This is a genomic window from Nonomuraea sp. NPDC049504, from assembly GCF_040676845.1.
GTDB lineage: Bacteria > Actinomycetota > Actinomycetes > Streptosporangiales > Streptosporangiaceae > Nonomuraea > Nonomuraea salmonea.
In genome coordinates this window covers 1-57,158 of sequence record NZ_JBFAPT010000037.1, presented here as the reverse complement: position 1 = coordinate 57,158, position 57,158 = coordinate 1, and the positions used below count along the sequence as shown (strand labels likewise).

Genomic DNA, 57,158 nt, shown 5'->3' with positions numbered 1-57,158 from the left:
TCTTCACGATCGCGACGCGTACGCCCGCGTCGAGCAGCGCCTGCGCGGCGGCCTCGGGGTCGCGGACGCCGACCGCGACCTCCACCTCCTCCTGGTTGCCCACAGCCACGTTCGCGTGCGGCAGCGCGCGCTGCGCGGCCTCGTGGGCGGCCTCGCGCGACTCCCAGAGGCTCGCCCGGTAGTCGAGGTCGAAGACGGTCCAGCCGGAGGTGCGCGTCTCGAGCGCGGCGGCGTGGGCGGCGGCGCTCGGCTCCTTGCTGAGCCCGGTCAGCGAGAACCAGAACAGCGGGGTGCGGGCGATCGCGTCGAGGTCGAGCATGGACGGCTCGATGCGCAGGTCAGGTGGATGCTCGCCGCGGTAGAAGTAGATGGGGAAGTGGTCGGGCGGGAAGATCTCGCAGAACGTCACGGGGGTGGGTGCGCCCTCGATGGTGCTGACGAAGGCGTCGTCCACGCCGAAGCCGCGGATCGCCCGGCGTACGTAGTCGCCGAACGGGTCGGCGCCCACTCCGGTGATCACGGCGGGGCGCAGCCCGTGGCGAGCGGCGGCGACGGCCACGTTGGTGGGGCTGCCGCCGAGGAACTTGCCGAAGGTCTCGACGTCGGCCAGGCCGACCCCGGTCTGCAGCGGGTAGACGTCGACGCCGCAGCGGCCGATCGTGATCAGGTCGTACAACAGCACCTCCAGGGACGGAGCTTACCCTCGACACTATGGCATATTGTCATGACATTCGGATGTCCGCTATGTTGCGCTGTGTGCCCCGTCCGAAACCCCTGTCGCTCACCCCTGCGGGCGCCGGGTCGTGAAGATCGCTCCTGCCTGGGAAAAGGCGCAGCATGTGGGCACTTCCTTGATCATGGCCAGGTCTTTACGTCATCTGAATGTCATGACATATTGGCCCATGGCTGCCTCCCTTTATGGACACGTCGGAGGGTTTGCATGGCATTGCGGAAACGGTCATTGGGTGTGGTCGCGGTCATCACCGCGGCCGGTCTGGGGCTCGCCGCGTGCGGCCAGTCCTCCGGCGGCGGTGAAGGTGGTGACGCCATCGAGCTGACGATCGCCCAGAACGCCATCGCGGGCGGCAAGAACGCCGCCGCCGCGAAGCACATCGCCGACTGGGTGATCCCGAAGTTCGAGGCGGCCCAGAAGGCCAAGGGTAAGAACGTCACGGTCAAGTTCGTACCCAGTGGCGTCGACGACGAGCAGTACAAGACCAAGCTCTCGCTCGACCTCAAGTCCGGCAAGGGCGCGGACGTCCTCGACATCGACGGCATCTGGGCCGGCGAGTTCGCCGAGGCCGGCTACCTCAAGCCGCTGTCGGAGCTGGTCGGCCCCGAGGCCGACAACTGGGACGGCTGGGGCCAGATCCCCGAGGCCGTGCAGGGCATGACCGAGTTCAACGGCAAGAGGTACGCGCTGCCCGTCGGCACCGACGGCCGCGTCCTCTACTTCAACAAGAACCTCTTCGCCAAGGCCGGGCTGCCCGCCGACTGGCAGCCGACGAGCTGGCAGGAGATCCTCGACGCCGGCGCCAAGCTCAAGAGCTCGGGCGTGCCCGTGCCGATCCAGATCAACGCCGGCACCGCCATGGGCGAGGCCACCTCCATGCAGGGCGTGCTGCCGCTGCTCGCCGGCGCGGGCGGCGAGGTGCAGCAGGACGGCAAGTGGACCGGCGCGTCCCAGCCGCTCAAGGACGCCCTCGGCCTCTACCAGAAGATCTACGGCGGCGGCCTCGGCGACCCCAAGCTCCAGCAGGAGGCCAAGGGCCGCGACAAGTCGTTCCAGCAGTTCGCCGACGGCAAGGTCGGCATTCTGATGGAAGGCGACTACTTCTGGCGCGGCGTGGTCAACCCCAAGACCGGCGTCGCCAAGATGGCCGACCGCGACCAGGTCGTCGGCTACGCGATGATCCCCGCCATCGAGCCCGGCAAGGGCATCCGCGGCCAGGACTTCGTCAGCATGTCCGGCGGCGCGCTGCGCACGGTCAACCCCAACAGCAAGCACCCCAAGGAGGCGTTCGAGCTGGCCGCCTTCACCCTCTCCCCTGAGGCGCTGAAGGAGGAGACCAAGGACGGCAACGTGCGCATCACCCCGCGCTCGGACGTCAACAAGGAGATCCTGGCCGGAGAGCCGCTGCTGACCTACATCTCGGAGAAGGTGCTCCCGGTGACGGCCTACCGCCCGCCGGTCGCCGTCTACCCGCAGGTGTCGGTGGCGCTGCAGGAGGCCACCGCGGCGGTCGCCGGCGGCACCGCGCCCGACCAGGCCGCGGCCGACTACCAGAAGAAGCTTGAGGGAATCGTCGGTGGCGCAGGCAACATCGCCTCCTGAAGTAGCGACCGAGAGCGGCAAGGCCCGCTACAGCTCGGACGCGGCGGGCCTGGGCAAGGCCAGGGCCGGGGTCTTCATGACCCCAGCCCTGCTGCTCATCGCGGCCTTCCTCGTCTTTCCCGCGCTGTGGGTGCTCTATCTCGGCCTGACCAACTACCGCCTGACCGGGATCGCCGCCGCCGATCCGCAGTTCGTCGGGCTGGACAACCTCCTCGACGCGATCACGAACCCGACGTTCTGGAGCTCGACCTGGCTCACCGTCGAGTTCGTGCTGGGCTCGGCGGTCATCGGCCAGGTCGGGCTCGGCTTCACCATCGCCTGGCTGCTGCGCGACAAGCGCGGCACGCTCAAGCGGGTCGTCGAGGGCCTGGTCATCCTGGCCTGGATCCTGCCCAGCGCCATCGTGTCGTTCCTGTGGGTGGCGCTGCTCGACCGCGACGGCGGCACGCTCAACGCGCTGCTCGGCATGCCCGGCATGGCCTGGCTGCTCGACCACCCGATGCTGTCGATCATCGTGTTCAACACCTGGCGCGGCACCGCGTTCTCGATGATGTTGTACGGCGCCGCCCTCGGCAACGTGCCGCCCTCCCACCTGGAGAGCGCCCGCCTGGCCGGCGCCTCCGGCTGGCAGCAGCTCAGGGACGTCGTCTTCCCCCACATCAGGGGCCACATCCTGACGAACCTGCTGCTCATCAGCCTGTGGACGTTCAACGACTTCAGCCCGTTCCTGCTCACCGCCGGCGGCCCCGACGGCAAGTCCGAGGTGCTCGCCGTGCACGTCTACAAGGTGGCGCTGCAGGGCGGCGAGCTGGGCTACGGCGCCGCCGTCTCCACGATCATCCTGCTCATCAACCTGGTCGTGGCGGTGTTCTACCTGCGGCTGCTCAGGAGCAAGAAATGACGCGATTCGTCCTGGGCCGCATCGGGTTCTACACGCTGATCGCCGTGCTGCTGGCGTTCTTCACGATCCCGCTGCTGTGGCTGGTCACCGCGCCCTTCACCTCCGACCCCACCTACGAGGTGCGGCTGCCCGACTTCACCTGGGACAACTTCCAGGCCGTCATCGAGCACCCGTACGCGCTGCCGTCGCTGTGGAACTCGGTCGTGCTGTCGGTCGGCACCGCCGCGCTGGTCGTGATCTTCTCGGCGCTGGCCGCGTACGCGCTCAGCCGGGTGCGGCTGCCCGGCCGCGACGCCCTGCTGTACGCGCTGCTCCTGCTGTCGTCGATCATCACCGGCACGGCGGCCATGGTGCCGTTGTTCCAGCTCGCGGTGGAGCTGAACCTCATCGACTCGCAGATGGGGCTCATCCTCATCCTGACCGGCGGCCTGCTGCCGGCGGCGATCTTCATGCTCAAGGATTTCATGGACTCGACGCCGAAGTCGTACGAGGAGTCGGCCCGCGTCTTCGGCGCCACGCCGCTGCAGATCGTCCGGCACGTCGTGGTTCCCCTCGTCCGTCCCGGGCTGGCGACCATCGCCGTGTGGGCCGTGGCCAACGTGTGGGGGAACTTCCTGATGCCGTACCTGCTGCTCAGCGACGTGGAGAAGCAGCCGGCGGCGGTGATCACGTACACGCTGTACACCGAGGGCGGGCAGGCCAACCTCAGCATGCTGTCCACGTTCGGGCTGCTCTACTCGATCCCGGTGGTCCTCATGTACCTGTTCGTCAGCAAGAAGTACGGCTTCCGCTTCCACGGAGGGATCAAGCGTTAATGGCCGCCATCGAACTACGCGGGCTGACCAAGGTCTACCCGGGCGGGGTGACAGCGCTCGACGCGCTCGACCTGGCCATTCCCGACGGCGAGTTCTTCGCCCTGCTCGGTCCCTCCGGCTGCGGCAAGACCACGCTGCTGCGCACGATCGCCGGCCTGGAGACCGCCACCGGCGGCGCCGTCGTCATCGGCGAGCGCGACGTGACGGGCGTGCAGCCGGGCGGCCGCGACGTGGCCATGGTGTTCCAGGACTACGCGCTGTTCCCGCACATGGACGTCACCGACAACATCGCCTACCCGCTGCGCATCAAGAAGGTCGCCAAGAACACCCGCCGCGACAAGGCCGCCGAGGTCGGCGCGCGGCTGGGCCTGGAGCACCTGATGGACCGGCGGCCGGGCCAGCTCTCCGGCGGGCAGCAGCAGCGCGTCGCGCTGGCCAGGGTGATGGCCACGCAGGCGCAGGCGTTCCTGTTCGACGAGCCGCTGTCCAACCTCGACGCCCGGCTGCGGCTGGAGGCCAGGACGTTCCTCAAGAAGCTGCAGCGCGAGCTGGGCGTCACCACCGTCTTCGTCACCCACGACCAGGCCGAGGCGCTGGCCATGGCCGACCGCATGGCCGTCATGGAGGCCGGGCACATCCGGCAGATCGGCACGCCGTCAGAGGTGTTCCAGCGGCCGGCCAACACGTTCGTCGCCGCGTTCATCGGGTCCACGCCGATGAACCTGCTCGACGGCACCGTACGAGGTGACACGCTGGACGTGGCAGGCTGCAAGGTCGCGGTCCCCGACTCGGCCGAGGGGCTGCTGTCCGACGGGGAGAAGATCGTGTACGGCGTACGACCGGAATACCTCGCCTACTCCGCCGCGCCCGCCGACGGGGCGTTCGGCGGGAAGGTGGCCATCGTCGAGAACCTGGGCGCCTCCCACCTGGTGACCCTCGACGTCAACGACGTGAACGTGCAGGCCGTGGTGCCCGAGGGCAGCGAGCCCGCCGTCGGCGACGACGGCTTCGCCGTGCCCCGCCGCGACCGCGCGCTCGTCTACCGGAACGGAGAGCTCGTATGACCACCGGCCACTGGTCGCTGGACGACCGCCTGGAGCGGATCCTGCGCGAAGTGCCGTTCGAGGTGCCGCCCGGCACCGCCGCCGTGCACGTGAAGCTGTCCTACGACAGGTCGCAGGGCGTGCTCGACCTCGGCTGCGGCGCGCCGGACGGATTCCGCGGCTGGTCGGGCGGCGCGCGCGACGAGTACACGATCACCCGCGACTGGGCCACCCCCGGCTACCTGCCGGGCGAGCCCGAGCCCGGCACCTGGAACGTGTGGCTGCGGCTGCACCGCATCCCGCCGCAGGGCCTCGACTACACGCTCGACATCACCTGCGAGCGCGTCGCCCCGCCGGAGCCGGTCGTCGCCGAGCCGCCGCACGGCGAGCGCCCGCCCCGCAGGGACATCCCCGACATCGGCGGCCTGCGCTGGTTCGCCGGCGACTTCCACGCCCACACCGTGCACAGCGACGGCAGCCTGACCATCGCCGAGCTGGCCGAGCTGGCCCACGGGCGCGGCCTCGACTTCCTCGCCGTCACCGACCACAACACGGTCAGCCACCACCCCTGGCTCGGCAAGATCGACCGGGGCATCCACCTGCTGCCCGGCCAGGAGGTCACCACCGACCGCGGGCACGCCAACGTGTTCGGCGACGTCGGCTGGGTGGACTTCCGCCGGCCCGTCGACTCCTGGCACGACCACGCCGACCGCGCCGGCGGCGTGATGTCGATCAACCATCCGCTCGGCGGCGACTGCGCCTGGCTGCAGCCCATCGAGCGCCGTCCCCGCGTCGCCGAGGTGTGGCACTCCGGCTGGTGGGACCGCCGCTGGGGCGCGCCGCTCGCCTGGGCCGACGCCTGGCGCGACGACGTCATCGTGATCGGCGGCAGCGACTTCCACAAGCACGGCTCCGACGGCCTGCCCGGCGCGCCCACGACCTGGGTGCTCGCCGAGGGCTCCGTCCCCGGCACGGACACGGTGCTGGACGCCGTCAAGGCCGGGCGCACCGCCGTCTCAGCGGGCCCAGACGCGCCGCTCCTGCTGCGCCTCGGCGACGAGCTGCTCGCACTGGACGCCGACGGCCTGGTCCTGGTCCGCCCCGACGGCACCCGCCAGGTCGTCCGCGGTGAGCGCGCCCTGCTGCCGGCCATCGACGGGCCGCACCGGCTGGAAACCCACGAGAACGAGGTGATCGCACTATGCGCGTGAGGAAAGTCGCGAACGCCCCCGTCAGCTTCGGCGTGTTCGAGCTGAGTGACGCCCCGCCGCCGCTGACCGCCGACGAGATGGTCCGCGCCCTGGCCGACGCCGGCTACGAGGGCATCGACTCAGGGCCGATCGGCTACCTCGGCACCGGCTCCGAGCTGGCCGAGCGGCTCTCCGGCGCCGGGCTGCTGCTCGCTGGCGGCTGGGTGGACCTGCGCTACCACGACGCGCAGGCGTTCGAGCAGGACCTGGCCGGGCTGGACAGCGCGCTCGACTTCTTCGCCGCCGCCCCCGAGGGCGACCTGCCGCCCAGGCCCACGCTGGCCGCGCCCGGCACCCCCAAGCGGTTCGCGCGGCCCGGCGGGAACGCTCCCGGCCTGGCCGCGGCCGACTGGCCGGCCTACGCCGCCCGTATCCAGCAGGCCACCGACCGCTGCCGGGAGCGCGGCTTCGAGCCCGCCTACCACCACCACCTCGGCACGTACGTCGAGACGCCCGACGACGTCGAGCGGCTGCTCGAGCTGACCGACGTCGAGCTCTGCCTGGACACCGGCCACCTGCTGCTGGCCGGTGGAGACCCGGTCGAATGCCTGCGCAAGTGGGCGAGCCGGGTCACCCACGTGCACATCAAGGACGGCGACACCGAGATCCTCGCCCAGGCCCTGGCCGACGGCGTGGACCTGCGTGAGCTGATGGGCCGCGGCGGCTTCGCCCTCCTCGGCGAGGGCGAGCTCGACCTGCCCGCCGTCATCCGCACCCTCGACGAGATCGACTACTCCGGCTGGGTCATCGTCGAGCAGGACACCCTGCCGGGGCGGCGCAGCGTCGCCCAGAACATCGCCGACCAGGCGGCCAACCGCCAGAAGCTGAAGGACTTGGGACTGTGAGAATCGCGCTGGTGGGTTGCGGCGCCGTCACCCAGGCGGTCTACGTGCCGCTGCTGTCGCGCCGCCGCGACCTGTTCGAGGTGGTCGCCGTCTGCGACCTGTCGCGGACGCTGGCCGACGCCGTCGGCGACCGGCTGGGCGCGGGCAAGCGCTACACCGCGGTCGCCGACATGCTGGCCGACGGCGGGTTCGAGGCCGTCGTCGTGCTCGCGTCCGGCTCCCACGGCGAGACCGTGCGGCAGGCGCTGTCCGCCGGCTACGCCGTGCTCTGCGAGAAGCCGCTCGCCCTGACCAGGGCCGAGGTGGCGGCGCTGCCCGAAGGGCGGCTCATGGTCGGCTACATGAAGCAGTACGACCCCGCCGTGCGCCGCGCCGAGAAGCTGCTCGCCGAGCTGGGCGGGCCCGCCGCCATCAGGGCCGTCGAGGTGACCGTGCTGCACCCGAGCGGGGAGTCGCAGCTCGCCTTCGCCAACCTGACGCAGGCCCGCGACGTGGACCCCGGGCTGCTGGCCTCGCTGCGGGCCGCCGAGGACGAGCTGGTCTCCCAGGCGCTCGGCGCCGACGCGCCGAAGGACGTACGCGGCCTGTACGGCGTCGCACTCGGCTCCATCTGCCACGACCTGTCGCTGCTGCGCCGCTTCACCGGCTCGCCCGCCGACATCTCGTACGTCGAGACGTGGGGCGAGACGCCCGGCTCCATCGAGATCTCCGGCCCCCTGCCCGAGACCGGCCGGTTCTCCCTGCGCTGGCACTACCTGGAGGACTACCCGGCCTACCGCGAGACCGTCGCCATCCACCACGACAGCGGCTCACTCGAACTGGTCTTCCCCTCGCCCTACCTCATGAACGCCCCCACCACGCTCACCGTGGTCACCCCAGGCGAGAGCCGTGCGGAATGGCGCGAGGTGACTGAGGCATTCGAGGTACAGCTGGCGGCCTTCCATGCTTACGTGAACGATGGCACGCCGCCGCTCACCGACGCGGGCGGCGGGCTCGAGGACATCGTCACGGCACAGCGGATCGCGGCCCGCTACGCCGTACAGCACGGACTGCCCATTGGAGGGGAAGCAGCGTGAGCACGGAGATCGTCGTCGTACCGCACACCCACTGGGACCGGGAGTGGTACGAGCCCTTCCAGCGCTTCAGGCTGCGTCTGGTGGCGCTGCTCGACGAGGTGCTCGACACCATGGAGCGCGAGCCCGACTACCACTTCACCCTCGACGGCCAGCTCGCCTGCGTGGACGACTACCTGGAGGTGCGTCCGGAGAACCGCGACCGCATCGCCGCGCTGGTCGAGGCCGGGCGGCTGGCCGTGGGGCCGTGGCAGATCCTGCTCGACGAGTTCCTGTGCTCGGGCGAGAACATCATCCGCAACCTGGAGCTCGGCATGGACAGGGCGGACAAGCTGGGCGGCGCCATGCCGGTCGGCTACCTGCCCGACATGTTCGGCCACACCGCCCAGATGCCGCAGATCCTGCGTAAGGCCGGGCTGCTGCACGCCTGCGTCTACCGCGGCGTGCCGTCCTCCGTCACCACCGACGCCTTCGCCTGGACCGCTCCCGACGGCACCGCGATCCGCACCCAATACCTCCCGGCCGGCGGCTACGGCAACGGGGCCCACCTGTTCCACGACAGCGAGGGGCTCAAGGAGCGGGCGGCGGCGTTCGTCAGGACCATGCGCGAGTGGCACGGGCCCGAGGGGTCGCTGCTCGCGATGTACGGCACCGACCACTCCGCCCCCGTACGCGGCCTGCCCGAGATGGTGGCCGCCATCGGCGCCCGCATGGACACCCTGTCCGGCTACATCGGCGCGTACTCCGGCGACGTGGACGGCCTGCCGCAGGTCCACGGCGAGCTGCGCTCCCACGCCCGCGCCAACATCCTGCCCGGCGTCATCTCCGTGCGCGCCCACGTCAAGCAGGCCATGGGCCGCGCCGAGCGGATGGTCGAGCGTTACGCCGAGCCGCTCGCCGCGCTCTGGGGCGAGGAGTGGCCAGGACGCTTCCTCGACATGGCCTGGTGGCGGCTCGTCGACGCCAGCGGCCACGACTCCGTCACCGGCTGCGGCGTGGACGACACCGCCCAGCAGGTCGCCGCCCGCATCGCCGAGGCCGAGCACCTCGGGCAGGCCGTCCGCGACATGGTGACCGCCCGGCTCGCCGAGGCCGCGCCGTCCGACTCCATCGTCATCGTCAACCCGACGCCCCAGACGCGCTCCGGCGTCGTGATCCTCGACGTCGAGGGCACCGACCCCATCGCCGACCCCGCCGGCGAGGCCCTGCCCACCCAGCCCATCGAGTACGCCCCCACGCTCCTGCTCGACCAGGAGATGGACCCGGCCGTCGCGCTCAGCTTCGTGCACGGCACCGAGCTGTACGGCCAGCACATCACCGACTGGAAGGTCGACGACGACACCCTGACCTTCACCGTGGCGCGCGAGACGTCCGTCGTCTTCGACGTGGACGACCTGCGGGCCGCCATCGACGGCGTCACCCGCGTCCGCATCGAGGCCGAGCAGCGCCGCACCGTCGCCGCGCTCGTCACCGCGCCGCCGCTCGGCCACACCACCGTCAGGCCCGCACCGCGCGACGAGGTCTACGACCCCGACGCGCCGCAACCGCTGCCCAGCGAGCACCACCCGTCGTGCTGGCTGCGCTCCGACGACGCCCCGCTGCCCGTCCGCGGCGACGCCCAGGTGCTCGACAACGGGCTGGTGCGCGTCACCATCGCCGAGGACGGCCTGCTCGACATCGTCGGCGACAACGGCACCAGGATCACCGGCGCCGGCCGCATCGTGGACGGCGGCGACGTCGGCGACACCTACAACTACGCGCCGCCGCGCGCCGACCTCGTCGTCTCCCAGCCGGTGAGCGTCGAGACCGAGATGATCCTCAGCGGCCCGATCGTCGCCGCCGTGGACGTCCGCCGCACCTACCGCTGGCCCGCCGCCGCCGAGGCGATCGAAGGCATCCCCGAGGTGCCCGCACTCAACCGGCGCGCCGAGATGGAGGAGATCGTCGTCACCATGCGGGTCGAGCTGCGCGCGGGCGAGCCGTTCGTCCGGCTGCGCGTCGAGTTCGACAACCGCTGCGACGACCATCGCGTACGCTTCCACGTTCCGCTGCCCACGCCCGCCTCCGAGTCTCACGCGGAGGGGCAGTTCGCGGTCGTCACCCGGCCCCTGACCTCCGAAGGCGGCTGCGGCGAGACCCCGCTGCCCACCTTCCCCGCCTCCTCCTGGGTCGCCGCGGGCGGCGTGGCCGCACTCCTTGAGCACGTCACCGAGTACGAGGTGAACGACGACGAGCTGGCGCTCACCCTGCTGCGCTCGGTCGGCTACCTCTCCCGCAACCGCAACAGCCTGCGCCCCGAGCCGGCCGGCCCTCAGCTGCCCACTCCTGCGGCGCAGTCGCGGGGGCTGCGGACGGTGAACCTGGCGCTCATGCCGTACCTCGGGTCATGGGAGAAGGTCGTCCCCCACGCGGAGGCGTTCCGTCACGACCTGCTCGTGGTTCCAGGGCTCGGCGACCGCTCCCTGCCCATGCCGCAGCCCGCCCCCGGCCTGTCGGTCACGGGCGACGGGGTCGTCATGACCTCGCTGCGCGACCGAGACGGCTGGCTGGAGCTCCGCGTCGTCGCCATGACCCCCAACCCCACGGAAGCGGTCATCTCCACTGTCCAGGAGGCCCGCCACACCGACCTCAGAGGCCGCCCCGGCGCTCCGCTGCAGGTCACCGACGGCACCGTCCGCCTTCCCCTGTCTCCTTGGGAGATCGCGACCATCCAGTTCCGTAAGCTCTGAGTAATGACTCGAACGCGTGTAGTAATCTTTCGGCCATGGTCACGGCCCAACATGAAGGTCTGAACAAGATCGCCACTCTCAATCTCGAATACACCCGCGAGATGCTGAGGGCCCTGTTCGACCTTCCCGTCCCGAAGGAGGGCGCGGCGCGACTCGCCTCGCCCGACCTCTCGGAAGCTGATCCCGGCGTCTGCCGGGCCGACAACGCCATCCTTTACGGCACGGGAGAGGAGAGATTCGGCGTCATCGTCGAGACGCAGCGCGACCAGGACGATGACAAGCTCTATGCGTGGCTGGAGTACATCGCCAACTTCCGGGCGCGTGAGCGGTGCCCGGCCTGCCTGGTCGTCATCTGCCCGACCAGGAAGGCGGCCCGCTGGGCCGCCCGTGAGATCCACACCGGCCACCCGGGGCTGATCCTCAAGGCCCTCATCATCCACGCGGGCAACACCCCGGTCATCACCGACCTCGCCCAGGCCACGGAGAACATCGGCCTGGCGATCATCTCCGCCATCACGCAGAGCGAACACCCGAAGTTCGCCACGATCTTCGCCGTCCTGCAACAGGCGCTGGATCACATCGATACGGAGCAGGCGTGGCGGTACGCTCGTTATGTCAATCTGTCACTGCTGGGTGACGCACAGGAAGAGTGGAACCGAGGCATGAGCACGATGACGTATCCGTACCAGGGCGAGTACGTGGAGGGCCTCCTCGCCGAAGGCAAGATCCGAGGACTCGCCGAGGGCAAGATCCAAGGGGAGATCGCACGGGCGGCAAGGGCGGTCATCGAAGTGCTCGAGGTTCGGGGGCTGGTGGTGTCCGAGGCGGTGCGGCAGCGGGTCACGGCCTGTGAGGACCTTGGTGTCCTGGACCAGTGGCACATCAGGGCGATCACCGCTGAGTCGGTCGAGGACGTCTTCGGGTGATGTCAGGGGCCGAGGAGGCCCAGGTGGCGGGCGGCGCGGATGGCCAGCCAGACCTCTGCGAAGGCGCTGGTCGAGGTGAGGTCGCGGCCTGTCAGGTCGGTGAAGCGGCGCAGGCGGTAGGACAAGGTGTTGGGGTGGATGTGGAGGGCGGACGCGGCGTCCTCCACGTGCCGGTTGCGTTCCATCCACACCCGTACGGACGTCAGCAGCCGTGACGAGTGGGCCTCGTCGTAGGCGAGCACCGGCCCCAGCACGTGGTCGACCAGGGCCGACAGGGTGGCGGGGTCGTCGGGGAGCCAGCGGCCCGTGGTGTCGTCGCCGTAGTGGACCAACGGCTTGCCGGATTCGGCGGCGTTGGTGGCGGCCCAGACGGCTTCCCGTTGGGCGACTCTCAGGGATGTGCCGGGTGGGAAGGGGCGGCTGAGGCCGGCGGCCACTCCCGGCACGGCGGCCACCGCCGGGGCGATGGCGGGCGGGCCCAGGACGTAGTGGTCGTCGCCTCGGCGCAGCATCAGGTGCGGGAGGTCGTCGAGTGCGCGGCGTAGCGCCTCGTCCGCTCCACCTCGCGCCCCGCCCGTGAGGTCTTCCGGGAGGTCGCGGGCCACCAGCAGGACCGTGTCGGTGTCCATGGGGAGGCCGAGACGGGCGAGGCGGCGGCGGGCGGCGGGTGGGTCGAGGAGGTCCTGGAGCAGCTCGGCCAGGGTTTCCGCGCCCTCCCTGCGCAGCGTCTCTCGTTCGTGGCGGGCCATCGCGACCTGCAGCGCGGCGACGGTGGCGATGTGCTGGACCACGGCGAGGCCGGCGGGGCGGGCGCCCTCGCGTTCGAGGGCCACCAGATGGCCCGCAGGGCCGCCAGGAGCGGAGACGGGCAGGACGAAGCCGCCCGGGATCGTGGGTGGCGCGTCGGGTTCGGCGGGCAGCACGTCGAGGGGCGGCACCGGGACGCCGGGCAGCAGCGGACGGCCGCTGCGGGTGGACAGGTAGACGTCGTAGCCGGACAGGCGTTCCAGGCGCTTGAACAGGGTGGCGGTGTCGAGGTCTTCGGCGGCGAGCCAGCGCAGCGCGCCGAACACCTGGAGCTGGGCGCCGAGCCGGTGGCTGGCGTCCTCCTGCAGCGCCGCGGCCACCTCCTGGGCGATCGCGATGAACGGCACCGCCAGCGGCACCTCCAGCACCGGCATCCCGCGCTCCTCGGCCGCCTCGAAGAAGGCCGGGTGCAGCGGCGGCACGTGGAGCTGGGCCGACAGGGCGAGCGCGGAGACGCCGGCGTCGTCGAGCCGCTGCAGGTAGGCGCGCTGCCGGGCGGCGGCGCGCGGCAGGCCGATGCCGGTGGTCATGATGACCTCGGCTCCGAGCAGCCACGGCGTGGGGTCGTCGAGCTCGCTGACGTGCGCCCACGACACGGAGCGGGACAGCCCCGCCTCCCCGGCGAGCAGGCGCAGCTGCAGGGCGGGGGAGCGCAGGAGGTTTTCGACGGTCAGCTTGTGGTCAGCCACAACACACACCGTAGTACTTCGTGGCACCTACAATTGCCGCAGGTCAGAGCCATGACGAACACTGGCGGACATGAACACAGGACCCGTCGACTCCTCCAAGGTCCCGCGCTTCGCGGGGTTCGCCACCTTCGCCCGCCTACCCCGGCTCGACCAGGTCGAGCGGGCCGACGTGGCGGTGGTCGGCGTGCCCTTCGACACCGGCGTCTCCTACCGGCCGGGGGCCAGGTTCGGCCCCGCGGCGGTCAGGGAGGCCTCGCGGCTGCTGCGGCCGTACCATCCGGGCCTGGACGTCTCCCCGTTCGCGCGGGCGCAGGTCGCCGACGCCGGCGACATCGCGGTGAACCCGTTCGACATCGGCTCCGCCATCGAGACGATCGAGGACGCGGCAGGCGGCATGGACGCCCGGCTGGTCACGATCGGCGGCGACCACACGATCGCCCTGCCGTTGCTGCGTGCGGCGGCGCGCAGGCACGGCCCGGTGGCGCTGGTGCACTTCGACGCCCACCTCGACACCTGGGACACCTACTTCGGCGCCGAGTACACCCACGGCACCCCGTTTCGGCGGGCGGTCGAGGAGGGCCTGCTCGACACCGAGGCGCTCAGCCACGTCGGCATCCGCGGCTCCCTCTACGGCAAGAAGGACCTGGAGGACGACCGGCGGCTCGGGTTCGGCATCGTGACCGCGGCCGACGTGCTGCGGCGCGGTCTGGACGAGGTGATCGACCTGCTGCGGCAGCGCGTCGGCGACCGTCCCCTGTACGTCTCGGTGGACATCGACGTGCTCGACCCGGCCCACGCCCCCGGCACCGGTACCCCGGAGGCGGGCGGGCTGACCAGCCGCGAACTGCTGGAGATCCTGCGCGGTCTCGCGGGCCGCAACCTCGTCGGGGCCGACGTCGTGGAGGTCGCCCCGGCCTACGACCACGCGGAGATCACCTCGATCGCCGCGTCCCACGTGGCGTACGACCTGGTCAGCCTGATGGCGCTGACCGAGGAGGAGACGGGATGAGCGGGTCCATCACCGAGATCGAGACCTACGGCGTCGAGCGCATCCCCGACGCCGACCGCACCGCCCGCCCCCTCGACCTGTTCAGGGTGGCCTTCGGCGGCGCGAACACGTTCGCCACCTGCGTGCTCGGCGCCTTCCCCATCCTGTTCGGGCTGTCGTTCTGGCAAGGGCTGGCCGCGACCGTGCTGGGGCTGGTCGTGGGCGCGCTGATCCTGGCGCCGCTGTCGCTGTTCGGCCCGCTGAACGGCACCAACAACGCCGTCTCCTCATCGGCGCACCTCGGCGTGCACGGCCGGGTGGTGGGCTCGTTCCTGTCGCTGCTGACGGCGATCGCGTTCTTCTCCATCTCGGTGTGGTCGTCGGGCGACGCGCTGGTGGGCGGCGCGCACCGGTTGATGGGGCTGCCGGACACCGACCTGTCGTACGCGGTCGCGTACGCCGTCTTCGCCGTCCTGGTGCTCGTGGTCTGCGTGTACGGCTTCCGCTTCATGCTGTTCGTCAACAAGATCGCGGTGGCGGCGGCGTCGGCGCTGTTCGTGCTGGGCGTGTTCGCCTTCGCCGGCGACTTCGACCCGTCGTACGCCGGCGCGATCAAGCCGGGCGACCCGCTGTTCTGGCCGTCGTTCATCGGCGCGGCGCTGATCGTGCTGTCGAACCCGGTCTCGTTCGGCGCGTTCCTGGGCGACTGGTCGCGCTACATCCCGGCGAGCACCCCGCGCCGCAGGGTGATGGCGGCGGCGTTCCTGTCGCAGATCGCCACGATCCTGCCGTTCCTGTTCGGCCTGACCACGGCGTCGATCATCGCGACCAAGGCGGCCGAGTACGTGGACCCGGCGGCCCCGAACTACGTGGGCGGCCTGCTGGCGATCTCGCCCGGCTGGTATTTCGTCCCGGTCTGCCTCATCGCGCTGATCGGCGGCATGTCCACCGGCACGACCTCCCTCTACGGCACCGGCCTCGACTTCTCCAGCGTCTTCCCGCGCTTCTCCAGGGTGCGGGCGACGGTGTTCATCGGCACGCTGTCGATCCTGTTCATCTTCGTCGGCAGGTTCGCGGCGAACCTCACGCAGAGCATCTCCACGTTCGCCACACTGATCATCACGTGTACCGCACCCTGGATGGTGATCATGATGATCGGCTACGTGACGCGGCGCGGCTGGTACGACGCGGAGGCGCTGCAGGTGTTCAACCGGCGCCAGCACGGCGGCCGCTACTGGTTCACGCACGGCTGGAACTGGCGCGGCATGAGCGCGTGGCTGGTCTCGGCCGGGGCGGCGCTGGCGTTCGTGAACCTGCCCGGCCAGTTCGTCGGCCCGCTGGGCGACCTGGCGGGCGGCGTGGACGTGTCGCTGCCGCTGGGTCTGGCGGTGGCGGCGCTGCTCTACCTGGCGCTGCTGACCGCCTTCCCCGAGCCGCGCGAAGTCTACGGCCCGCAGGGGCCGCGCCTGGTCAGAGCGGCGGACACGCCGGTGCTGCCCATCACCGCGGCCACCGAGCCGGTGGCCTGATGGCGATCGTCGATCTGTCGGTGCCGGTCGAGACCGGGATGCCCGTCTACCCTGGCGATCCCGAGGTCTCGACCGGCCCGGCGCTCACCGTGGCCCGCGACGGCGTCAACGTCCTGGGCCTGCATCTCGGCTCCCACTCCGGCACCCACGTGGACGCGCCACGGCACATCGACGACGCGCTGCCGGCGCTGGACGAGCTGCCGCTGGATCGGTTCTGCGGGCCGGCGGTCGTGGTGGACGCGCGCGGGCTGCCGCCGCGGGCGCCGATCGGGCCTGAGCCGTTCCAGGACGTCGAGCCCGGCGTGATCGTGCTGGTCGCCACCGGCTGGTCGCGGTGGTGGGGGAGCGCGCGCTACACCGAGCACCCCTACCTGACGGAGGAGGCGGCGGAGCTGCTGGTCGAGCGCGGGGTGCGGACGGTGGGCATCGACGCGTTCAGCGTGGACCCGACGCCCGCCGCCGACTTCCCCGCGCATCGGGCGCTGCTGGGCGCGCACGCGGTCATCGCCGAGAACCTGACCGGGCTCGACCGGCTGCTCGCGGAGGCGGGCCCGATCGAGGTGTTCCTGCTGCCACTGCGGCTGCCGGGCGCGGACGGCGCACCCGTGCGGGCCGTGGCAAAAGTAGGGGCAAAAGTAGGGGCAAAAGTAGGGCCGAAAGCAGGGGCGTAAGCCGGCTAGCGGGTGCCCCAGGAGTACGTCTGCTTGCGCAGCTTGAGGTAGACGAACGACTCGGTCGCGCGGACGGAGGGGATGGCCCGGATCTTGCTGAGGATCTCCAGCAGGTGGCCGTCACCTTCGCAGACCACCTCGACGATCACGTCGAAGGAGCCCGCCGTGAGCACCACATAGTCGATCTCGTCGATGGCCGCCAGCTCGTCGGCGACCGACTCCAGGTCGCCCTCGCAGTTGACGCCGATCATGGCCTGGCGGGGGAAGCCGAGCGTGAGCGGGTCGGTGACCGCGACGATCTGCATGACCCCGGCGTCCTGCAACCGCTGGACGCGCTGCCTGACGGCCGCCTCTGACAGCCCGACCGCCTTGCCGATCGCCGCGTACGGCTTGCGTCCGTCGGCCTGGAGCTGCTCGATGATCTGCTTGGACAGGTCGTCGAGCACAACGGGCCCGGATTTGCCGTTGTTTCGGCGTACGCGCGGCGGCGTCGTCATCGAGAGGATTCCTCCTAGCGGGTCGGCGTTACGGGGGCGTTCCCGCTGGGTTGCCGTCCTGGTGCGACATGTTGTCAGTTCCTGGCGGTCTGTCAAGCGAATTCGTAGCAATTTGATATCTTCACCACGAAATCCCTTGTCCAGCTGCACCTGCTCTGTCAGAGTCGCGGCATCTCAGCCACCTGTCCAGGAGGGCGAATGACAACCCGTCTGCAGAACTTCATCAACGGTGAGTTCGTGGACGCCAAGAGCGGCCGGTTCTCCGACATCATCGACCCCTGCACGGGTGAGGCGTACGTCCAGGCGCCCGTCTCCGGGCAGGAGGACGTCGACGCCGCTTACGCCGCCGCGGCCGCCGCCTTCGAGTCGTGGGGCCGTACCACCCCGGGCGAGCGGGCCGGGCTGCTGCTGAAGGTCGCCGACGCGATCGAGGCGCGGGCCGACGAGATCAACGAGGACGAGTGCCGCAACACCGGCAAGCCACTGGCGCGCATGGCCGAGGACGAGACGCCGATCGCCGCCGATCACTTCCGGTTCTTCGCCGGGGCGGCCCGCACGCTCGAGGGCCCGACGGCCGGCGAGTTCCTGGCCGAGCACACCAGCGTCATCAGGCACGAGCCGATCGGCGTCGTCGGTCAGGTGACGCCGTGGAACTACCCGATGATGATGGCGGTCTGGAAGATCGCCCCCGCGCTCGCGGCGGGCAACACGATCGTGCTGAAGCCGTCCGACACCACTCCGGTCTCCACGCTCAAGCTGGCCGAGATCCTCGGTTCCGTGCTGCCGCCCGGCGTCTTCAACGTCGTCACCGGCGACAGGGAGACCGGCGCACTGGTCGTCGGCCACCCGACCGCGGCGATGGTGGCCATCACCGGCTCGGTCGGCGCGGGCATGTCGGTTGCCAAGAGCGCCGCCGACGACCTCAAGCGGGTGCACCTGGAGCTCGGCGGCAAGGCGCCGGTCGTGGTGTTCGAGGACGTCAAGGACCTCGGCAAGGCCGCCGCCGACATCGCGATGGCCGGCCTCTACAACGCGGGCCAGGACTGCACCGCGGCCTGCCGGGTGCTCGTGCAGGAGAGCGTGCACGACGAGTTCGTGGCCGCGCTCACCGAGGCCGCGGCCGCCACGGTCACCGGCGACCGCGGCGTCGAGGACGCGCTCTACGGCCCGCTCAACAACGAGAACCAGCTCGCCAGGGTGCAGGGCTTCATCGACCGGGTCCCGGCGCACGCCAAGGTGCTCACCGGCGGTCACCGCGTGGGCGAGCGCGGCTACTTCTTCGCCCCGACCGTCGTGGACGGGCTCAAGCAGGACGACGAGATGGTGCAGAACGAGGTCTTCGGCCCCGTGATCACCGTCCAGACGTTCAGCGACGAGGCCGACGCCCTGGCCAAGGCCAACGACGTCCGCTACGGGCTGAGCAGCTCGGTGTGGACCTCCGACCACGGCCGCGCCATGCGCATGTCGAACCGGCTCGACTTCGGCGTGGTCTGGGTCAACACGCACATCCCGTTCGTGTCGGAGATGCCGCACGGCGGCTTCAAGCACTCGGGGTACGGCAAGGACCTGTCGGTGTTCGGCCTGCACGACTACACCAGGGTCAAGCACGTCATGCACTACATCGGCGAATAGCAAGGAAAAATCCTGGATATGACCGGGCTGAGTGCGATTGAGCTTGAAGACGTCGTCAAGGAGTATCTCTCGCATGGCGAGGTCGTCCAGGCGGTCAAAGGCGTGACGCTGGACATCGCCGAGGGGGAGTTCTTCTCCCTCCTCGGCCCGTCCGGTTGCGGCAAGACCACGACCATGCGGATGATCGCCGGCTTCGAGGCGCCCACCAAGGGCCTGGTGAAGCTGCACGGCCAGGACGTCACGAACGTCCCGCCGAACAGGCGCGACGTCAACATGGTCTTCCAGTCCTACGCGCTCTTTCCGCACATGAGCGTCTGGGACAACGTGGCGTTCGGGCTCAGGCAGCGCAGGACGCCGCAGGAGGAGATCAGGCGGCGGGTCGGCGAGATGCTGGAGATCGTCGATCTGACCGGCCGGGAGAAGCGCATGCCGCGCGAGCTGTCCGGCGGCCAGCAGCAGCGGGTGGCGCTGGCCAGGGCGCTGGTCAACCGGCCCAGGGCGCTGCTGCTCGACGAGCCGCTCGGCGCGCTCGACCTCAAGCTGCGCCAGGCCATGCAGATCGAGCTCAAGCGCATCCAGCGCGAGGTCGGCATCACGTTCGTGTACGTCACCCACGACCAGAGCGAGGCGCTCACCATGAGCGACCGCATCGCCGTCATGAACGACGGCCTGGTCGAGCAGCTCGCCGGTCCGCGCGAGATCTACGAGCGGCCCGCGACGCCGTTCGTGGCCGGCTTCATCGGCACCTCCAACCTGCTCGCCGGCACCGCGAGGGACGGCGAGCTGAAGGTCGGCGATGGCCGGGTGCTGGTGCCGGGGCACGACGGCGAGGTGACGGTGACCGTACGGCCGGAGAAGATCACCATCGGCGCCGACGAGCCCGCGCGCGAGCGCAGCGCCGTCCGCGGCACCGTCGCCGAGGTGGTCTACCTCGGCACCTACAACAGTTACGCGGTGCGGCTCGCTGAGGGGGCCGGGGAGACCGTCATCACCGTGTTCCAGCAGAATGCCCACGACGCGACGGCGACGGCGGAGCGAGGCGACTCCGTGTGGCTGTCCTGGCAGGCGCAGCACTCGTACGTGATTGGAAGTCGATAGCACCCCATGAACCCCCTCCTCATGCGTGGAATGACGCAGCCCCGCACCCGCCGCGACGTCTTCAGGCTGGCCGGTTTCTCGGCGGCCGGACTGGCTCTGGCCGCCTGCGGCGTGCAGGGACAGAAGCAGGCGCCGCCGAAGGCGGACGCGGTGGCCGATTTCTGGGCCAAGCAGACCAAGCACGGCAAGGTCGTCTTCGCGAACTGGCCGGAGTACATGCCCGAGGACAAGGCTCCGCTGGAGCGGTTCTCGAAGGACACCGGCATCGCGTACGAGTACAAAGAGGTCATCCAGGAGAACGCCGATTTCTTCGGCAAGGCCGACCCGGTGCTGCGCGCCGGGCAGTCACTGGGCTACGACATCGTCGTCATGACCAACGGCATCCAGCTCCAGCACATGATCGAGCTGGGCTACGCGATCCCGCTCGACCACTCCAAGCTGCCGAACTTCCAGGCCAACGCCGGGCAGAAGTACAAGGAGCGGTCCTACGACCCGGGCAACAAGTACACGGTGCCGTACACGTCCGGGGTGACCGGCATCGCGTACAACACCGAGTACGTCAAAGAGGACATCACCAGCATCGAGGCGTTGTTCGACCCCAAGTACAAGGGCCGGGTCGGCATGATGAACGACGCCCAGGAGATCGGCAACTTCGGGATGATCGCGCTGGGCATCGACCCGGAGAAGTCGACCGAGGCGGACTGGCGCAAGGCGGGGGAGAAGCTCAAGGCCCAGCGCGATGCCGGAATTGTGCGGAAATATTATGATCAGTCGTATATCGACGCCGTGTCCAAGGGCGACGTCTGGGTGACCATGGCCTGGTCGGGCGACGTCTTCCAGCGCCAGCTCGCCGGCGAGCCCGTCAAGTTCGTGGTGCCCGCCGAGGGCGGCACGATCTGGACCGACAACATGCTCATCCCCAAGGGCGCCGCCAACCCGGTCGACGCGCTCATGCTGATGGACTACCTCTACCAGCCGGCCGTGGCCGCCGAGCTGGACGAGTACATCCAGTTCGTCACCCCGGTCCCGGCCGTGCAGGACCTGCTGAGGGAGAAGGCGAAGACGGCCAAGGGCGAGGACAAGAAGGCCCTGGAGGACATGATCGACAGCCCGCTCATGTTCCCCTCCGAGGCCGACTACGCCAAGCTGCGCACGTACACCACGCTCACCACCCAGCAGGAGCAGGTGTTCAACCCGATCTTCCAGTCGATCACCCAGGCCTGACCATGCGGCGGCTCACCCCCTACCTGCTGGCGCTGCCGAGCTGGCTGTGGCTGGCGATCTTCCTGGTCGTCCCCATGGTGGCGATGGCGTCGGTGTCGCTGCAAACCGGCAACGCCATCGACGGCTTCGCGATGACGTTCAGCTTCTCCAACTACGGCGACGCGCTCGGCCGCTACAGCACCCAGCTCGGCCGCTCGCTCTGGTACGGCGCCCTGGCCACCGCCGCCATGCTCGTCATCGGCTACCCGGTGGCCTACTGGATCGCGTTCAAGGCCGGCACTCGCAAGTCCGTCTACCTGTTCCTGCTCCTGCTGCCGTTCTTCGTCTCGTTCGTGCTGCGCACGATCTCGTGGAACTTCCTGCTGTCGGACAACGGCATCCTGTTCGGCACGCTGAAGGACTGGGGGCTGCTGCCCGGCGACTTCCACGTGCTGGCCACCACGTTCGCGGTGGTCGGCGGGCTGACGTACAACTTCCTGCCGTTCATGATCCTGCCGATCTACGTGGCGCTCGAACGCGTGGACCCGCGCGTGGTCGAGGCCGCCCAGGACCTGTACGCCACCCGCGCCGCCGCCTTCCGCCGGGTGGTGCTGCCGCTGTCGCTGCCCGGGGTGTTCGCCGGGGTGCTGATGACGTTCGTGCCCGCCACGGCCGACCCCATCAACGCGGCCATCCTCGGCGGCACGTCCAACACGATGATCGGCAACATCATCCAGACCGAGTACCTGACCAACCTCGACTACCCGACCGCCTCCGCGCTGTCGTTCACGCTGATGGCCGTGCTGCTGGTCGGCATCTTCGTCTACGCGCGGGCGCTCGGCACCGAGAACGTCCTCGAGGCGGCCGCGCGATGAGGGGCACCAGGGCCGGCGACCGGCTGCTGCACCTCTACACCTGGCTGATCATCATCTGGCTGTCGTCGCCGATCGCCGTGATGATCCTGTTCGGCTTCAACGACAAGCGCAGCAAGTCCAACACCAGCTGGCAGGGCTTCACGCTGCGCTGGTACGCCGAGCTGTTCGACATCTCCGACCTGACCGTGGCGCTGCGCAACTCGCTGGTGATCGCCGTGGTCAGCACCGTCATCACGGTCGTCATCGGCACCATGCTGGGCCTCGCGCTCGGCCGGCACCGCTTCCGCGCCAAAGGCGTGACGAACTTCCTCGTCTTCGCCGCCATCTCCACGCCCGAGCTGGTGATGGGCGCCTCGCTGCTGTCGTTGTTCGTCTCGGGCAACGTGCCGCGCGACTCCCTCACGATCATCGTCTCGCACGTGCTGTTCTCGCTGTCGTTCGTGGTGGTGACGGTGCGGGCGCGGGTCGTCACGCTCGACCCGGCTCTGGAGGAGGCGGCCAGGGACCTGGGCGCGACGGCCTGGGGGACGTTCCGGCAGGTCACGCTGCCGTCGATCCTGCCGGGTGTGCTGGCGGGCGCGATGCTGTCGTTCGCCCTGTCGATCGACGACTACGTGGTCACCAGCTTCGTCAACGGCTCCACCGTCACGTTCCCGCTGTGGATCGTCGGCGCGGTCAAGACCGGTATCCCGCCGCAGGTCAACGTCATGGGTACGCTGATCTTCTGCATCGGGGTGCTGATCGCGATCGCCAACGCGGTCGCGGCCCGGCGGCGCACCTGAGCTCGATCCAGTGATCACATCATGAAGAACTTGTAGGGAAGTGGGATGTGTGGATCCGCTGAAGGCGCTTGCTGACGCGGAGCGCAAGCCGTACTGGCTGGACAGCCCGGCCAGACCCGAGCCGCAGGCGCGGCTCTTCGGACACACCACCGCCGACCTGGTCGTCGTCGGCGGCGGCTTCTCGGGCCTGTGGACGGCCCTGATGGCCAAGGAACGCGACCCCTCGCTCGACGTCGTCCTGCTCGAAGGCCGCAGGATCGGCTGGGCGGCCTCCGGCCGCAACGGCGGGTTCTGCATGGCGACGCTCACCCACGGCCTGGCCAACGGCCTGGAGCGGTGGCCGGAGGAGATCGACAAGCTCGAACGCATGGGCGTCGCCAACCTCGACGAGATCGAGGTCACGCTCAGGCGCTACGGCATCGACTGCTCCTTCGAGCGCACCGGCGAGCTGCACGTCGCCACCGAGCCCTGGCAGGTCGACGCGCTCGGCGAGCACCTCGACCTGATCTCCGACCTCGGGCTCGACTACGTGCCGCTCGACCAGGGCCAGGTGCGCGCCGAGGTCGACTCGCCCACCTACCTGGGCGGGCTGTGGGAGCGCAGCGGCTGCGCCATGCTCGACCCGGCGCGGCTGGCGTGGGGGCTGCGCGAGGCCTGCCTGCGGCTCGGCGTCCGCGTCCACGAGCGCACGCCCGTACGCGCGATGGACGACGACGGCACGACGATCACCCTGCGCACGCCGCACGGCGCGGTCGCCGCCCGCCAGGTGGCGCTCGGCACCGGCGTGTTCCCGCCGCTGCTGCGCCGCCTCAAGCACTTCGTGGTGCCGGTGTACGACTACGTGCTGATGACCGAGCCGTTGACCGCCGGCCGGCTCGCCTCGGTGGGCTGGCGCAACCGGCAGGGCGTGGGCGACTCCGGCAACCAGTTCCACTACTACCGGCTGACCGACGACAACCGCATCCTGTGGGGCGGCTACGACGCCGTCTACTACAACGGCGGCCTGGTCAGGCCCGAGTACGAGCAGCGCGACGAGACGTTCGTCAAGCTCGCGGGCCACTTCTACGACACGTTCCCGCAGCTCGCCGAGGTGCGTTTCACCCATCGGTGGGGCGGCGTGATCGACACCTGCAGCCGCTTCAGCGCCTTCTACGGCCAGGCGCACGGCGGCCGGCTGGTCTACGCGGCCGGCTACACCGGCATGGGCGTCGGCGCCACCCGCTTCGGCGCGAACGTCATGCTCGACCTGCTGTCCGGCAAGCCGACCGAGCGGACCGAGCTGCGCATGGTCAAGGAGAAGCCGATCCCGTTCCCGCCCGAGCCGGTGCGGTCCGGCGTCATCCAGTTCACCCGCTGGTCGATCGCGCAGGCCGACCAGCACCAGGGCAGACGCAACCTGTGGTTGCGCGCGCTCGACCGGATGGGGCTGGGCTTCGACTCCTAGCGCCGCTCCTGGCAACGGCGTGCTGAAGGTATGGCCAGGAAACCCTGGTGTGAGGGATAGGCCCCGAGTGCCGGGCATGTTCCCGTACGACCCCCGTCGAGCTTGCGGGGGTTGGTGGCGTGCGTGCGAGATGGGTGGCCGGGCTGAGCCTGGTGCTCGTGGCCGGATGCGGGAGCGAACCCGCGCCCGTGGTGCCCGCTTCGGTGGGGCGGGTCGTCCGGCCGCCGGTCAAGGTGGCGCGCTGCCTGCTGTCGTTCTCCAACCCGCGCGGCGCGGCCCTGGCGCGCGCCCGGCTGCAGCGTGACATCGCCCGCTACCTGGCCGGCCGTCCCGGCCACATCGTCTACGGCGCGCTCGACCTGGTCACCGGCGTCCGGCTGGGCCAGGGCGAGCACCAGAACGACATGATCACCGCCAGCGGCGCGAAGGTGGACATCCTCGTCGCGCTGCTGCACCGGCGCGACGACGGGCTCGGCGAGGGCGAGCGCGACCTGGCGGAACGCATGATCAAGGAGAGCGACAACGGCGCCGCCGACGCGCTGTGGTCGCGCGTGGCCGGCTCCATGAGCGGCCTCTACCGCGAGCTCGGCATGCGGGAGACCACGCCGGGCCCCAGCCGGTTCTGGGGCGGCACCAAGACCAGCCCCGCCGACCGCATCCGGCTGATGCGGGTGCTGGTCAAGGGCGGTCGCGGGCTGACGAGGGCCGACCGGCGCACGGTGCTGGAGCTGATGGAGCAGGTGCAGCAGGACCAGGCGTGGGGCGTCAGCGCGGCGGCCAGGCCAGGCGACCGGGTGGCGCTCAAGAACGGCTGGACGCCCCGGCCGTTCATCCAGAACACGTGGGCCGTGACCAGCTACGGGCGAGTGGCGGGGCCGGGGCGCGACCTGCTGCTGTCGGTGCAGACCGACCGGCAGCCGGGGGAGGGGGCGGGCATCCAGACCATCGAGGGCGTCGCCCGGATGATCGGGGGCCGGCTCGACGGCCTGTCGCCCACGACCGTCCGGCCGTGCCCCACCAACCCCATCCTCTGACGCCGCCGGTCAGGAGTGCGCCGCCGTCAGGACCTCCTCCGGGATGACCTTCGGCACGCCGCGCAGGCCCACCAGCGCCAGCAGCGCCACCAGGGCCAGCAGGCCGGCCGTGACGTACGACGCCAGGTGCACGCCGTCGAGGAAGGCCGTCTGCGCGGCGCGTACGAGGTCGGCCGCCTGACCCGCCGGCAGGCTCTGCGCCACGGCGATCGCGCTCGCCAGCGACTCCCGCGCCGCCCCTCCCGTCACCCCGCCCGTCAAGCCGGCGGGCAGCTCCAGGTTGCTCCGGTAGGCGCTGGTCAGCACCGTGCCCAGCACCGCGATGCCGAGCGCGCCGCCCAGCTCGAACGCCGTCTCCGACACCGCGGCCGCGGCCCCCGCACGCTGCCGTGGCGCCGTCGCCAGCACGTTGTCGTTGTTGACGGTGAAGGCGAACCCGACGCCGACCCCGCCCACGATCAGCGCGGGGAGCAGCGTGAGGTAGTTCAGCTCGGTGCCGAGCGTCGTGTAGTAGAGGAACGAGCCCGCGTTCATCGCCAGGCCGAGCGCGACCACGCCGTTCCTGCCCAGCAGCGGGATCAGCCGGGCGGCCAGCACGCCGCCGACCGCGCCGCTCAGCCCGCCGGGCAGCTGCGCCAGGCCCGCCATCAGCGGCGACCAGCCCAGCACGAGCTGCAGGTACCAGGCGAACATCAGCATCATCGCCGACATCGCGAAGATCGCCAGCAGGTTCGTCAGGATCGACGCGCTGAACGCCCTGCGGGCGAAGAGCCGTACGTCGATCAGCGGCTCGGCCAGCCGCCGCTGCCGCCACCAGAACCACCCGAGCAGCACGATCCCGCCCGCCCCCGCCACCAGCACGTCCGCGTGATCGACGCCCTTGTTCGCGGCCTCCTTGAGCGCGTAGACGGCGCCGACGATGCCCGCGAACGACAGGCCCACGCTCAGCAGGTCCAGCCGGCCCGCGTGCGGGTTACGCGACTCGGGCAGCACCAGCCAGCCGCCCACCAGCACCACCGCCATGACCGGCACGTTGATCAGGAACACCGAGCCCCACCAGAAGTGATCCAGCAGCAGGCCGCCCACCACCGGGCCGATCGCGAAGCCCGCCGCGCTCATGCCACTCCAGATGCCGATCGCGGCCGTGCGCTCGCCCGGCTCGGTGAACACGTTCCTGATGATGGACAGCGTGGACGGCATGATGGTCGCGCCCGCCACGCCCAGCAGCGCCCGCGCCGCGATCAGCAGCTCGGGGGTGGGAGCGTACGCGGTCACCACGGAGGCGGCGCCGAACGCGGCCGCGCCGATCAGCAGCAGCCGCTTACGGCCGACGCGGTCGCCCAGGTTGCCCATGGTGACCAGCAGGCCCGCCAGGGCGAAGCCGTAGATGTCGCCGATCCACAGCACCTGCGTCGAGCCGGCGCCGAGGTCGGCGGCCAGGCTGGGCAGGGCCAGGTGCAGGACCGTCAGGTCGAGGGAGAGCAGCAGCGTGGCCAGGCAGGCGATGGCCAGGCAGGCCCACGGATTCTTCACGCTTGTCATGCCGCCCACTCTCGGCGTGCGCCCTGACCACCCGCCTACCGCCCGCTGACCGCCACCCGATCAGCGGGAGGTCTTCCCGTCGCCGGCCTCCCCGTCGCCGGTCTCCCCGTCGCCGGTCTCCCCGTCGCCGGCCTCTCCGCCGCCTGCCGGCTCGCCGGCCGTGTCGAGGCGGGTGAGGGCCGTTTCGATGCGCTCCCAGGTGTCTCCTGTGCTGTACCAGCTGCGGGGGCACGCCTCGCGGGCGCGTACCAGCAGGTCGCGGGCCGTGCCGAAGTCACCGTCAGCGGTGGCCGCCTCGCCGAGGCCGAGCAGCGCCCACGCCCTGATCTCCATCGAGCCCTTCATCCGCGCCAGCTCCGCCGCCTCCCGGTAGTCGGCCCGCGCGCCTTCGAGGTCGTCCAAATACGCGAGCGCGTCGCCGCGCCGGCACAGCGCCTCCCCGATCTCCGTGTACGCCCGCAGCTCCCGCGCCACCTCCAGCGCCTCGTCGGCCAGCGCCAGCGCACCCCGGTGGTCGGCCTGCGACTGCCGCAGGTTCCCGAGCCCCGACAGCACCAGCACGATGCCCCACCGCTCCCCGATCCTCCTGAACGCGGCCAGGCTGCGTTCGAACTCGGCCACCGCCTCGTCCGTGCGGCCGAGGACCTGCAGCAGGAACGCCCGGCCGGTGTAGGCCAGCGACTGCTGCCAGGGCGGGAGCCGGTCCCCGTAGCGGCCGAGCAGGTCGTACGTCATGGCGAAGTCCGACGGCGGGCCCGTGAACATCGACAGCAGCATCATCAGGAACTCCACCCGCTTCGGCAGCCACTCGATCGGCAGCAGCGCCTGCACTTCGCTCAGCTGCGAGCGCAGCTCCTCGTCCGATCTGCCGTTCCAGGCCGAGACGAGCACGCACATCGCGAACTCCTCGTCCATGCCGGGCAGGCGTCTCTCACCCAGCGCCGACAGCAGCCCGTCGGCCAGGTGGGAGCTGGCCGAGCGGTGGCCGCGCATCCACCAGTAGCAGGCGCTGTGGGCCAGCAGCCGGAACCCCAGCTCCAGATGCCCCGCCTCGGTGGCCCAGCGCACGGCCGCGTCGAGGTCGTCGCTCTCCTCGTCCACCCTGGCCAGCCAGACGAGCTGCTCGGACGTGCGCAGCAGCGGGTCGGTCGCGAGCATGAAGTCCAGGTAGTGGCGGGCGTGGGCGTGGCGGATCTCCTCGGCCTCGCCCGACTCCTCCAGCCGTTCGAGGCAGAACGCCCTGATGGTGGCGAGCATCCTGAAGCGGCCGTCCACGTACTCGACCAGCGACTTCTCCGTCAGCGAGAACAGCACGTCCTCCGGCAGCCCGCACACCCGCTCGGCCGCCTCCGGCCGCGCGCCGCCCGCGAACACGCTCAGCCGCCTGGCCATCAGCCGCTCGTCCTCGGTCAGCAGGTCCCAGCTCCAGGCGACCACCGCGCGCAACGTCTGGTGGCGGGGCAGCGCCGTACGGCTGCCGCGGGTCAGCAGCCGGAACCGGTCGTCGAGCCGGGCCGCGACCTCGGCCACCGGGAGGGTGCGCAGCCTGGCCGCGGCCAGCTCGATCGCCAGGGGCAGGCCGTCGAGGGCGTGGCAGATCCGTACGACGTGGGCCCGGTTGTCCTCGTCCACCGCGAACCCCGGACGGACCGCCGCCGCCCGGTCGGTGAACAGCCTGACCGCCGGGTAGCCGAGCGGGTCGTCCGCCTCGGGCGGGGGCAGCCGCAGCGGCGTCACCGGCAGGACCGACTCGCCCGTGATGCCCAGCGCCTCGCGGCTGGTCGCCAGCACGCGCAGGCGGGGGCAGGCGGCCAGCAGGTGGTCGGTCAGTTCGGCCGTCTCCGTCACCAGGTGCTCGCAGTTGTCCAGGATCAGCAGCAGCTCCCGGTCGGCCAGGGCGGCCACCAGCCTGTCCACGGGATCGACGCGGGAGCGCTCGTGGCCGTGCAGCAGGGCGTCGCGGATGTCCAGCGCCGCCAGCACCGCCTGGGGCACGCCGCCGGAGACGGGCGCGAGCGGCACGAAGTACACCTCGCCAGGCTCCCTGGCCGCCGCCTCCATCGCCAGCCGCGTCTTCCCCGCCCCACCGGCCCCGATGAGGGAGACCAACCGCCCGTCCCGCAGGCTCGCCCCCACCCGATCGAGCTCTTCAGCCCTGCCGACGAAACTGGTCAGCTGACTCCGCAACCCCACCCGCATCGGCCCGGCGGGGTCGGTGCGGGGGTGGGTGGGTGAGACGGCGGGGGTGGGCGGGGATGAGGGGGCGCGGGGTGTGAGTGAGGGGTCGGCGCGGAGGACGGCCAGGTGGGCGGCGGTCAGGTCGGGGCCGGGGTCGATGCCCAGCTCCTCGTCGAGCAGTTTCCTGGCCTCCTCGTAGACGGTCAGGGCCTCGGCCTGACGGCCGCTGCCGTACAGGGCGCGCATGAGCTGGGCGCGCAGCCGTTCGCGCAGCGGGTGGGCGGCGGTGAGGCGGGTCAGCTCGGCCACCAGCTCCCGGTGCCGTCCGAGCGCGAGGTCGGCCTGGACGCGGTCCTCGGTGGCGGCCAGGCGCAGCTCCTCCAGAGCGGCAGCGGCGGCCTCGGCGTGCGGGGCGTCGGCGAGCGGCGCGCCGTGCCACAGGTCGAGCCCGGCGCGCAGCAGCGCCGCGGCCCGCTCGGGGTCGCCGCCGGCCAGCGCCTGCCGCCCGTCGCGGATGAGCAGCTCGAAGCGGCGGGCGTCGACGTCCTCGGGGTCGGCGACCAGCCGGTAGCCGGCCGGGTGGAACTCGACGCGGTCGCGGCCCAGCGCCCGCCGCAGCCGGGAGACCTGGGACTGCAGCGCGTTGGCCACGCCCTCGGGAGGGCGGGCGCCGTACATGCCGTCCACCAGATGCCCGGCGGTGACGATGCGGCCCGCGTCGAGGGCGAGCAGGGTCAGCAGGGCGCGTACGCGGGGCCCGCCCAGCTCCACCGGCTCGCCGTCCGCCTGCCACGCGGTGGTGGGTCCGAGGATCTGGAAGCGCATACCTCCGATTATCCCGGCAGCCGGGCCACTATTTCCTGGTACGTCGGGATCGGTGGCGCCGGCTCCCCTCGGACGCCGAGCGCGGTCGCCACGGCCGCCCCCAGCGCGGCCCGGTAGAGCAGCGACCCGGTGCTCACCCTGGCCACGCCGGCCTCGGCCAGCCGCGCGAGGGAAGGACCACTCGGCTGGTAGAGGACGTTGACCGGCAGCGGCGTGGCCGCCACCACCTCGGCGATCGCGCCGGGGTCGCTCAGTCCCGGCACGAAGATCCCGTCGGCGTGCCCGTACGCGCGGACCCGTTCAAGGGTGTCGCCGGTCCCCAGCCAGCACGTGTCCGTACGGGCGTTGACGAACACCCCGTGGCCCTTGGCGGCCTCGATGACGCGCTGGTGCAGCTCGATCGGGCGCAGGGTGCCGTCGGGCCTGCCGTCCTCCAGGTTGACGCCCGCGACGCCGAGCGCGGCGAGGCAGGACACCAGGTCGGCCACCTCGGAGGGGTCGTCGCTGAACCCGCCCTCGATGTCCACGGTCACCAGGACGCCGAGTCCGCTGATCGTCTCGGCCAGCTCGATCGTCTCGGCCTTGGTGGCGCCGGCCGCGTCCGGTCTGCCGTGAACGGCGGAGACGCCCAGGCTCGTCGTCCCAATCGCGGGGAAACCGTGGGCGGCCAGGAGCGCGGCGGAGCCGTAGTCCCAGGCGTTGGGCAGCAGGAGGGGGTCGCCGGGCCGGTGCAGGTCATGGAAGTTCACGGGACCAGCCCTTCCAGGACACCGGCGGCCAGCGCGAGCGCATGGGCAGGCCCAGGACAGGGCCGCACGCCGTAGCCGAAGGTCAGGTGCGGGGAGCTCCCGCCGTGCGGCGAGTCCTCGGGGTGCGGGGAGTGCCGGCGGTGGAGGTCGAAGCGGCCGGGGTCGGGGAACACCGACGGGTCGCGGTTGGCGGAGACCAGGTCGATCGTCACCTCGTCCCCGGTCAGCGTGTCCACCCGGCGGGTCACCGTCAGCGGCGGATCGTGCCTGAGCGTCTCGCGCAGCAGCGCGTCCACGTCCTGGCCGGGCGTGCGGTGGCGCAGGGCGTGCTCGATGAGGGTCTCGGTGGCGGTGTGGGCCTGGAGAAGCAGGGTGATCTCCGGGATGCCGGCAGAGGCGAGCAGCTTGGCGACGGCGGTGTCAGCGGCAGGGCCACCCGAGCCCGACAGGTAGCCGGCCGCGGCGTCGGCCACGGGGGAGGCGTCCTCGACACCGAGCGCGGCCCCGAGCACCGTCGTGGGCACCCCGCGCCAGTCGCCGCCGCGCCTCCGGGTCAGGTCACGGGCATCGGCGCGCAGCCCGGCCGGGTCGATGCCGTCGAGCAGCGCGACCAGGTCGAGGCGGCGCTCGTCGTGCGTCGTGCCGGTGCTGAACCGCGACACCCGGGCGCGCAGCCAGGCCAGCGTCCCCTCGGGGGCGTCCTGGGCGACGGGCGGCGGCACGTACCGGGGGTCGGCGAGCACCGCCGAAGCGTCGGCATGGCGTGTGATGAGCATGGGTCCACGCTAGGGCGGCGTTCCTTCGGCCCCCGTCGAAGTGTGGCCGTCACGCGGCCAGCCGCTCCTGCTCGCCGGGCCGCTCGGGGTGCCCGGGCGGCGGGCCGGTCAGCGAGCCGGTGATCGGGCCCGTGTCCGTGCTCGCGGGGTCGTGAGCGGTCCTGACGGCGGGCCGGCCGGTCGCGACGGCCAGCGCCATGGCGACGAGCAGCCCCATCTCGGCCAGCACCACGGCCCGCTCCAGCAGCCCGTAGTAGGCCGCGCCTCCGATGAGCGGCGAGGTGAACGAGGCGGGATGCGCGGCCAGGTAGACCGCCAGCGACACCCCGGAGGCCATGGCCATCGCGCGTACGGCGTTCCAGCGCGGCGCGCCACCCCGGCCCCTGGCCAGGGTCCAGCCCGCGACCGGCAGGGAGGTGAAGACGACGGCCGCCGACCAGCGGTGGATCTCGCCGGACAGCGAGCCCACCTGGGAGGTGCCCGGGTCGGTCGGGAAGATCGCGCTCATCATCAGCCCGGCCGCGCCGGCCAGCAGCAGGACCCGGGTCGCCGCGGTCCGCGCCGGGTCGGAGGCGGCCAGCCCGTACGCGAGACTCAGGCACGCTCCCGCGAGTGCCAGCATCCCGACCAGCACGGGCAGCAGCCCGCCGGAGACCAGCGCGTAGTCGCTGAGCAGCACCTGCGAGGGCAGCGCCACCTGCGCGTAGGCCAGCGCGCCCGCCGATGCCACGGTGAGCAGCACGGTGCTCCAGAAGATCTGCTTCAGCGTCATCGGCCGACCTCGTCGTAGATGCGCTCGAACCTGGCGAGCGACGTCTGGTCGTCGTGCGTGAGCGCCAGCTCCCTGCTGGCCCGGCCCAGCTTGGCCCGCAGCTCGTCGTCCACCAGGATCGTGGTCAGGTGCCTGGCCAGCGCGACGACATCGCCGGGCTCGTAGAGGTAGCCGTTGGAGTCGACCAGGTGCGGCAGCGCCATCGCGTCGGCGGCGACGACGGGCAGCCCCGAGGCCATGGCCTCCAGCGTCGCGATGCTCTGCAGCTCGGCGATGCCCGGCATGCCGAACACGTCGGCGGCGGCGAACGCCTGCGGCATCGACTCGTCGGGCACGAACCCGAGGAAGAAGACCCTGTCCTGCACGCCGATGCGCTTGGCGAGGCGTTCGAGCACCTCCCGCTGGTTGCCCTTGCCGACGAACGCGAGCTGGGCGTCGGTGTCGTTGAGCACCAGCGGGAGGGCGCGTACCAGCTCGTCGAGGTGCTTCTCCTCGTCGAGGCGGCCGACGAACAGCACGGTGGGCCGGTCGGGCAGGTCGAAGGACCTGCGGGCCCACGACTTGGGCTCGGGCCGCGGGTGGAACCTGGTCAGGTCGATGCCGCAGGAGACCGGCTCGACCTCCCTGCGGAAGCCCTGGTCGGCGAGGAGCTTGGCGGCCAGCGGGGTGGGCGTGGTGATGTGGTCGGCCCGCTTGAAGATCCGGCTGAAGTCGCGCCAGGCGAGCCTGCCCGCCTGCTCGCGCAGCCGCGCGGGGATGTGGGCGAACTGGAACAGGTTGTCGGGCATGAAGTGGTTGGTGGCGACGATCGGCACCCCGGCGCGGCGGGCGGCGGCGATGGCGGCCCTGCCGACCACGAAGTGGCCCTGGGTGTGCAGCACGTCGGGCTTGATGTCGGCGACCAGCCGGTCGAGCCTGGTCGGCACGGTCACCCGCATGGTCGGGTGGACCAGGATCGGCGCCGAGCGCAATCGGTGCACAACCACGCCGTCCTCGACGTCGGCGCCGGCTCGCCCGGTCTCCGACTGGCAGATCACGTGCACCTCGTTGCCCCGCGCGGCCAGTCCGGTGGCCAGGCGGTGGGTGAAGTAGGCGGCGCCGTTGACGTCCGGCGGGTAGGTGTCGGTCGAGATCAGCACGCGGCGCGGCCGCTCGGGGGCGGGGCCGAGGTCGGGGACGCGGGGGACGCTGTGCAGAGGCATGGCCATGTGAGATGACTCCGTTTTCACCGGTTGCGGGGGGACAGCGGGGGCAGATTCGTGCAGGGACATCAGCGGGTCTCCAGCGGGCTCGTTCTGGCCAGGGCCACGGTGCCCGCGGCGGTCAGCAGCGCCGCCACGACGGGCAGCACTCCGGTCGGCACCGGCTCGCCGAGCAGCAGCGCGCCGAACGCGACCGCGGTCAGCGGGTCGGCGATCTGCAGGGCGGCGAAGGAGACGCCGAAGTGCCCGACGGCGTAGGCACGCTGCAGCATCACGAGCGCCAGCAGGGCGGGGACCGGCAGCGCCAGCAGGTACAGCCAGTTCCATTCGCCGTCCACCAGGACGCGCATGAGCGTCGCGGTGGCGCCGTACAGGACGCCTGAGCTGGTGGCGAGCAGGGCCGCGCGGCCGGCGGGCGAGGCGACCTTCGAGGCGGCCCACAGCAGGACCGCCGCGACGCCGGCCACGCCGAGCAGCGTCAGCACGCCGTCGGGGTCGAGGTGGGTGGGGCCGTCGGACTCCGGCACCAGCAGCACCAGCCCGATCAGCCCGGCCGCGACCACGCCCGCCGCCGCCAGCTCCTTGCGCTCCGGCTTGCGGTTGTGCAGCGTGGCGGCGAGGGGCAGCGCGAACAGCAGGCTGGCCACGCCCATCGGCTGGACGACGGTCAGCGGGCCGAGCCCGAGTGCGACGATGTGCAGGCCACCACCGGCGAGGATGGACGCGCCGCCGATCAGCCAGCGCGGCCTGCGCAGCAGGACGAGCAGCCCAGGCTTGGCGGTGCCGACCGCCTCGAACTGCTGCAGGGCGGCTCCGAGCGCGAAGAACAGCGAACCGACCAGGGCGATCACCGCGGCCAGCACAGTCATTGCGCACTCCTTTCCAACGGATGGTGACCTGGCAGGGTCAAAGGGATGTGTCCACCGGAAGGCGGTCAGCGGAAGCCTTGGTGGCGCGCCGCTTCCTGACCCAGCGCACGACCTCGACCGCGACGGTGATGGACACCGCGATGCCGAGGCCGAGCAGCAGGCCCTTGATGGGGTCGTTCTCGAACGCCATCCCGCCGAAGAAGCCGATCAGCCCGGAGTACAGGCCCCACGAGCCCGCCGCGATCGCGTCGAAGAAGGTGAACGAGCGCAGCGGATGCCGTACGGCGCCCATGGTCAGCGTGGTCGCGGTACGCCCGCCCGGGATGTACCTGGCGACGACCAGGACCAGCCCGCCGCGCTCCGCCAGGGCGTTGCGCGCCCAGACGAACGCCTTCTTCTCCCGCAGCCGCCCCCCTGACCGGTGGCCGATCAGGTAGGAGATGTGGTCGCCGGCGAACGCGCCCAGGGCGGCGACCACGATGACCAGGGCCAGGTTGGTCTGGCCCGAGGCGGCGAAGACCGCCGCGGTGATCACGGACGTCTCGGCCGGCACGATCGGGAAGAACCCGTCGAGCAGCGCGAGCCCGAACAGCGCGACATACAGCCACGGCGACGACATCACCTGCTCGACCAGGTCGAGGATGGCGTGCGACATGAGCGTGTACTCCGATCGTTAGGGGCACCACACAGCCTGTCTGTGCGGGGGTCTCCGGGGTATCGGGGATGCCCCGGGTCGAACGCGGCCCTTTCCCGGAGGCGGGTCAGGGCCGTCACCCCTGGAAGATAGAAACTCCGCAGGTCACGGCACATCGGACGTAAGGCATGCCCCACCCCCTACTTTCGTCGGGGGAGGGCGCCGGACCTCCGGATGACACCATCGATCAAACCGGTTTCGCGCGCCGGAATCAGGAGTGGAGGTAGGCGCTTTCCCGGTAGGGCTAGCACTACCGTCGCGGTGGACGGCTCCCCACCCTTACTTTCGTCAGGCGCCTCACCTGGCCTTCGGGGGTCTCCCGTACCGTCCGGCAGCGGATAACGTCGGCGGGCGTGAGGTACCTTCGCCAGCTCCGCCGCGCGAACCGCCGCCAGGTGGTCTACGACCTGCTGTTGTGGATCGGGCTCTGCGTGTTCATCGCCGCGATGGGGGCCGACCCGTTCCGCGACCCCGCCGGGTTCGCCCTGATGACCCTGCCCCGCTGGGGCCTGGCCACGGCGGCGGTGCTGGTCGGCCGCCGCTGGCCGCTGGCCGCGCTGATGTTGCTGCTGCCGCTCGGGCCGTGGAAGTTCAGCGAGGGGTTCGCGACGGTGGACCTGACGTGGCTGCTGCCCCGGCACGACGTCAAGATCCTCCCGCTGCTGCCCACGTCGCCGTTCATCATCTGGTACGCGTACCTGACCGGCCGCCGGGCGACCCGTACGGCGCCCGCGCTCATGGCGTTCTGCCTGATCACGCTGGTCGGCGTGGCCGTGGTCGTGGTGATGGGCGGCGACCTCGCGCTGTGGGTGTCGATGGTCACCGCGCTGATCGGCACCTACCTGGTCCCCTACCTGCTCGGCGTGCTGCGCGGCAGGCTGCTGCACCAGCGGGCGCAGACCAGGCTGTCGGTCGAGGCACAGGCGAGGCTCCGGGAGCGGGCGCGGATCGCGCGGGACATGCACGACTCGCTCGGCCACGACCTGGCGCTGATCGCGGTCAGGGCGGGCGGGCTTGAGCTGGCTCCCGGGCTGGCGCCCGCCCAGGTCAAGGCGGCCGGTGAGCTGCGCGAGGCGGCGTCCGACGCCACCGAGCGGCTCAGGCAGATCATCGGGCTGCTCCGGGACGACGCCGAGGCGGCGCCCCTGGCGCCCCTGGAGAAGCCGGCGGAGGAGCCGGTGGAGGAGCTGGTGCCCGACCTGGTCCGCAGGGCGGCGGCCTCCGGCATGGCGATCACCCTCGACCTGGCCGGCGGCCCGATGCCGGAGCTGGCCGCCGCCGTGGTGCAGGAGGGGCTCACCAACGCGGCCAAGCACGCGCCGGGCGCCGAGGTCGCGGTGTCGGTCTCGCCGCATCTCGTACGCGTGCGCAACGGGCCGCCGCGCAGCAGGCCCACGGCCCGCAGGGGCGGGCTGGGGCTGACGAGCCTGCGCGAGCGCGTACGGGCGGAAGGCGGCACGCTGACCGCGCGGCCCCTGGGCGGCGGCTTCGAGCTCGCCGTCACCCTCCCCCGCGAGGGGGAGGAGGATCCCCGAGGCTCGGGAGGAGCCAGGGAGCTCGCCGCGCCACGCTCGGAGCATGACCGAAGCACCTAGGCCCGGCATCGGCCGCGTCACCGCCGCGATCGTGGCGGTCGCCGCCATGCTGCCCTATCTCACGCTGAAGATCCTCTGGCTGGCCGGCCACTACGTCGGCGTCGGCGCCCCCGATCTGATGGCGGACCCGGCGATGGTCGGGATGAACGCGATGACGTTCGGCATGGACGCCGTCGGCCTGGTGCTGGCGCTGGCCTTCACCATGCGCTGGGGGCTGCGCCTGCCGGCCTGGCTGGTGCTGCTGCCGCTGTGGGTCGGGTCTGGCCTGCTGTCGGTGGTGATCGTCAGCGCGCCGGTGGTGCTGGTCGCGTCCGGGCTGGACGCGCTCGACGGCGGCCCCATCGAGCCGTGGGTGTACGCGATGGTCTACGGCGGGTTCATCGGGCAGGGCGTGGGGCTGATGGCCGCGTTCGCGCTCTATGCCCGCGACCGCTGGCCTGCTGTCTTCACCACCCGGCTCTCGCACCCCTTCCCCAGCCTCACCAGGCCGTTGCAGCGGGTGATCGCGTGGGCCGCGCTGCCGGTGGCGGTGCTGCTCGGCGGCGTCATGCTGACGCGGGTGATCGGGGCGCAGCCGTACCTCGCGGTGCAGAACCTGCTGCGCGGGACGCTGGCGATCGCGGGGGCGCTCGCGCTGGTGGCGCTCGTGCGCGGGCGGGGGCCCGGACGTGGGCCCGGACGGGGAGCCGGACGGGGGCGCGGCCCGTTCTGGCGTCCTGCGGTGCTGGTCTGGCTGGGCTCGGGCACGCTGTTCGCCTGGGGGCTCTACACGATGGTGGTCGCGGCGGCGGCCGGGCCGCTCAGCGCGGCGGAGGGCGGCGTGGAGGAGTTCGTGGCGCTGTTCGGCATGCTGACCGGGCTGGTCATGGGCCTGTGCGCGGCGTTTCTGCTGGTCGAACGGTCAAGTGTGGGCTCAGGTGTGGGCGACGTGCAGGCGGTGCAGCAGCCGCTTGAAGGCGATGATCGAGAACGTGATCGCGGTGCCGCTGATCAGCGCCACCGCTGACGTGCGCAGCAGCATGAACCCGGCGAGCGTGCCGGCCAGCGACTCGTAGACGGCGAGGAAGATGCTCAACGTCGAGTTCATCAGCAGCACGAACGCCCACAGCAGGGTGATCCTGGCGAAGAACCTTCGCACGCGCTCGTGCTTGAGCACCGCCGATGGCAGGTGGATGTAGTCGAGCGTCAGCTTCTCCACCAGCGGCTTGTTGAGCCGCACGGAGGCGAGGAAGGCGATGCTGATGCAGATCGTGCCCATCTCGGGCTGGATGAAGAACCACATCCAGGTGCCGGTCCAGAACGCCACGATCGCGCGTACGGTGATCGCGAACGCGGCCAGGAACATCGTCGCGGGCACCTTGATCCGCCTGATCAGCCGCCAGATCACCCCCAGGTAGACCCAGGCGACGGTCAGGGCGAGCGCCCACCTGAAGTCGAGGACCACCATGGCCAGGTAGAACACGGCGAGGGGCGCCACGACGGCCTCGAGCAGCCGGGGAGCCGCCTGCCGGGCGAGCGCGGTGAGGCGTGGAAGGGTGACCGGTGGATGGTTCAAGGCTGCTCCGCAGATAGGCCGACGATCAGCGACTACCCGGGCTTCGGGGGACCAGGCTTTCCCGATGGATCGCTCGCTGTCACCAGAGCGTCATCGGCCGCCGTCCCCGGGAAGCACGCCGGTGGCTTACCGTACCTGAGGAGTGGTGGTGCGACTGCCTCTTTTGACGCGTTCGATCTGTCTCCACGAAAACAGCCGCGCCTTGAGCCGGGCTTTCAGCCGAGTGACGCGGTGGCCAGCTTCGCCCCGAATCCCAGGAAGACGACCCCGACGCCCGAGGCCAGGCCCGCGCCGAGCCGCCTGCGGCGGCGGAACTGCGCGGCCAGGAACGTGCCGCCGAAGATCAGCGCGGTCAGGTAGAGGAAGCTGAAGAGCTGGATGACCGCGCCGAGGATGACGAACGTCAGCGCCGGGCTGGCGTAGCCGGGGTCCACGAACTGCACGAAGAACGAGACGAAGAACAGGATCGCCTTCGGGTTGAGCAGGCTGATCGTCAGCGCCTTGCGGAACGGGCGGCTCTCGGCCCTGGCCGGCGCGGTGACGGGCTGCTCCGACACCTCGGGGGCGGCGCGCCACGACTTCCACGCGCCGCGGATCATCTGCAGGCCGATCCAGGCGAGGTAGAGGGCGCCCGCGTACTTGACGACGGCGAACAGCGCCGGGTGGGAGCGCAGCAGCGAGGCGGCGCCGGCGGCGCTGAGGAACATCAGCACGGTGTCGCCCGCGAAGACGCCGCACGCGGCCCGGTAGCCCGCCCGTACGCCGTGCGTGGCCGCGTGGCTGAGCACGAACAGGGAGTTGGGCCCGGGCAACAGGATGATCAGGAAGGCGCCGATGGCGTAGGCCCAGAAATCCGTGATGCCGAAGAACATGCTGCTTGCTCCTGGGGACGAACCGCTGACATCACACGATATCCGGCGGTCCGATGACTTTCCCGCCCCGCCCGGGTCCATCCATGTGACGGAAGGGAGCACGACATGGACTTCGGAATCGGCCTGCCCATCACGGGACCTGAGGCGAGCCCTGAGCGGATCGCCGACGTCGCGCAGCGTGCCGAGCGCGCGGGACTCGGCGCGGTGTGGGCGTACGAGCGGCTGCTGCGGCCGGCGGAGCCGTACATGCTGGGGCTGAACCAGGTGGTGCCGCTGCCCGAGGAGAGCGCCATCGTGTACGACCCCCTGGAGACGCTCGCCTACCTCGCGGCCACCACCAGCACGATCCGCCTGGGCACCAGCGTCATCGACGCCCTCTACCACCCGCCGGTGGTGCTGGCCAAGCGCCTCGCGACGCTCGACCGGCTGAGCGGCGGCCGCCTGTGGATCGGCCTCGGCCAGGGCTGGATGGCGCAGGAATTCGAGGCGGCGGGAGTGCCCGTCTCGCGGCGCGGGGCCGGGTTCGCCGAGCACGTGGCGGCCATGCGCGCGTGCTGGGGCCCCGACCCGGTGAGCTTCTCCGGCCGCTTCTACACGATCCCCGAGTCGCAGGTCGGGCCGAAGCCGGCCGGGCTGACCCTGCTCGCGGGGGCGGCGGCACCGGCGGCGGTCGAGCGGGCGGCCGCGCTCGGGATGGGGCTGAGCGCCGTGGTGTTCGACTGGGACGCGCTGGGCCAGTGCGTGGAGACGTACCGGAAGGCCGGCGGGGCGGGGCCGTTCGTCATCCAGGTGAACGGCGTGATCGGCGACCGGCCGCTGGACGAGCGCATGCCGCTGACCGGCTCGGCCGAGCAGGTGGCCGAGGACCTCGCGCGGGCCAGGGAACTGGGCGCCGACCACGTCTACTGGCAGCCGATCGGCTTCGACGCCGACGGCCTGGTGGAGCGCATCGCGGGGCTGGCCGCAGGCTGACGGAATTTGGGCCTTCTCCGCGGCGGTCAACGTCTTCACTCTCAGTTCAGGCGCCGGTCAACCCCGACCCCGAGCGCCCGAGGAGGACGAGGTGAGACACCGATTAGTCATCCTGCTTGCCGCCCTCAGCCTGATCAGCCTGACCGGCATGACAGGCGCGGGGGCCACCGCCGAGCCGCCGCCGAACAAGCAGTATCGGGTGGCGGGCCCGGCGGACGCGCGGCAGCGCAGCGCGGTGGCGGCGACCGGAGCCGCCATCGAGGAGGTGGACCCGGACTCGGTGCTGGTCACGGCGACGGAGTCCGAGGTGTCGGCCATCAGGCGGCTCGGCTATCGGGTGACGGAGGTGCCGCGACCGGCGCCGCCGTCATCGGTGGGCGCTCTGGACTTCCCGCCGGCGGACTCGGCCTACCACAACTACGCCGAGATGACCGCGGAGATCAACGCGCTGGTGGCGGCCCGGCCCGACATCGTCAGCCAGACGACGTACGGCACGTCGTACGAGGGCAGGCCGCTGCGCCTGGTCAAGATCAGCGACAACGTGGGCGCCGACGAGAACGAGCCCGAGGTGCTGTTCACCGCGCACCAGCACGCCCGCGAGCACCTGACGGTCGAGATGGCGCTCTACATCATGCACCTGCTGGCCGACAACTACGGCAGCGACGCCCGGATCACGAACCTGGTGAACACCAGGGAGATCTGGATCATGCCAGACCTGAACCCGGACGGCGGCGAGTACGACATCGCCACCGGCTCCTACCGCTCCTGGCGCAAGAACCGGCAGCCGAACTCGGGCTCGTCCGCGGTCGGCACCGACCTGAACCGTAACTGGGCCTACAACTGGGGCTGCTGCGGCGGGTCGTCTGGCTCGGCGGGCAGCGAGACGTACCGGGGCGCGAGCGCGGAGTCGGCGCCCGAGGTCAGGGCGGCGGCCAACTGGGTGCGCGGCCGGGTCGTGGGCGGGGTGCAGCAGATCAAGGCGCACATCGACTGGCACACCTACAGCGAGCTGATCCTCTGGCCGTACGGCTACACCTTCAACGACACGGCGCCCGGCCTGACGCAGGACGACCGCGACGCGCACGCCACGCTGGGGCAGAACATGGCGAGCACGAACGGGTACACGCCTGAGCAGGCCAGCGACCTCTACATCACCGACGGCACGATCGACGACTGGCTGTGGGGCGTCTACAAGATCTTCAGCTTCACGTTCGAGATGTATCCGCGCGGCTCAAGCCCCGGCTTCTACCCGCCGGACGAGCAGATCGTCACGCAGACCACCCGTAACAGGGAGGCGGTGCTGCGCTTCCTGGAGTACGCGGACTGCGTCTACCGCATCATCGGCAAGGAGGCCCAGTACTGCGGCACCGGCACCCCGTCGGAGACCGTCTACATCGACACGTTCGAGACGGCGACCGGCTGGACGGTCAACCCGAACGGCACCGACACGGCCGGCACCGGGCTCTGGGAGCGGGGCGACCCGCAGGCCACCACCTCAAGCGGCGCCAAGCAGCTCGGCACCACGGTGAGCGGCACGAACGACCTGGTGACCGGCCGCCTGGCGGGCTCGTCGGCGGGCGACCACGACATCGACGGCGGCGTCACCTCGATCCAGTCACCGCCGATCACGCTGCCCTCGACGGGCGCGCTGAGCCTGTCCTTCTCGCACTACCTGGCGCACGGCTCGAACTCCTCAAGCGCCGACTACCTGCGCGTCCGCGTGGTGGGCAGTACCACGACGACCGTGCTCAACCAGCCCGGCGCGGCCTCCAACCGCAACGGCGCCTGGGCCACGGCCACGGCGAGCCTGAACGCGCACGCGGGCCAGACCGTCCGCATCCTCATCGACGCCGCCGACGCCTCAGGGGCCTCCCTGGTCGAGGCCGGCATCGACGACGTCAGGATCACCCGGCAGCCGTAGCAGCCGGTCTCTCCTCCGCCGCACGACTGGGCCGCACGGTCGGCTGACTCGTGCGGCGGAGTCGTGTTTGGGTCTTGTAAGCCTCGGGTGTCAGAGCTACGATCGCGGCAATCCTTAGGAAAGTTTCCTAAAAGTAATCTTCGTCCGGACAAGACCTGACAACCGCAGCAAGGTTACTCGCGCAGACACCCCCCAGGCCCGTGTTCACCTCCGCGGGCCGTGCCGTACGGCTTGCGTTCTCACCCCCCTGCGCAAGCCGTACGGCACGCAGAACCAGAAGGAAAGACCCGTGAGATTACGCGCGATCCTCCTGACGCTGGCCACCGCCGCACTCGGCCTCTCCGTGCTCCCCGCCGCGCCCGCGCACGCCGCGGGCCCCACCGCGACGTTCGTCAAGGTGTCGGACTGGGGCTCGGGCTTCGAGGGCAAGGTGACCGTCACCAACGACAGCACCACCGCCATGCCGAGCTGGAACGTGCAGTTCGACCTGCCGTCCGGCTTCAGCATCCCGTCCGCCTGGGACGCCGTCATGACCAGGAGCGGGCAGCACTACACCTTCACCCCGCCGAGCTGGGCGGGCCCGCTCGCCCCCGGGGCCGGCGTGAGCTTCGGCTTCAACGGCAACCCCGGCAACTTCCCCGGCATCACCGGCTGCACGCTCAACGGCGCCTCCTGCGGCGGCGGCACCACGAACCCCGGCGTCCCCGGCGCCCCGGGAACGGTCAACGCCACCGCCACGGCGAGCGCCATCACCCTGACCTGGGGCGCGTCCAGCGGCACGGTCACCGGCTACCGCGTCTACGAGGGCGGCACCGTCAAGGCCACGGCCACCGGCACCACGGCCACCATCGGCGGGCTCGGCACCTGCCAGACGCACACCTACACCGTCAAGGCGTACAACGCGCAGGGCGAGTCGCAGGGACGTGACGTCACCGCCACCACCAGCGGCTGCACCGGCGGCGGAGGCACGCTGCCCAAGCACTTCCTCACCGGCTACTGGCACAACTTCGTCAACCCCGCCGTCGAGCTCAAGCTCGGAGCCGTCCCCAGCGAGTACGACCTGATCGCCGTCGCCTTCGGCGAGGCCACCTCCACTCCAGGCCAGGTCACCTTCGCCGTGGACGGCGGCCTGGCCGCCGCGGTCGGCGGCTACACCGACGCCCAGTTCAAGGCCGACGTGCAGGCCCTGCACCAGCGCGGCAAGAAGGTCATCCTGTCGGTCGGCGGCGAGGCCGGCCGGGTGCAGGTGGCGGACTCGGCGGCCGCGACCCGCTTCGCCGACTCCGTCCACGCGATCATGCAGAGCTACGGTTTCGACGGCGTGGACATCGACCTGGAGAACGGACTCAACGCCACCTACATGGCCCAGGCGCTCAGATCGCTGCGCGCCAAGGCCGACGCCGACCTCATCATCACGATGGCCCCGCAGACCATCGACATGCAGACGACCGGGATGGAGTACTTCAAGCTCGCCCTGTCGATCAAGGACATCCTCACGGTCGTCCACACCCAGTTCTACAACTCGGGCTCCATGCTCGGCTGCGACCAGGCGCAGGCGTACGCGCAGGGCTCGGTCAACTTCATGACCGCCCTGGCCTGCATCCAGCTGGAGAACGGCCTGCGCCCCGACCAGGTGGCGCTGGGCCTGCCGGCCGGGCCCGGCGCGGCGGGCGGCGGCGTCGTCGCGCCCGCCCTCGTCAACCAGGCGCTCGACTGCCTGGCCAAGCGCAGCAACTGCGGCTCCTTCGTGCCGCCGCGCGCCTACCCCGACATCCGCGGCGCGATGACCTGGTCCATCAACTGGGACGCGAGCAACAACTGGCAGTTCTCCAAGACCGTCAAGCCCCACCTCCAGGGAATGCCATGACCTTTCGCAGCAGACTCACCGCCCTGGCGACCGGCCTCGCCCTCGTGCTGACCGGCGCCGGGCTCGCCACCCCCGCACAGGCCACGACTCAGCAGATCAGGGTGCTCGCCGCCGCCTGGGCGCCGTGGACCTCGTACGCGACCGGCGCCGTCGTCACCTACCAGGGCGTCGACTACGTGTGCCTCCAGGCGCACACCTCGCAGCCCGGCTGGGAGCCGCCGAACGTGCCCGCGCTGTGGAAGCGCGGCTCGGGCGGCGGCGGCAGCGACACCTCGGCCCCGTCGGCGCCCGGCAACCTCCGCTCGACCGGCGTCACCTCCAGCAGCGTCTCCCTGGCATGGAACGCCTCCACCGACAACGTCGGCGTCACCGGCTACAACGTCTACCGGGGCGGCACCCTGGTCACGACGGTGTCCGGCACGTCGTACACCGACACCGGCCGCGCCGCCAACACCGGCTACACCTACACCGTCCGCGCCCGCGACGCCGCCGGCAACCTGTCGGGGGCCAGCAACTCCGTGACGGCCACCACCTCCGGCGGCGGCTCCGACCCCGGACCCAACCCGGCGAAGATGGCCGGCGCCCCCTACCTCTACATGGGTTGGGGCAGCCCGCCGAACCCCGGCACGGTGATGGACGCGACCGGCGTGAAGTCGTTCACGATGGCGTTCATCCTGTCGAGCGGCGGCTGCACCCCCGCCTGGGACGGCAACAGGCCGCTCACCGGCGGCGCCGACCAGCAGGCGATCAACACGATCAAGTCGAAGGGCGGCAACGTCCAGATCTCCTTCGGCGGCTGGCAGGGCAACAAGCTCGGCCCCAACTGCTCCTCGCCGCAGGCGTACGCCAACGCAGTGCAGCAGGTCATCAACGCCGTCGGCCCGGCCGTCGTGGACTTCGACATCGAGAACACCGACGAGTTCGCCAACTACACCGTCCAGGACCGCATCCTGAACGCCCTCAAGATCGTCAAGCAGAACAACCCGAACGTCAAGATCGTCGTGACGTTCGGCACCGAGCGGACCGGCCCGAACAACCACGGCGTCCGGCTCATCAACCAGGCCAAGGCGCTCGGCGTGCCGATCGACAACTTCACGATCATGCCGTTCGACTTCGGCAGCTCCAACATCTACCAGGACACCGTCAACGCCTCCGAGGGCCTGAAGAACGCGCTCAAGAACGCCTACGGCTGGACCGACGCGCAGGCGTACGCCCACATGGGCATCTCCGGCATGAACGGCGTGTCCGACCAGCAGGAGATGACCACCACCGGCACCTGGACCCAGATCCGTGACTGGGCCAGGTCGAAGGGCCTGACCAGGCTCGCCTACTGGGCGGTCAACCGCGACCGCGGCTGCCCCGGCGGCGGCGTGGTCGCGCACTGCAGCGGCATCGCGCAGGCCGACTGGGACTTCACCAGGATCACCGCCGGCTTCTGACCAGCGACGGCCCGCCCCTGCGCGAGGGGCGGGCCGCCTCCGAGTCACCGACCGGCCCGTCCCCCCTCCGCCTCGGGGGCGGACCGCAGTGAGGACAGCATGAGATTCCGAGCACCGGCGGTCCTGCTGGCCGCCGCACTCGTCGCACTCCCCGCCACCCCCGCACACGCCGCCGACATCGCCCGCAACCCGGGCTTCGAGTCCGGCCTGACCGGCTGGACCTGCTCGGGCGCCGAGACCGTCACCGCACCCGTGCACGGCGGCGCCCGCGCGTTGCGCGCCACCCCGCAGGGCAACGACCTGGCCCGCTGTGAGCAGGCCGTCACCGTCCTGCCGAACACCGTCTACGAGCTGTCGGCCTGGGTGCAGGGCGCGTACGTCTTCCTCGGCGCGACCGGCTCCGGCGTCAGCGCCAGCACGTGGGCCTCGCCCGGCGCCGCCTGGTCCCAGCTCAGGACCTCCTTCACCACCGGCCCCGCCACCACGTCCGTCACCGTGTACGTCAACGGCTGGTACGGCCAGGGCCCCTACCTCGCCGACGACGTCCAGCTGGACGGCCCGGGCGGCGGCCCCGAGGACACCCAGGCCCCTGCCGTCCCAGGGAACGTCACCGTCGGCCACGCGACCGCGAGCAGCCTCGACGTGACCTGGTCGCCCTCATCGGACGACGTCGGCGTGACGAAATACGAGGTCTCCAGGAACGGCGTCGCCCCCACCCCCGTCACCGGCACCTCATACACGGCGACCGGCCTGACTCCGCGGACGTCGTACGCCTTCCGGGTCAGGGCCTGCGACGCGGCGGGCAACTGCTCGCCGTACTCGACGCAGGTCACCGGCACCACGGCGGAGGGCGGCGGCGACACCAGCCTGCCCGAGCGCGTCATGGTCGGCTACCTGCACGCGTCGTTCGCCAACGGCTCCGGCTACATCCGCATGAGCGACGTACCGGACGAGTGGGACGTCATCCACCTCGCCTTCGGCGAGCCCACCTCCGTCACCTCCGGCGACATCCGCTTCACCCGCTGCCCCGCCGCCGAATGCCCAGGCGTCGAGTCCGAGTCCGACTTCATCGCCGCCATCAGGGCCAAGCAGGCGCAGGGCAAGAAGGTGCTGATCTCGATCGGCGGCCAGAACGGCCAGGTGCAGCTCACCACGGCGGCGGCCCGCGACGCGTTCGTCAGCTCCGTCTCCGCCATCATCGACCGCTACGGCCTCGACGGCCTGGACATCGACTTCGAGGGCCACTCCCTCTACCTCGACCCCGGCGACACCGACCTCGCCCGCCCGACCACCCCGGTCGTCGTCAACCTCATCGCGGCGCTCAAGACGCTCAGGAGCCGCTACGGGGACGACTTCACGCTCACCATGGCCCCCGAGACGTTCTTCGTCCAGCTCGGCCACCAGTTCTACGGCCCGGGCCAGAACGGCGCCGACCCCAGGAGCGCGTCCTACCTGCCCGTCATCCACGCCCTGCGCGACGACCTGACCCTGCTCCACGTGCAGGACTACAACTCGGGCCCGATCATGGGGCTCGACGGCCAGTACCACACGATGGGCGGGCACGACTTCCACGTCGCCATGACCGACATGCTGCTCGCCGGCTTCCCGATCGCGGGGAACCCGGCCAACATGTTCCCGCCGCTGCGCCAGGACCAGGTGGCGATCGGGCTGCCCGCCTCGCCCAACGCCGGCAACGGGTTCACCACTGTGGCCGAGGTGCACAAGGCGTTCGACTGCCTGGCCAAGGGCACCGGCTGCGGGTCGTACCGGCCGCGCGGCGTCTATCCCGGCCTGCGCGGGCTGATGGCCTGGTCGATCAACTGGGACGTCTTCAACGGCAAGGAGTTCTCCCGGAGCCACCGGGCCCACCTCGACGGGCTCACCGCACCCTGACGAGCTGGGTGGGCTTGATCGGGATGCCGAGACCGGGCGGCCGGTAGGTGGGCAGCGCCTCGCCGTACTCGTGCATCCAGGCGTGGTCCACCATCAGCCGCATCCGCCCGAACGCGGGCCGCGCGCCCGGCTCGGGGAGCCGCCTGGGGGTCGTGTCGCCGGCCAGCCTGGTCACGGCCCCGGCCAGCAGCTCAGGGTCGGGCGGCGTCAGGTCGCAGTGCTCGTCAGGCCCGATCAGCAGGTCCACGTCGGGCGGCAGCGGATAGATCGGCCGGGGGAGCGCGAGCACGCGCGGCGGCGGCGCCATCGGCCACCCGCCGGCCACCGCCTCCAGCAGGACCGCCCGCGACGTCCTGCGCGCGAACAACCCCTCCGCCAGCGCCCAGCTCAGCGCCCCCAAGTCGGCGCGGTCCTCGCCGCACGCGTGCAGGCACAGGTAAGGCACCAGCGGGATCCCCGCGCCGCCCGCCTGCGCCCACCCGCCGCCGCATCCGGTCAGCACCAGCAGGGCCAGCATCGCCCGGTACGCCGTGTCCGCGTGCGGCGTCTCCAGCCGCCCCGGCACGATCACGCACCGGCCGCCCGTCTTCTCCGCCGTCACCCCCAGCTCCCGCGCCGTCTTCACCGCCCGCGACGCCGCCACCCCCGTGTACGCCTCCTGCCATCCCGGCGTGTACGGCTCGGCCCGGTCCTCGTACCCGCCCGGCCACACTCCCGGCAGCCCGGGGCGCGGCACCCCGTACACGGCGAGCAGCAGGTCGAACACCGTCGTCACCGGCTCACCGCCGTCCGACACCACCGGCACGCCACGCCGCAGCACCCCCGTGCCGTCGTCGAAGCGCGGCAGCAGCACCTCCGCCGCCTGACCGCCGTACACGCTCAGCCGGTCGCACACCTCACCCGTCAGCCCGCCCGGCACGTACGCGCCCTCCCGCCGCCGCAACCACACCAGGGACGGCAGGTCCGTGCGCTCCATCGCGTGCCCGGCGAACGGCGTGCGGTCCAGGTAGAACTCCTTGAGCAGCACGTGCCCCATGGCCATCGCCAGCGCGCCGTCCGTGCCCGGCCGCACCACCAGCGTCTCGTCCGACAGCCGGGTCGGGTGGGTGCCGATCGCCACCACCTTCTGGCCCTTGTACCGCCCGGCGATCACCCAGGGCGTGTCCGCCGTGCGTACCAGCCGGTTGTTCTCGCCCCACAGCAGCACGTACGCCTGCCGGGCCCAGTCGTCGGCCCCCGGCCCGGAGAACCGGGGGCCGAGCACCTGTTCGGGCGCGCATGGATGCTCGGTCAGCACCGCCCCGCCGAGGTCGCCCACCAGCCGCGACAGCGGCGAGGTCGCCAGCGCCGCCACCCGCTCGGCGCCGTGCCGCGCCGCGGTGTCCACGATCGCGGCGCCGGCCAGCTCCGCCGCCGTCGCGTCGTCGAGCGGCACCCGCCGCTCACCTCGCATGCGGTGGTAGAGCTGTGAGTTTCCTGTGAGTTTCGCCCAGGCCGCGACCGGGTCGCGCTCCCCGTCCCGTACCTCGAAATACAGCCTGACCAGTGCCTGGTTGACCTGCGATCCCCCCATGGAAAAAGTTCAACACAGACCGTGATGTCGTATCGGGATACGTGTCGGCATGTCGGGGATAAGAATTGGCAGCACTCGACCCGGCCGAGTGGCAGCGGGTCCCGGCTTACGGCAGGCTAGACGCGCCATGGATTACGCAGCTCTCACGGGGATCGTCCTCGTCGCCGGTGTCGTGCTCGCCATCGTCGCGCAACGTCGTGACTGGCGCCCCCCTCTCTGGGTCGCCCTCACGGTCGGCATCGCCGTGCGCGTGCTCATCATGTACGTCGCGGCCATCGGCACCTGGCAACCCGTCGACTTCGTCAACAGCTTCAAGCCCGCGGGCGAGGCCGTGCTGCGCGGCGAGGACCCGGTGCTGGCCAGCAACGGCGGCTGGCACTTCCTGCCGACCATCCCCTACGTCTACGGCATCCTGCTGTGGCTCGGCATCCCATGGGAATACGCCGGCCGGCTGGTCACCGTGGTCGCCGACATCGTGCTCATCCCGCTGGTCGGCAAGCTCGCCGGCGGCCCGAGGGCGTCGCTGCGCGCCTTCCAGTACGCGCTCAACCCGCTCGCCCTGCTCGTCGCCTCCGTGCACGGCCAGGTCGAGCCGGTCGCGCTGGTGTTCGGCGTGGCCGCGTTCGTGGTGGCCCGCGGTCCGGGCGACCCCCACAGGCCCGGCATGGTCACCGACGTCGCCGCCAGGGTGCGCCAGGGCATCGCGGCCTACGGCGTACGCGGCTCCATCCCGCGCGTGATCGGCCGCCGCGGCATGCTGCACCGCGCGCTGCTCCCCGGCCCCGACGACCGCGCCCACCTGCGCCGCGGCGCCCTGGCCGGGCTGCTCATGGGCCTCGCGCTGTGCGCCAAGAGCTGGCCGATCTGGCTGATCCCCGGCATGCTGCTGCTCCTGCCCAACCTGCGCGCCCGCGTGATGGGGCTGTTCACCACCGGGCTCGTGCCGGTCTTCTTCCTGGTGACGCTGCCGATCTTCGCCGGCACGTCGCTCAACCAGATTCCGGCCGTCATCGACACCATCCGCGACATCCGGCCCATCGTCGGCGAGTGGGGCTGGACCCCGTGGTTCACCGGCGGCAGCTGGGACCTGCGGCCCGAGCTGGCCTCGTTCGGCACCAACCTCATCTACGTCAGCGTGATCGCCGTCATCCTGTGGTGGCGGCGGGCCGACCCGATCGACATGACGACGGCCATCCTGATCGTCTTCATGATCATGACGCCCCGGCTCGGCGCCCAATACCTGCTGTGGTTCATGCCGTTCCTGGTCGCGCGGCCCACCAGGTTCGCCTGGGCGGCCATCCTCACCACGTCGTTCTGGTCGGCCTACGGTTACCTGGTCATGACCCAGTTCGGCCCGCAGGGGTGGTGGCTGCAGCACACCTACTGGTCGCGGGCCTCCATCCTGATCCTGCCGATCCTCGCGCTGGCCCTGCCCTGGAACCGCCGCGTCGCGGAGGTCCCAGGGCTCGCCTCCTCGGGGTCGCCCAAGTCGTCGCGGATCACGTCACCGGCATAGGCGCTCCCACAACGTGATCCACTGACCGGGACGCACGTGGCCCACGACGGTGTCGCGGGCCACCCCGGCCGCCGCCAGCGCGGCGTCCACCCCGGCATAGCGCGTCCTCAGCGAGGCCCGCACCGAGCCGCCCACCCCGCCGAAGCCCAGCTCGACCAGCTCCTCGTACGAGCGGCGGCCCGACACCAGCGGGTCCGGTCTGCGTTCGACGCGCAGGATCGCCGAGTCGACCGACGGCACCGGGCGGAAGCTCTCCCTGCCGACCGCGTCACCCAGCCGCCAGTCGAACCACGGCCACGACAGCACCGTGACCAGGCTCCACCGGCCGTAGTCGCCGGAGCGTTTGCGGGCGTACTCCCGCTGGGTGAGCAGCGTCGCCGAGGTCAGGCCGGGCGCCCGCAGGCACCAGTCCACGATCCGCGAGGTCGACGCGTACGGGATGTTCCCCACGACCGCGAACGGCTCGCGCGGCGCCCGCGCCCGCGCGAAGTCGCCCCTGACCACCTGGATGCGCTGATCGCTGCGCGTCCGCGCGGCCAGCAGCCCGGCCAGCCGCGGGTCGAGCTCGTAGCCGATCACCCGCGCGCCCGCCTCCGCCAGCGCGAACGTCAGCGCCCCCGTGCCAGGGCCCGGCTCCAGCACCAGGCCGTCCGGGGCGGCGGCCTTGACCATCAGGTGCACGGCATGCCGGTCGACGAGGAAGTTCTGCGACAGCGTGCGCCGCGCCCGATCCGTGGGCGTGCGGCCGCCACCGGCGTTCCTGATCTTCTTCTGAGTGTGTGAATGATTTCCGTGCGCGAAGTTCTGCGCCACAGCACTGCCCTTCCTGGGCCTCGAGATGAACAGGTCTCTCGAAGGGCCCCGGGCGCGCCTGCGGACGCGTCAGCCTCAGGTCAGCTCATCGCATCCGCCGGCGGGCCAGAGCCCGGCCGCGGCGGATGCGGATGAAGAACGGACAGCAGAACATGCTCGACATGGCGGTCACTGTAGGTCGCGGCCGATCGGGCGGGCAAAGCATTAAACGCCTCGCGCGCCGCCCCCGTCGTTGGGCAGTCTGGAGTGATGCAGGCGACGATCACGGTCACTCCGGCACAGCTCCCCGAGCTGCTGCTGCACGTCGCCGTGGTCCGGCCCGTCTTCCTGTGGGGCGCCCCCGGCATCGGCAAGAGCTCCCTCGTACGCGCGTTCGCCGACTCGCTCGGCCTCGACTGCGTCACGCTGCTCGGCACCCAGCTCGCCCCCGAAGACCTCATCGGCGTGCCCGAGCTGGTCGGCGGGCGCAGCAGGTTCGCGCCGCCCGAGTCGATCGCGCGGGCCGAGCCCTACTGCCTGTTCCTCGACGAGCTCAACGCCTCAGCCCCCGAGGTGCAGAAGGCGTTCTACTCGCTGATCCTCGACCGCCGCATCGGCGCCTACGAGCTGCCCGAGGGCTCCGTCGTCATCGGCGCCGGCAACCGCGCCACCGACAACGCCCTGGCCAGACCCATGGCGTCCGCGCTCATCAACCGGCTGGTCCACGTCCACCTGCGGGCCTCGTCCGACGACTGGCTGAAGTGGGCCGCCGCCAACGGCATCCACCCCTGGATCATCGACTACCTCGTGCAGCGGCCCGACCACCTGTGGAGCCCGCCGCCCAAGACCGAGGAGCCGTTCTCCTCGCCGCGCGCCTGGCACATGCTCTCCGACGTGCTCGTCTCCTACGGCGACGACGTCTCCGACGACACCCTCGCCACGCTCGCCTTCGGCACGCTCACCAGCGCCCACGCCTCCGCCTTCCGCGCCTACGTCAAGACCGTGCGGCACGCGTACGACCTGGAGGCCGTGCTCAAGGGCGACGCGCCATGGCCGCGCCGGCCCGAGGAGCGCGACCTGCTCTACTTCCTGGCCGAGACCTTCCGCGCCCGCCTCATCAAAGGGCTGCCCGCCGACAAGCGCGGCGCCTCCGGCCGGGGCCGCGACCTCGCGTTCCGCGCCAAGACGCTGCTGGTCGAGCTGGCCGAGATCTCGCTGGAGTGCGCCCAGCTCGTCATCGCCAACGACGCCGACGGCGCGCCCGCGCTGCCCACCTGGTTCCTCGTCGAGGTCGGCAGAGACGTGCCCCGCCTGATGGCCGCCCGCTCATGAGCCGCCGCAAGGCCAAGACCGACCCCTGGCGGGCCGAGGTGCTCAAGGGCTGGCACACCGTCAGCCGGCTGCCGCTGTTCCGCGTCTTCCACAGCACCCTGTACGAGGCCCCCGACGGCCGCCTCACCCCCGACACATGGGCGTACGTCACCGCCGGCGGCGACGTGCACTTCCACCCCAAGCGCCGCGCCCCCGCCGACGAGTGGGCGTGGGTGTTCGCCCACCTGCTGCTCCACCTCGGCTTCGGCCACGCCGACCCGCGCTCCTGCGCGCCGAAGGACGTCGACGACGACCTCCCCGAGCCCGCGTACCACGCCGCCTGCTGCCTGGCCGCCGAACGCTTCCTGCGCACGCTCAAGATCGGCCGCTGCCCCGCGCCGCTGCCCGCCGAGCTGCCACCGCACGACGAGGTGGCGCTGTCGGAGCTGTGGCGCCGCACCAGCGTGCCCGACGCCTACCGCCCGCCGGGCGAGCCCGACTTCCGCATCGGCACCGCCGAGCTGGCCCGCGACCTCGACTTCCCCCGGTCGTTCGCCATCGGCATCGCCGACGCGGCCACGCACGCCCTCGACGTCGCCGGTGAGCCGCGCACCTTCGTCGAAGGGCACGTCAAGGGGCCGTGGGACACCGCGCTGCGCTGGTTCGTGTCGTCGTACCCGCTGCTCGGGGCGCTGGCCGCGGGCATGAAGATCGTCACGGACGCCGAGCTGGCCAGGGAGTGGGACATCTCAATCGCCGCCGTCAGCGCCGAGGCGGGCGAGATCTACATCAACCCGCTCAGCAGGCAGACCGAGCTGGGCTGGCGGTTCGTGCTGGCCCACGAGATGCTGCACGCCGCGCTGCGCCACGGCGAGCGCGCCGGCCTGCGCGAGCCGTACCTGTGGAACGTCGCCTGCGACTACGTCATCAACGGCTGGCTGGTCGAGATGGGCGTCGGCGAGATGCCGGAAGGGCTGCTGTTCGACCAGTCGCTGACCGGCATGTCCGCCGAGGCCGTCTACGACCGCATCGCGACCGACCTGCGCCGCCTGCGCAAGCTCGGCACGCTGCGCGGGCGCGGGCTCGGCGACGTGCTCGACCGCCCGCCCCGCCGCGCCGGCGGCTACGTCGACCTCGACGACTACTACCGCAACGCCCTCGCCACCGGCCTGGCCTACCACCAGTCCAGCGGCCGCGGCCTGCTGCCCGCCGGGCTCGAACAGGAGATCCGCGCGCTCGACCAGCCGCCCCTGCCGTGGGACGCCCGGCTGGCCCGCTGGTTCGACGAGCACTTCCGGCCCGAGGAGCAGCGCCGCACCTACGCCCGCGCCTCCCGCCGCCAGGCCGCCACCCCGCACATCCCGCGCCCCGGCCGGATCAGGCCCGAGGAGACCGTCCGCAAGGCCACGTTCGGGGTGGTGCTCGACACCTCCGGCTCCATGGACGTCAAGCTGCTCGGCAAGGCGCTCGGCGCCATCGCCTCCTACGCCGCCGCCCGCGACGTGCCGCGCGCCCGCGTGGTGTTCTGCGACGCCACCGCCTATGACGCAGGCTACCTGCCCGTCGAGGAGATCGCCTCCAAGGTCAGGGTGCGCGGACGGGGCGGCACCATCCTCCAGCCCGGCGTCCGGCTGCTCGAACGCGCCGGCGACTTCCCGCCCGACGGGCCCATCCTGCTGATCACCGACGGAGAGTGCGACGTGCTGCGGATCCGGCGCGAGCACGCCTTCCTGATCCCGCAGGGGGCCTCGCTGCCCTTCCGGCCGCGCGGGCCCGTCTTCCACCTCAAGTGACGATCAGGCGTACCAGGAAGGACGGCTCCGCGATCACCGACAGCAGCCTGATCATCGCCCGGTACGCCGCGCTGCCCTCCAACTCCTCCTCCCGGCGGGCAACATCGCCGTCGCGTCGCACACCCCGGTGAAGCGGTCGTCGATGTCCCAGCGCCGTGTCCCAGCGCCGTCTGTCCACGTGTCCGATTGTTACAAGCCCGCGGTCTCCCGGTCTCGTTAGCGTCGGAAGCCCACGATGAAAAGGACCACCGCCATGGACGTACTCGACCGCGCCGAGCGCTACCTGCTCCACCACGGACGCCTCATCGACCGGCTACGCTTCCAGGCGCTGTTCAGGGGCGGCCCGCGCGAACCCGTGCTGCACGCGCTGCACGCCTACCAGAACCCCGACGGCGGCTTCGGCCACGCACTCGAACCCGACCTGCGCGGCGCCGGCAGCCAGCCAGAGTCCGTCGAGGTGGCGCTGTGGATCCTCGACGAGCTGGACGCCTTCGGCTCCCCGATGGTGGCCGCCGCCTGCGACTACCTCGCCTCCGTGACCACGCCCGACGGCGGGGTGCCGTGGGTGCTGCCGTCCGTGCGCGAGACGCCGCGCGCCCCCTGGTGGCAGACGGACGACGACCCGCCCGGCGCGCTCGTCCCCACCGCGCCCATCGCGGGGCTGCTGCACAAGCACGGGGTCGCGCATCCGTGGCTGGCCGGGGCGACCGCGTTCTGCTGGTCGCGGCTGGCCGACCTCAAGGAGCCCGGCACGTACGAGGCGATGGCCGCGCTGACCTTTCTGACGTACGTGCCGGACAGGGAACGCGCGCTGGCCGAGTTCGACCGGCTGCGGGACGTCCTGCTCGGCACCGTCACCTACGACCTCGACGCGCCCGGCCACGTCCACCACCCGCTCGACTTCGCGCCCCGGCCGTCGCCGCTGCCCCTCTTCCCCCAGGACATCCTGGACACCCACCTCGACGCGCTGCTCGCCGCGCAGTCCCCGGACGGCGGCTGGGGCCCGAACTGGACGATGTGGACGCCATTGGTGGAGCACGAGTGGGGCGGCTACATCACCGTCCAGCGCCTGCAGACGCTGCACGCGTACGGGAGGCTTGGCGATCTGTCGTAGGGCGGGCGTACGTTGGAGCCATGTACGCCGAACGGCCCCCGGCCTCGGGCCTCACCGGCCGCATCGCCTGCGAATGGCTCCGCACCAGCGACACCTCCGCCTCGCCCTCCCCCGCCTGGGGCGCGCTGGGCTCCGGCTCTTCCGTCACCCCCGAGCAGCGGGGTGGTGGGCGGGTGCTCGTGGTGCCCGACGCCTGTGTCGACCTGATCTGGGGTGACGGCGTGCCGTTCGTGGCGGGGCCTGACACCGGGCCCATGCCGACGTCCATCAGGGCGGGCGAGACCATGGTCGGCGTTCGCTTCAAGCCGGGCGCGGTGGGCGCGTTCTTCGGCGTCCCGCTCGCCGACCTCCTCGACCGCCGCGTCCCCCTGGCCGACCTGCCCGGCGGCCACGCGTTCCTCCGCGAGCTGACCGACGGCCCCGCGAGCACGGCGGGGGAGCGGTTGCACGCCATGCGGGCGGCGGTGCGGCGCCGCCTGCTCGTCCCTCACCTCGGCTACGACGCCGACCAGGGCCTCGACCCCGTCGCTCCCGCCATCGCCACCGCCCTGAGCCAGGGCAGGACGGTCAGCGAGGTCGCCTGGTCACTCGGCTTCAGCGAACGCCAGCTGCAACGCCGCAGCGTCTCCGCGTTCGGCTACGCACCCAAGACGTTACAGCGCATCGTCCGCTTCCAGCACGCGCTGCGCCTGGCCCGCACCGGCCTCCCGCTGGCCCGGGTCGCCGCCACGGCCGGCTACACCGACCAGGCCCACATGGCCAACGACGTACGGCGGCTCAGCGGCGGCCCGATGAGCCACCTCCTCTGACCCGCCTCGCTCGCCCCTGGGCGGGCCGCCCCGCCGGCCGCTTACCGGACACCAGCGCCTGCGCCCATTTCGCACTCGGATCGCTGTCGATGAGCAACGCCCGTGTCAGCAGGCTCAACGGAATCGCGAGAATCGCGCCGAGCGGCCCCAGCACGAAAGTCCACACGATCAGCGAGATGAACGTCATCGTCGTGGAAAGCCCCACGGCGTCACCCAGGAATTTCGGCAGAATGAACGACTGCGTGACGACATTGATGACGCAATAGGCCGCGATGACCAGGAGCATCGTCTGCACCCCGCCGTCCAGCAGCGCGAGCATTGCGGGCGGCAGCAACCCGATCACGAAACCGATGTTCGGAATGTAATTGGCGATCAGCGCCAGCACACCCCAGAGCAACGGCAGCGGCACGTCCAGCAACGACAGCGCGAGCATGTCGAGAATCGCGTTGATCAATCCGAAGACCGTGGAGACGATCAAATACCGCCGCGTCTTGTGCGCGAACGTCGCCAGCGCCGTCACCACGTGCGGCCGATATCCCTCGCCGGCCGTGAGCACCTTGGAGGTGACGGGCGCGTCCAGCGACATCGCCAGCAACAGCACCACGATGAGGAAGAGCGCGGACAGCACCCCGATCAGGCTGCCGAGCAGGATCTGCGCCAGCCCCAGCACCCTGCCGGGGTCGAACGCCTGCAACCCCCTGCTCAGCACGTCGTTGCTGAGCCCGTGCGCCGCGGCCCAGCGCTGTGCGTCGGCCACGAGCTGCTGGAACTGGTCGGTGTACGTGGGCAGCAGTGAGGCGAGCTGGGTGGCCGAGATGGTGATGATGCCGACCATGGCGAGCAGCACGAGGACGACGATGAGGAAGGGGAGCGCGACCTGGAGCCAGATGGGGGCGTGCCGGCGGGCCAGCCAGTTGCGCACCGGGGAGACCGCGATGACCAGCACGAGAGCCAGCACCACGGGGCCGGCGATGGAGGCGACTTCGCGGATGCCGAAGAGCACGATCACTCCGGCGGCCAGGCCGACCAGGATGATCACCGCCCTCGGCACGGATTGATCACGCACGCCCCCGTACCTACCCCTGGGCCGCCTCTGGGAGAGGGACGAACCATCGATTTGACGGTTCCGGGAGGCGTACATAGAGTTCACCAGTCCCACGAGAACGGCGGTGATCGCCGGGCTCACTCGGGGCCACCTCCAAGAGATCACCACTCCGGTGAGACGTGCGCGTCCACTCGGATCGGCTGGTAACTTAGAGGGGTTGTCCCCGAAAGGGGGCGCGGCTTAATTCTTGGAAAGTCGAGCCGGTCCGGTCAATTTGACAGGGACTTGAGCGGCTGAAAAGATTAAGACACAACAGAA

48 protein-coding genes (1 of these 48 running past the window's edge) are annotated in these 57,158 nt (G+C 71.3%); 31 read left to right on the top strand and 17 right to left on the bottom strand.

What is annotated here, in order from left to right; genetic code table 11:
- Nucleotides 1-676: the 5' portion of a 5-dehydro-2-deoxygluconokinase gene (gene iolC / locus AB0K28_RS45060; protein WP_364382954.1), read on the bottom strand. The gene continues 263 nt to the left of window position 1, outside the view; the window shows 676 of its 939 coding nt (coding positions 1-676); it begins with the start codon at nucleotides 674-676; the stop codon falls past the left edge of the window.
- A 264-nt stretch (nucleotides 677-940) separates the two neighbouring features.
- On the opposite strand from iolC, the gene AB0K28_RS45055 reads away from it, so the two are divergent.
- From AB0K28_RS45055 to AB0K28_RS45015, 9 genes are read left to right on the top strand one after another with little or no spacing between them, the layout of a single operon-like run.
- On the top strand, nucleotides 941-2,335 hold the full coding sequence (locus tag AB0K28_RS45055) for an extracellular solute-binding protein (RefSeq protein ID WP_364382951.1): 1,395 nt from the start codon (nucleotides 941-943) through the stop codon (nucleotides 2,333-2,335).
- Nucleotides 2,310-3,236 (top strand): sugar ABC transporter permease, encoded by a 927-nt coding sequence (locus AB0K28_RS45050; protein WP_345398045.1) that lies wholly within the window; start codon nucleotides 2,310-2,312, stop codon nucleotides 3,234-3,236. The genes AB0K28_RS45055 and AB0K28_RS45050 overlap by 26 nt, the downstream gene beginning before the upstream one ends.
- The gene (locus AB0K28_RS45045) at nucleotides 3,233-4,051 is read left to right on the top strand and encodes a carbohydrate ABC transporter permease (RefSeq protein ID WP_345398048.1); all 819 of its coding nucleotides are present in this window, start codon (nucleotides 3,233-3,235) and stop codon (nucleotides 4,049-4,051) included. The genes AB0K28_RS45050 and AB0K28_RS45045 overlap by 4 nt, the downstream gene beginning before the upstream one ends.
- Nucleotides 4,051-5,115: an ABC transporter ATP-binding protein gene (locus AB0K28_RS45040; RefSeq protein WP_345398051.1), complete on the top strand. Its 1,065-nt coding sequence runs from the start codon at nucleotides 4,051-4,053 to the stop codon at nucleotides 5,113-5,115. The genes AB0K28_RS45045 and AB0K28_RS45040 overlap by 1 nt, the downstream gene beginning before the upstream one ends.
- Nucleotides 5,112-6,305, top strand: coding sequence for a CehA/McbA family metallohydrolase (locus AB0K28_RS45035; protein ID WP_345398054.1), 1,194 nt, complete (start codon nucleotides 5,112-5,114; stop codon nucleotides 6,303-6,305). The genes AB0K28_RS45040 and AB0K28_RS45035 overlap by 4 nt, the downstream gene beginning before the upstream one ends.
- The gene (locus AB0K28_RS45030; RefSeq protein WP_364382945.1) at nucleotides 6,296-7,189 is read left to right on the top strand and encodes a TIM barrel protein; all 894 of its coding nucleotides are present in this window, start codon (nucleotides 6,296-6,298) and stop codon (nucleotides 7,187-7,189) included. The genes AB0K28_RS45035 and AB0K28_RS45030 overlap by 10 nt, the downstream gene beginning before the upstream one ends.
- Nucleotides 7,186-8,265 carry a Gfo/Idh/MocA family oxidoreductase gene (locus tag AB0K28_RS45025; RefSeq protein WP_364382942.1) on the top strand — a complete coding sequence of 360 codons (1,080 nt, stop codon included), beginning with the start codon at nucleotides 7,186-7,188 and terminating at the stop codon, nucleotides 8,263-8,265. The genes AB0K28_RS45030 and AB0K28_RS45025 overlap by 4 nt, the downstream gene beginning before the upstream one ends.
- A complete protein-coding gene (locus AB0K28_RS45020) occupies nucleotides 8,262-10,991 on the top strand; it encodes a glycoside hydrolase family 38 C-terminal domain-containing protein (RefSeq protein ID WP_364382939.1) in 2,730 nt (909 codons plus the stop codon). Before AB0K28_RS45025 ends, AB0K28_RS45020 begins: the two co-directional genes overlap by 4 nt.
- Nucleotides 10,992-11,026: 35 nt before the next feature.
- A complete protein-coding gene (locus AB0K28_RS45015; RefSeq protein ID WP_345398072.1) occupies nucleotides 11,027-11,917 on the top strand; it encodes a hypothetical protein in 891 nt (296 codons plus the stop codon).
- Between the two features lie 2 nt (nucleotides 11,918-11,919).
- Here AB0K28_RS45015 and AB0K28_RS45010 read toward each other — a convergent pair whose 3' ends face one another.
- Nucleotides 11,920-13,413: a PucR family transcriptional regulator ligand-binding domain-containing protein gene (locus tag AB0K28_RS45010; protein ID WP_364382936.1), complete on the bottom strand. Its 1,494-nt coding sequence runs from the start codon at nucleotides 13,411-13,413 to the stop codon at nucleotides 11,920-11,922.
- A 70-nt stretch (nucleotides 13,414-13,483) separates the two neighbouring features.
- On the opposite strand from AB0K28_RS45010, the gene speB reads away from it, so the two are divergent.
- From speB to AB0K28_RS44995, 3 genes are read left to right on the top strand one after another with little or no spacing between them, the layout of a single operon-like run.
- Nucleotides 13,484-14,422, top strand: a complete 939-nt coding sequence (speB, locus tag AB0K28_RS45005) for an agmatinase (RefSeq protein ID WP_364382933.1) — start codon at nucleotides 13,484-13,486, stop codon at nucleotides 14,420-14,422.
- Nucleotides 14,419-15,930 (top strand): cytosine permease, encoded by a 1,512-nt coding sequence (locus AB0K28_RS45000; protein WP_345398075.1) that lies wholly within the window; start codon nucleotides 14,419-14,421, stop codon nucleotides 15,928-15,930. Before speB ends, AB0K28_RS45000 begins: the two co-directional genes overlap by 4 nt.
- Nucleotides 15,930-16,601, top strand: coding sequence for a cyclase family protein (locus AB0K28_RS44995; protein ID WP_364382929.1), 672 nt, complete (start codon nucleotides 15,930-15,932; stop codon nucleotides 16,599-16,601). Before AB0K28_RS45000 ends, AB0K28_RS44995 begins: the two co-directional genes overlap by 1 nt.
- A gap of 5 nt (nucleotides 16,602-16,606) precedes the next feature.
- On the opposite strand, the gene AB0K28_RS44990 is transcribed toward AB0K28_RS44995, so the two are convergent.
- Nucleotides 16,607-17,098 carry an Lrp/AsnC family transcriptional regulator gene (locus tag AB0K28_RS44990; protein ID WP_355422752.1) on the bottom strand — a complete coding sequence of 164 codons (492 nt, stop codon included), beginning with the start codon at nucleotides 17,096-17,098 and terminating at the stop codon, nucleotides 16,607-16,609.
- A gap of 198 nt (nucleotides 17,099-17,296) precedes the next feature.
- Here AB0K28_RS44990 and AB0K28_RS44985 point away from each other — a divergent pair, with 198 nt between their 5' ends.
- From AB0K28_RS44985 to AB0K28_RS44955, 7 genes are all read left to right on the top strand, one after another.
- Complete coding sequence (locus AB0K28_RS44985) at nucleotides 17,297-18,730, top strand: gamma-aminobutyraldehyde dehydrogenase (RefSeq protein WP_345398078.1); 1,434 nt, start codon at nucleotides 17,297-17,299, stop codon at nucleotides 18,728-18,730.
- 18 nt (nucleotides 18,731-18,748) lie between these two features.
- A complete protein-coding gene (locus AB0K28_RS44980) occupies nucleotides 18,749-19,828 on the top strand; it encodes an ABC transporter ATP-binding protein (RefSeq protein WP_364382925.1) in 1,080 nt (359 codons plus the stop codon).
- A gap of 30 nt (nucleotides 19,829-19,858) precedes the next feature.
- Nucleotides 19,859-21,052: a spermidine/putrescine ABC transporter substrate-binding protein gene (locus tag AB0K28_RS44975; protein WP_345398081.1), complete on the top strand. Its 1,194-nt coding sequence runs from the start codon at nucleotides 19,859-19,861 to the stop codon at nucleotides 21,050-21,052.
- Between the two features lie 2 nt (nucleotides 21,053-21,054).
- A complete protein-coding gene (locus tag AB0K28_RS44970) occupies nucleotides 21,055-21,906 on the top strand; it encodes an ABC transporter permease (RefSeq protein ID WP_345398084.1) in 852 nt (283 codons plus the stop codon).
- Nucleotides 21,903-22,688, top strand: coding sequence for an ABC transporter permease (locus AB0K28_RS44965; protein WP_345398088.1), 786 nt, complete (start codon nucleotides 21,903-21,905; stop codon nucleotides 22,686-22,688). The genes AB0K28_RS44970 and AB0K28_RS44965 overlap by 4 nt, the downstream gene beginning before the upstream one ends.
- Nucleotides 22,689-22,737: 49 nt before the next feature.
- Nucleotides 22,738-24,132: an FAD-dependent oxidoreductase gene (locus AB0K28_RS44960; protein WP_364382920.1), complete on the top strand. Its 1,395-nt coding sequence runs from the start codon at nucleotides 22,738-22,740 to the stop codon at nucleotides 24,130-24,132.
- A gap of 119 nt (nucleotides 24,133-24,251) precedes the next feature.
- Nucleotides 24,252-25,166 (top strand): serine hydrolase, encoded by a 915-nt coding sequence (locus AB0K28_RS44955; RefSeq protein WP_345398091.1) that lies wholly within the window; start codon nucleotides 24,252-24,254, stop codon nucleotides 25,164-25,166.
- Between the two features lie 9 nt (nucleotides 25,167-25,175).
- On the opposite strand, the gene AB0K28_RS44950 is transcribed toward AB0K28_RS44955, so the two are convergent.
- The 8 genes from AB0K28_RS44950 to AB0K28_RS44915 form a co-directional block, all read right to left on the bottom strand.
- On the bottom strand, nucleotides 25,176-26,708 hold the full coding sequence (locus AB0K28_RS44950; protein WP_364382915.1) for an MFS transporter: 1,533 nt from the start codon (nucleotides 26,706-26,708) through the stop codon (nucleotides 25,176-25,178).
- A gap of 60 nt (nucleotides 26,709-26,768) precedes the next feature.
- Entirely contained in the window at nucleotides 26,769-29,711 is a 2,943-nt protein-coding gene (locus AB0K28_RS44945; protein ID WP_364382912.1) for a BTAD domain-containing putative transcriptional regulator, read from the bottom strand.
- Nucleotides 29,712-29,719: 8 nt separating this feature from the next.
- Nucleotides 29,720-30,460, bottom strand: a complete 741-nt coding sequence (locus AB0K28_RS44940) for an isocitrate lyase/phosphoenolpyruvate mutase family protein (protein WP_364382909.1) — start codon at nucleotides 30,458-30,460, stop codon at nucleotides 29,720-29,722.
- Nucleotides 30,457-31,236: a cytochrome P450 gene (locus AB0K28_RS44935; protein WP_364382906.1), complete on the bottom strand. Its 780-nt coding sequence runs from the start codon at nucleotides 31,234-31,236 to the stop codon at nucleotides 30,457-30,459. The genes AB0K28_RS44940 and AB0K28_RS44935 overlap by 4 nt, the downstream gene beginning before the upstream one ends.
- A gap of 49 nt (nucleotides 31,237-31,285) precedes the next feature.
- Nucleotides 31,286-32,008 carry a DUF998 domain-containing protein gene (locus AB0K28_RS44930; protein ID WP_345398103.1) on the bottom strand — a complete coding sequence of 241 codons (723 nt, stop codon included), beginning with the start codon at nucleotides 32,006-32,008 and terminating at the stop codon, nucleotides 31,286-31,288.
- On the bottom strand, nucleotides 32,005-33,210 hold the full coding sequence (locus AB0K28_RS44925) for a glycosyltransferase (protein ID WP_364383044.1): 1,206 nt from the start codon (nucleotides 33,208-33,210) through the stop codon (nucleotides 32,005-32,007). The genes AB0K28_RS44930 and AB0K28_RS44925 overlap by 4 nt, the downstream gene beginning before the upstream one ends.
- 68 nt (nucleotides 33,211-33,278) lie before the next feature.
- A complete protein-coding gene (locus AB0K28_RS44920; protein WP_364382901.1) occupies nucleotides 33,279-34,079 on the bottom strand; it encodes a DMT family transporter in 801 nt (266 codons plus the stop codon).
- A gap of 37 nt (nucleotides 34,080-34,116) precedes the next feature.
- Nucleotides 34,117-34,734 (bottom strand): DedA family protein, encoded by a 618-nt coding sequence (locus tag AB0K28_RS44915; RefSeq protein ID WP_345398112.1) that lies wholly within the window; start codon nucleotides 34,732-34,734, stop codon nucleotides 34,117-34,119.
- A 392-nt stretch (nucleotides 34,735-35,126) separates the two neighbouring features.
- Between AB0K28_RS44915 and AB0K28_RS44910 the strand changes: the two genes are divergently transcribed.
- Nucleotides 35,127-36,368: a histidine kinase gene (locus AB0K28_RS44910; RefSeq protein WP_364382897.1), complete on the top strand. Its 1,242-nt coding sequence runs from the start codon at nucleotides 35,127-35,129 to the stop codon at nucleotides 36,366-36,368.
- The gene (locus tag AB0K28_RS44905) at nucleotides 36,352-37,374 is read left to right on the top strand and encodes a hypothetical protein (RefSeq protein ID WP_364382894.1); all 1,023 of its coding nucleotides are present in this window, start codon (nucleotides 36,352-36,354) and stop codon (nucleotides 37,372-37,374) included. Before AB0K28_RS44910 ends, AB0K28_RS44905 begins: the two co-directional genes overlap by 17 nt.
- On the opposite strand, the gene AB0K28_RS44900 is transcribed toward AB0K28_RS44905, so the two are convergent.
- Entirely contained in the window at nucleotides 37,282-37,923 is a 642-nt protein-coding gene (locus tag AB0K28_RS44900; protein WP_364382891.1) for a VC0807 family protein, read from the bottom strand. The two genes, AB0K28_RS44905 and AB0K28_RS44900, sit on opposite strands and share 93 nt — an antisense overlap.
- 215 nt (nucleotides 37,924-38,138) lie before the next feature.
- Nucleotides 38,139-38,795 (bottom strand): leucine efflux protein LeuE, encoded by a 657-nt coding sequence (gene leuE / locus AB0K28_RS44895; RefSeq protein ID WP_364382888.1) that lies wholly within the window; start codon nucleotides 38,793-38,795, stop codon nucleotides 38,139-38,141.
- Between the two features lie 105 nt (nucleotides 38,796-38,900).
- Between leuE and AB0K28_RS44890 the strand changes: the two genes are divergently transcribed.
- The 5 genes from AB0K28_RS44890 to AB0K28_RS44870 all read left to right on the top strand — a co-directional run bounded on the left by AB0K28_RS44890 (nucleotide 38,901) and on the right by AB0K28_RS44870 (nucleotide 46,887).
- Complete coding sequence (locus tag AB0K28_RS44890; RefSeq protein WP_364382885.1) at nucleotides 38,901-39,767, top strand: TIGR03619 family F420-dependent LLM class oxidoreductase; 867 nt, start codon at nucleotides 38,901-38,903, stop codon at nucleotides 39,765-39,767.
- Nucleotides 39,768-39,858: 91 nt separating this feature from the next.
- Nucleotides 39,859-41,688, top strand: coding sequence for a M14 family zinc carboxypeptidase (locus AB0K28_RS44885; protein WP_364382882.1), 1,830 nt, complete (start codon nucleotides 39,859-39,861; stop codon nucleotides 41,686-41,688).
- A gap of 289 nt (nucleotides 41,689-41,977) precedes the next feature.
- A complete protein-coding gene (locus AB0K28_RS44880) occupies nucleotides 41,978-43,555 on the top strand; it encodes a cellulose binding domain-containing protein (RefSeq protein ID WP_364382879.1) in 1,578 nt (525 codons plus the stop codon).
- Complete coding sequence (locus AB0K28_RS44875; protein WP_364382876.1) at nucleotides 43,552-44,994, top strand: carbohydrate-binding protein; 1,443 nt, start codon at nucleotides 43,552-43,554, stop codon at nucleotides 44,992-44,994. Before AB0K28_RS44880 ends, AB0K28_RS44875 begins: the two co-directional genes overlap by 4 nt.
- A gap of 99 nt (nucleotides 44,995-45,093) precedes the next feature.
- Entirely contained in the window at nucleotides 45,094-46,887 is a 1,794-nt protein-coding gene (locus AB0K28_RS44870) for a glycoside hydrolase family 18 protein (RefSeq protein WP_364382873.1), read from the top strand.
- Here the strand turns inward: AB0K28_RS44870 and AB0K28_RS44865 are convergent.
- Nucleotides 46,874-48,460, bottom strand: a complete 1,587-nt coding sequence (locus AB0K28_RS44865; RefSeq protein ID WP_364382870.1) for a molybdopterin-dependent oxidoreductase — start codon at nucleotides 48,458-48,460, stop codon at nucleotides 46,874-46,876. The genes AB0K28_RS44870 and AB0K28_RS44865 overlap by 14 nt on opposite strands.
- Before the next feature lie 127 nt (nucleotides 48,461-48,587).
- Between AB0K28_RS44865 and AB0K28_RS44860 the strand changes: the two genes are divergently transcribed.
- Nucleotides 48,588-49,976: a hypothetical protein gene (locus AB0K28_RS44860; protein ID WP_364382867.1), complete on the top strand. Its 1,389-nt coding sequence runs from the start codon at nucleotides 48,588-48,590 to the stop codon at nucleotides 49,974-49,976.
- Here AB0K28_RS44860 and erm read toward each other — a convergent pair.
- Nucleotides 49,965-50,789, bottom strand: a complete 825-nt coding sequence (erm, locus tag AB0K28_RS44855) for an ErmE/ErmH/ErmO/ErmR family 23S rRNA (adenine(2058)-N(6))-methyltransferase (RefSeq protein WP_345398157.1) — start codon at nucleotides 50,787-50,789, stop codon at nucleotides 49,965-49,967. The genes AB0K28_RS44860 and erm overlap by 12 nt on opposite strands.
- A gap of 249 nt (nucleotides 50,790-51,038) precedes the next feature.
- Here erm and AB0K28_RS44850 point away from each other — a divergent pair, with 249 nt between their 5' ends.
- Both AB0K28_RS44850 and AB0K28_RS44845 read left to right on the top strand, forming a co-directional pair.
- The gene (locus tag AB0K28_RS44850) at nucleotides 51,039-52,100 is read left to right on the top strand and encodes a MoxR family ATPase (protein WP_345398160.1); all 1,062 of its coding nucleotides are present in this window, start codon (nucleotides 51,039-51,041) and stop codon (nucleotides 52,098-52,100) included.
- Nucleotides 52,097-53,872: a hypothetical protein gene (locus AB0K28_RS44845; RefSeq protein WP_364382863.1), complete on the top strand. Its 1,776-nt coding sequence runs from the start codon at nucleotides 52,097-52,099 to the stop codon at nucleotides 53,870-53,872. The genes AB0K28_RS44850 and AB0K28_RS44845 overlap by 4 nt, the downstream gene beginning before the upstream one ends.
- On the opposite strand, the gene AB0K28_RS44840 is transcribed toward AB0K28_RS44845, so the two are convergent.
- Entirely contained in the window at nucleotides 53,865-53,993 is a 129-nt protein-coding gene (locus tag AB0K28_RS44840; RefSeq protein WP_364382860.1) for a hypothetical protein, read from the bottom strand. The genes AB0K28_RS44845 and AB0K28_RS44840 overlap by 8 nt on opposite strands.
- Nucleotides 53,994-54,125: 132 nt before the next feature.
- Here AB0K28_RS44840 and AB0K28_RS44835 point away from each other — a divergent pair, with 132 nt between their 5' ends.
- A complete protein-coding gene (locus AB0K28_RS44835; RefSeq protein ID WP_364382857.1) occupies nucleotides 54,126-54,986 on the top strand; it encodes a hypothetical protein in 861 nt (286 codons plus the stop codon).
- Nucleotides 54,987-55,006: 20 nt separating this feature from the next.
- Nucleotides 55,007-55,795: a helix-turn-helix domain-containing protein gene (locus AB0K28_RS44830; RefSeq protein ID WP_364382854.1), complete on the top strand. Its 789-nt coding sequence runs from the start codon at nucleotides 55,007-55,009 to the stop codon at nucleotides 55,793-55,795.
- Here the strand turns inward: AB0K28_RS44830 and AB0K28_RS44825 are convergent.
- Nucleotides 55,764-56,861: an AI-2E family transporter gene (locus AB0K28_RS44825; RefSeq protein WP_364382851.1), complete on the bottom strand. Its 1,098-nt coding sequence runs from the start codon at nucleotides 56,859-56,861 to the stop codon at nucleotides 55,764-55,766. The two genes, AB0K28_RS44830 and AB0K28_RS44825, sit on opposite strands and share 32 nt — an antisense overlap.
- Nucleotides 56,862-57,158: the final 297 nt, after the last annotated feature.

What these genes read in the sequence shown, in the direction of transcription:
- AB0K28_RS45055 (WP_364382951.1), top strand. Translation starts at nt 941, where the DNA reads ATGGCATTGCGGAAACGGTCATTGGGTGTGGTCGCGGTCATCACCGCG.
- AB0K28_RS45045 (WP_345398048.1), top strand. Translation starts at nt 3,233, where the DNA reads ATGACGCGATTCGTCCTGGGCCGCATCGGGTTCTACACGCTGATCGCC.
- AB0K28_RS45040 (WP_345398051.1), top strand. Translation starts at nt 4,051, where the DNA reads ATGGCCGCCATCGAACTACGCGGGCTGACCAAGGTCTACCCGGGCGGG.
- AB0K28_RS45035 (WP_345398054.1), top strand. Translation starts at nt 5,112, where the DNA reads ATGACCACCGGCCACTGGTCGCTGGACGACCGCCTGGAGCGGATCCTG.
- AB0K28_RS45030 (WP_364382945.1), top strand. Translation starts at nt 6,296, where the DNA reads ATGCGCGTGAGGAAAGTCGCGAACGCCCCCGTCAGCTTCGGCGTGTTC.
- AB0K28_RS45015 (WP_345398072.1), top strand. Translation starts at nt 11,027, where the DNA reads ATGGTCACGGCCCAACATGAAGGTCTGAACAAGATCGCCACTCTCAAT.
- speB (WP_364382933.1), top strand. Translation starts at nt 13,484, where the DNA reads ATGAACACAGGACCCGTCGACTCCTCCAAGGTCCCGCGCTTCGCGGGG.
- AB0K28_RS45000 (WP_345398075.1), top strand. Translation starts at nt 14,419, where the DNA reads ATGAGCGGGTCCATCACCGAGATCGAGACCTACGGCGTCGAGCGCATC.
- AB0K28_RS44995 (WP_364382929.1), top strand. Translation starts at nt 15,930, where the DNA reads ATGGCGATCGTCGATCTGTCGGTGCCGGTCGAGACCGGGATGCCCGTC.
- AB0K28_RS44990 (WP_355422752.1), bottom strand. Translation starts at nt 17,098, where the DNA reads ATGACGACGCCGCCGCGCGTACGCCGAAACAACGGCAAATCCGGGCCC.
- AB0K28_RS44985 (WP_345398078.1), top strand. Translation starts at nt 17,297, where the DNA reads ATGACAACCCGTCTGCAGAACTTCATCAACGGTGAGTTCGTGGACGCC.
- AB0K28_RS44980 (WP_364382925.1), top strand. Translation starts at nt 18,749, where the DNA reads ATGACCGGGCTGAGTGCGATTGAGCTTGAAGACGTCGTCAAGGAGTAT.
- AB0K28_RS44975 (WP_345398081.1), top strand. Translation starts at nt 19,859, where the DNA reads ATGACGCAGCCCCGCACCCGCCGCGACGTCTTCAGGCTGGCCGGTTTC.
- AB0K28_RS44970 (WP_345398084.1), top strand. Translation starts at nt 21,055, where the DNA reads ATGCGGCGGCTCACCCCCTACCTGCTGGCGCTGCCGAGCTGGCTGTGG.
- AB0K28_RS44965 (WP_345398088.1), top strand. Translation starts at nt 21,903, where the DNA reads ATGAGGGGCACCAGGGCCGGCGACCGGCTGCTGCACCTCTACACCTGG.
- AB0K28_RS44950 (WP_364382915.1), bottom strand. Translation starts at nt 26,708, where the DNA reads ATGACAAGCGTGAAGAATCCGTGGGCCTGCCTGGCCATCGCCTGCCTG.
- AB0K28_RS44945 (WP_364382912.1), bottom strand. Translation starts at nt 29,711, where the DNA reads ATGCGCTTCCAGATCCTCGGACCCACCACCGCGTGGCAGGCGGACGGC.
- AB0K28_RS44935 (WP_364382906.1), bottom strand. Translation starts at nt 31,236, where the DNA reads ATGCTCATCACACGCCATGCCGACGCTTCGGCGGTGCTCGCCGACCCC.
- AB0K28_RS44930 (WP_345398103.1), bottom strand. Translation starts at nt 32,008, where the DNA reads ATGACGCTGAAGCAGATCTTCTGGAGCACCGTGCTGCTCACCGTGGCA.
- AB0K28_RS44925 (WP_364383044.1), bottom strand. Translation starts at nt 33,210, where the DNA reads ATGCCTCTGCACAGCGTCCCCCGCGTCCCCGACCTCGGCCCCGCCCCC.
- AB0K28_RS44920 (WP_364382901.1), bottom strand. Translation starts at nt 34,079, where the DNA reads ATGACTGTGCTGGCCGCGGTGATCGCCCTGGTCGGTTCGCTGTTCTTC.
- AB0K28_RS44915 (WP_345398112.1), bottom strand. Translation starts at nt 34,734, where the DNA reads ATGTCGCACGCCATCCTCGACCTGGTCGAGCAGGTGATGTCGTCGCCG.
- AB0K28_RS44905 (WP_364382894.1), top strand. Translation starts at nt 36,352, where the DNA reads ATGACCGAAGCACCTAGGCCCGGCATCGGCCGCGTCACCGCCGCGATC.
- leuE (WP_364382888.1), bottom strand. Translation starts at nt 38,795, where the DNA reads ATGTTCTTCGGCATCACGGATTTCTGGGCCTACGCCATCGGCGCCTTC.
- AB0K28_RS44890 (WP_364382885.1), top strand. Translation starts at nt 38,901, where the DNA reads ATGGACTTCGGAATCGGCCTGCCCATCACGGGACCTGAGGCGAGCCCT.
- AB0K28_RS44875 (WP_364382876.1), top strand. Translation starts at nt 43,552, where the DNA reads ATGACCTTTCGCAGCAGACTCACCGCCCTGGCGACCGGCCTCGCCCTC.
- AB0K28_RS44870 (WP_364382873.1), top strand. Translation starts at nt 45,094, where the DNA reads ATGAGATTCCGAGCACCGGCGGTCCTGCTGGCCGCCGCACTCGTCGCA.
- AB0K28_RS44865 (WP_364382870.1), bottom strand. Translation starts at nt 48,460, where the DNA reads ATGGGGGGATCGCAGGTCAACCAGGCACTGGTCAGGCTGTATTTCGAG.
- AB0K28_RS44860 (WP_364382867.1), top strand. Translation starts at nt 48,588, where the DNA reads ATGGATTACGCAGCTCTCACGGGGATCGTCCTCGTCGCCGGTGTCGTG.
- AB0K28_RS44850 (WP_345398160.1), top strand. Translation starts at nt 51,039, where the DNA reads ATGCAGGCGACGATCACGGTCACTCCGGCACAGCTCCCCGAGCTGCTG.
- AB0K28_RS44845 (WP_364382863.1), top strand. Translation starts at nt 52,097, where the DNA reads ATGAGCCGCCGCAAGGCCAAGACCGACCCCTGGCGGGCCGAGGTGCTC.
- AB0K28_RS44835 (WP_364382857.1), top strand. Translation starts at nt 54,126, where the DNA reads ATGGACGTACTCGACCGCGCCGAGCGCTACCTGCTCCACCACGGACGC.
- AB0K28_RS44830 (WP_364382854.1), top strand. Translation starts at nt 55,007, where the DNA reads ATGTACGCCGAACGGCCCCCGGCCTCGGGCCTCACCGGCCGCATCGCC.